Annotated in this window: 57 protein-coding genes (2 of these 57 running past the window's edge); 21 read left to right on the forward strand and 36 right to left on the reverse strand. The window is 67.1% G+C overall.

Going from position 1 to position 56,479, the window contains the following annotated elements; translation table 11 throughout:
* Window positions 1-483, forward strand: the 3' portion of a protein-coding gene (locus tag ACRCUN_RS04610) for a PDR/VanB family oxidoreductase (protein WP_462140471.1). The gene continues 459 nt to the left of window position 1, outside the view; the window shows 483 of its 942 coding nt (coding positions 460-942); its start codon lies beyond the left edge, outside the window; the stop codon is at window positions 481-483.
* Window positions 484-491: 8 nt separating this feature from the next.
* The gene (locus tag ACRCUN_RS04615; protein WP_462140472.1) at window positions 492-1,163 is read left to right on the forward strand and encodes an MSMEG_1061 family FMN-dependent PPOX-type flavoprotein; all 672 of its coding nucleotides are present in this window, start codon (window positions 492-494) and stop codon (window positions 1,161-1,163) included.
* Between the two features lie 15 nt (window positions 1,164-1,178).
* Here the strand turns inward: ACRCUN_RS04615 and ACRCUN_RS04620 are convergent, their stop codons facing one another.
* Together ACRCUN_RS04620 and glmS are read right to left on the reverse strand one after the other, a co-directional pair.
* Complete coding sequence (locus ACRCUN_RS04620) at window positions 1,179-2,117, reverse strand: alpha/beta fold hydrolase (protein WP_462140473.1); 939 nt, start codon at window positions 2,115-2,117, stop codon at window positions 1,179-1,181.
* A 33-nt stretch (window positions 2,118-2,150) separates the two neighbouring features.
* Entirely contained in the window at window positions 2,151-4,016 is a 1,866-nt protein-coding gene (gene glmS, locus ACRCUN_RS04625; RefSeq protein WP_462140474.1) for a glutamine--fructose-6-phosphate transaminase (isomerizing), read from the reverse strand.
* A 67-nt stretch (window positions 4,017-4,083) separates the two neighbouring features.
* On the opposite strand from glmS, the gene ACRCUN_RS04630 reads away from it, so the two are divergent.
* Window positions 4,084-4,926, forward strand: coding sequence for a dienelactone hydrolase family protein (locus tag ACRCUN_RS04630; RefSeq protein WP_462140475.1), 843 nt, complete (start codon window positions 4,084-4,086; stop codon window positions 4,924-4,926).
* Window positions 4,927-4,963: 37 nt separating this feature from the next.
* The gene (locus ACRCUN_RS04635; RefSeq protein ID WP_462140476.1) at window positions 4,964-6,004 is read left to right on the forward strand and encodes an LLM class F420-dependent oxidoreductase; all 1,041 of its coding nucleotides are present in this window, start codon (window positions 4,964-4,966) and stop codon (window positions 6,002-6,004) included.
* Here the strand turns inward: ACRCUN_RS04635 and ACRCUN_RS04640 are convergent.
* Entirely contained in the window at window positions 6,001-6,717 is a 717-nt protein-coding gene (locus ACRCUN_RS04640; protein WP_462140477.1) for an SDR family oxidoreductase, read from the reverse strand. The two genes, ACRCUN_RS04635 and ACRCUN_RS04640, sit on opposite strands and share 4 nt — an antisense overlap.
* Before the next feature lie 71 nt (window positions 6,718-6,788).
* Between ACRCUN_RS04640 and ACRCUN_RS04645 the strand changes: the two genes are divergently transcribed.
* Together ACRCUN_RS04645 and ACRCUN_RS04650 are read left to right on the forward strand one after the other, a co-directional pair.
* Entirely contained in the window at window positions 6,789-7,667 is an 879-nt protein-coding gene (locus tag ACRCUN_RS04645; RefSeq protein ID WP_462140478.1) for a LysR family transcriptional regulator, read from the forward strand.
* A 115-nt stretch (window positions 7,668-7,782) separates the two neighbouring features.
* Window positions 7,783-8,535, forward strand: a complete 753-nt coding sequence (locus ACRCUN_RS04650; RefSeq protein ID WP_462140479.1) for a hypothetical protein — start codon at window positions 7,783-7,785, stop codon at window positions 8,533-8,535.
* Between the two features lie 91 nt (window positions 8,536-8,626).
* Here ACRCUN_RS04650 and ACRCUN_RS04655 read toward each other — a convergent pair whose 3' ends face one another.
* From ACRCUN_RS04655 to ACRCUN_RS04725, 15 genes are all read right to left on the reverse strand, one after another.
* A complete protein-coding gene (locus ACRCUN_RS04655) occupies window positions 8,627-10,078 on the reverse strand; it encodes a hypothetical protein (RefSeq protein WP_462140480.1) in 1,452 nt (483 codons plus the stop codon).
* Window positions 10,079-10,081: 3 nt separating this feature from the next.
* Entirely contained in the window at window positions 10,082-10,387 is a 306-nt protein-coding gene (locus ACRCUN_RS04660; protein ID WP_462140481.1) for a type VII secretion target, read from the reverse strand.
* 41 nt (window positions 10,388-10,428) lie between these two features.
* Window positions 10,429-11,766, reverse strand: coding sequence for a phosphoglucosamine mutase (gene glmM, locus ACRCUN_RS04665; RefSeq protein WP_462140482.1), 1,338 nt, complete (start codon window positions 11,764-11,766; stop codon window positions 10,429-10,431).
* A gap of 148 nt (window positions 11,767-11,914) precedes the next feature.
* Entirely contained in the window at window positions 11,915-12,343 is a 429-nt protein-coding gene (locus tag ACRCUN_RS04670) for a hypothetical protein (RefSeq protein ID WP_462140483.1), read from the reverse strand.
* 336 nt (window positions 12,344-12,679) lie between these two features.
* On the reverse strand, window positions 12,680-13,117 hold the full coding sequence (gene rpsI / locus ACRCUN_RS04675; RefSeq protein WP_462140588.1) for a 30S ribosomal protein S9: 438 nt from the start codon (window positions 13,115-13,117) through the stop codon (window positions 12,680-12,682).
* A gap of 20 nt (window positions 13,118-13,137) precedes the next feature.
* On the reverse strand, window positions 13,138-13,581 hold the full coding sequence (gene rplM / locus ACRCUN_RS04680) for a 50S ribosomal protein L13 (protein ID WP_462140484.1): 444 nt from the start codon (window positions 13,579-13,581) through the stop codon (window positions 13,138-13,140).
* A gap of 237 nt (window positions 13,582-13,818) precedes the next feature.
* Window positions 13,819-14,853, reverse strand: coding sequence for an alcohol dehydrogenase AdhP (gene adhP / locus ACRCUN_RS04685; RefSeq protein WP_462140485.1), 1,035 nt, complete (start codon window positions 14,851-14,853; stop codon window positions 13,819-13,821).
* Between the two features lie 30 nt (window positions 14,854-14,883).
* Window positions 14,884-15,657: an ethanolamine ammonia-lyase subunit EutC gene (gene eutC / locus ACRCUN_RS04690; RefSeq protein WP_462140486.1), complete on the reverse strand. Its 774-nt coding sequence runs from the start codon at window positions 15,655-15,657 to the stop codon at window positions 14,884-14,886.
* Window positions 15,654-17,069: an ethanolamine ammonia-lyase subunit EutB gene (locus tag ACRCUN_RS04695; protein ID WP_462140487.1), complete on the reverse strand. Its 1,416-nt coding sequence runs from the start codon at window positions 17,067-17,069 to the stop codon at window positions 15,654-15,656. The genes eutC and ACRCUN_RS04695 overlap by 4 nt, the downstream gene beginning before the upstream one ends.
* Complete coding sequence (gene eat, locus ACRCUN_RS04700; RefSeq protein WP_462140488.1) at window positions 17,066-18,478, reverse strand: ethanolamine permease; 1,413 nt, start codon at window positions 18,476-18,478, stop codon at window positions 17,066-17,068. The genes ACRCUN_RS04695 and eat overlap by 4 nt, the downstream gene beginning before the upstream one ends.
* A 205-nt stretch (window positions 18,479-18,683) precedes the next feature.
* Window positions 18,684-19,055 (reverse strand): glycerol dehydratase reactivase beta/small subunit family protein, encoded by a 372-nt coding sequence (locus ACRCUN_RS04705; protein ID WP_234816991.1) that lies wholly within the window; start codon window positions 19,053-19,055, stop codon window positions 18,684-18,686.
* Window positions 19,048-20,931: a diol dehydratase reactivase subunit alpha gene (locus tag ACRCUN_RS04710; protein ID WP_462140489.1), complete on the reverse strand. Its 1,884-nt coding sequence runs from the start codon at window positions 20,929-20,931 to the stop codon at window positions 19,048-19,050. Before ACRCUN_RS04710 ends, ACRCUN_RS04705 begins: the two co-directional genes overlap by 8 nt.
* Complete coding sequence (locus tag ACRCUN_RS04715) at window positions 20,931-21,503, reverse strand: propanediol/glycerol family dehydratase medium subunit (RefSeq protein ID WP_462140490.1); 573 nt, start codon at window positions 21,501-21,503, stop codon at window positions 20,931-20,933. Before ACRCUN_RS04715 ends, ACRCUN_RS04710 begins: the two co-directional genes overlap by 1 nt.
* A gap of 1 nt (window position 21,504) precedes the next feature.
* Window positions 21,505-23,232, reverse strand: coding sequence for a propanediol/glycerol family dehydratase large subunit (locus tag ACRCUN_RS04720; protein ID WP_462140491.1), 1,728 nt, complete (start codon window positions 23,230-23,232; stop codon window positions 21,505-21,507).
* Window positions 23,233-23,242: 10 nt separating this feature from the next.
* Window positions 23,243-23,671, reverse strand: coding sequence for a diol dehydratase small subunit (locus ACRCUN_RS04725; RefSeq protein ID WP_462140492.1), 429 nt, complete (start codon window positions 23,669-23,671; stop codon window positions 23,243-23,245).
* A 241-nt stretch (window positions 23,672-23,912) separates the two neighbouring features.
* Between ACRCUN_RS04725 and ACRCUN_RS04730 the strand changes: the two genes are divergently transcribed.
* The 3 genes from ACRCUN_RS04730 to cobA all read left to right on the forward strand — a co-directional run bounded on the left by ACRCUN_RS04730 (window position 23,913) and on the right by cobA (window position 26,709).
* The gene (locus tag ACRCUN_RS04730) at window positions 23,913-24,665 is read left to right on the forward strand and encodes a (2Fe-2S)-binding protein (RefSeq protein WP_462140493.1); all 753 of its coding nucleotides are present in this window, start codon (window positions 23,913-23,915) and stop codon (window positions 24,663-24,665) included.
* A gap of 87 nt (window positions 24,666-24,752) precedes the next feature.
* On the forward strand, window positions 24,753-25,487 hold the full coding sequence (locus ACRCUN_RS04735; RefSeq protein ID WP_462140494.1) for a LuxR C-terminal-related transcriptional regulator: 735 nt from the start codon (window positions 24,753-24,755) through the stop codon (window positions 25,485-25,487).
* A complete protein-coding gene (gene cobA / locus ACRCUN_RS04740; RefSeq protein ID WP_462140495.1) occupies window positions 25,480-26,709 on the forward strand; it encodes a uroporphyrinogen-III C-methyltransferase in 1,230 nt (409 codons plus the stop codon). The genes ACRCUN_RS04735 and cobA overlap by 8 nt, the downstream gene beginning before the upstream one ends.
* On the opposite strand, the gene ACRCUN_RS04745 is transcribed toward cobA, so the two are convergent.
* Window positions 26,593-27,306 (reverse strand): MIP/aquaporin family protein, encoded by a 714-nt coding sequence (locus ACRCUN_RS04745; RefSeq protein WP_462140589.1) that lies wholly within the window; start codon window positions 27,304-27,306, stop codon window positions 26,593-26,595. The two genes, cobA and ACRCUN_RS04745, sit on opposite strands and share 117 nt — an antisense overlap.
* Before the next feature lie 276 nt (window positions 27,307-27,582).
* Here ACRCUN_RS04745 and ACRCUN_RS04750 point away from each other — a divergent pair, with 276 nt between their 5' ends.
* Window positions 27,583-27,981, forward strand: coding sequence for a GlcG/HbpS family heme-binding protein (locus ACRCUN_RS04750; protein WP_462140496.1), 399 nt, complete (start codon window positions 27,583-27,585; stop codon window positions 27,979-27,981).
* A gap of 96 nt (window positions 27,982-28,077) precedes the next feature.
* Here ACRCUN_RS04750 and ACRCUN_RS04755 read toward each other — a convergent pair whose 3' ends face one another.
* The 3 genes from ACRCUN_RS04755 to ACRCUN_RS04765 all read right to left on the reverse strand — a co-directional run bounded on the left by ACRCUN_RS04755 (window position 28,078) and on the right by ACRCUN_RS04765 (window position 31,432).
* The gene (locus tag ACRCUN_RS04755) at window positions 28,078-28,500 is read right to left on the reverse strand and encodes a DUF779 domain-containing protein (protein WP_462140497.1); all 423 of its coding nucleotides are present in this window, start codon (window positions 28,498-28,500) and stop codon (window positions 28,078-28,080) included.
* A 32-nt stretch (window positions 28,501-28,532) separates the two neighbouring features.
* A complete protein-coding gene (gene adh / locus ACRCUN_RS04760; RefSeq protein WP_085146637.1) occupies window positions 28,533-30,056 on the reverse strand; it encodes an aldehyde dehydrogenase in 1,524 nt (507 codons plus the stop codon).
* 104 nt (window positions 30,057-30,160) lie between these two features.
* A complete protein-coding gene (locus tag ACRCUN_RS04765) occupies window positions 30,161-31,432 on the reverse strand; it encodes a helix-turn-helix domain-containing protein (RefSeq protein ID WP_462140498.1) in 1,272 nt (423 codons plus the stop codon).
* A 282-nt stretch (window positions 31,433-31,714) separates the two neighbouring features.
* Between ACRCUN_RS04765 and ACRCUN_RS04770 the strand changes: the two genes are divergently transcribed.
* Window positions 31,715-33,064 (forward strand): DEAD/DEAH box helicase, encoded by a 1,350-nt coding sequence (locus ACRCUN_RS04770; protein ID WP_462140499.1) that lies wholly within the window; start codon window positions 31,715-31,717, stop codon window positions 33,062-33,064.
* An 82-nt stretch (window positions 33,065-33,146) separates the two neighbouring features.
* Here the strand turns inward: ACRCUN_RS04770 and ACRCUN_RS04775 are convergent, their stop codons facing one another.
* The 4 genes from ACRCUN_RS04775 to eccCa all read right to left on the reverse strand — a co-directional run bounded on the left by ACRCUN_RS04775 (window position 33,147) and on the right by eccCa (window position 38,712).
* Window positions 33,147-33,443, reverse strand: coding sequence for a WXG100 family type VII secretion target (locus ACRCUN_RS04775; RefSeq protein ID WP_462140500.1), 297 nt, complete (start codon window positions 33,441-33,443; stop codon window positions 33,147-33,149).
* A gap of 12 nt (window positions 33,444-33,455) precedes the next feature.
* Entirely contained in the window at window positions 33,456-33,776 is a 321-nt protein-coding gene (locus ACRCUN_RS04780; protein WP_462140501.1) for a WXG100 family type VII secretion target, read from the reverse strand.
* A 74-nt stretch (window positions 33,777-33,850) separates the two neighbouring features.
* Window positions 33,851-34,999: a type VII secretion-associated protein gene (locus ACRCUN_RS04785; RefSeq protein ID WP_462140502.1), complete on the reverse strand. Its 1,149-nt coding sequence runs from the start codon at window positions 34,997-34,999 to the stop codon at window positions 33,851-33,853.
* Window positions 34,996-38,712 carry a type VII secretion protein EccCa gene (gene eccCa / locus ACRCUN_RS04790; RefSeq protein ID WP_462140503.1) on the reverse strand — a complete coding sequence of 1,239 codons (3,717 nt, stop codon included), beginning with the start codon at window positions 38,710-38,712 and terminating at the stop codon, window positions 34,996-34,998. The genes ACRCUN_RS04785 and eccCa overlap by 4 nt, the downstream gene beginning before the upstream one ends.
* A gap of 124 nt (window positions 38,713-38,836) precedes the next feature.
* Here eccCa and eccD point away from each other — a divergent pair, with 124 nt between their 5' ends.
* Both eccD and mycP read left to right on the forward strand, forming a co-directional pair.
* Window positions 38,837-40,186, forward strand: coding sequence for a type VII secretion integral membrane protein EccD (gene eccD / locus ACRCUN_RS04795; protein WP_462140504.1), 1,350 nt, complete (start codon window positions 38,837-38,839; stop codon window positions 40,184-40,186).
* Window positions 40,183-41,484: a type VII secretion-associated serine protease mycosin gene (gene mycP / locus ACRCUN_RS04800; RefSeq protein ID WP_462140505.1), complete on the forward strand. Its 1,302-nt coding sequence runs from the start codon at window positions 40,183-40,185 to the stop codon at window positions 41,482-41,484. The genes eccD and mycP overlap by 4 nt, the downstream gene beginning before the upstream one ends.
* On the opposite strand, the gene eccB is transcribed toward mycP, so the two are convergent.
* Window positions 41,458-42,849, reverse strand: a complete 1,392-nt coding sequence (gene eccB / locus ACRCUN_RS04805) for a type VII secretion protein EccB (RefSeq protein WP_462140506.1) — start codon at window positions 42,847-42,849, stop codon at window positions 41,458-41,460. The two genes, mycP and eccB, sit on opposite strands and share 27 nt — an antisense overlap.
* Window positions 42,850-42,900: 51 nt before the next feature.
* Window positions 42,901-43,452 carry a CGNR zinc finger domain-containing protein gene (locus ACRCUN_RS04810; protein ID WP_462140590.1) on the reverse strand — a complete coding sequence of 184 codons (552 nt, stop codon included), beginning with the start codon at window positions 43,450-43,452 and terminating at the stop codon, window positions 42,901-42,903.
* A gap of 78 nt (window positions 43,453-43,530) precedes the next feature.
* Between ACRCUN_RS04810 and ACRCUN_RS04815 the strand changes: the two genes are divergently transcribed.
* Genes ACRCUN_RS04815 through ACRCUN_RS04835 form a run of 5 tightly spaced genes read left to right on the forward strand, consistent with a single transcriptional unit; the run spans window position 43,531 to window position 47,643 of the window.
* Window positions 43,531-44,583: an EamA family transporter gene (locus ACRCUN_RS04815; protein WP_462140507.1), complete on the forward strand. Its 1,053-nt coding sequence runs from the start codon at window positions 43,531-43,533 to the stop codon at window positions 44,581-44,583.
* A gap of 39 nt (window positions 44,584-44,622) precedes the next feature.
* Complete coding sequence (locus ACRCUN_RS04820) at window positions 44,623-45,273, forward strand: cutinase family protein (RefSeq protein WP_462140591.1); 651 nt, start codon at window positions 44,623-44,625, stop codon at window positions 45,271-45,273.
* Between the two features lie 25 nt (window positions 45,274-45,298).
* Window positions 45,299-45,970, forward strand: coding sequence for a cutinase family protein (locus ACRCUN_RS04825; protein WP_462140508.1), 672 nt, complete (start codon window positions 45,299-45,301; stop codon window positions 45,968-45,970).
* A 53-nt stretch (window positions 45,971-46,023) separates the two neighbouring features.
* On the forward strand, window positions 46,024-46,737 hold the full coding sequence (locus ACRCUN_RS04830; protein WP_462140509.1) for a cutinase family protein: 714 nt from the start codon (window positions 46,024-46,026) through the stop codon (window positions 46,735-46,737).
* Between the two features lie 39 nt (window positions 46,738-46,776).
* Window positions 46,777-47,643, forward strand: a complete 867-nt coding sequence (locus ACRCUN_RS04835) for a hypothetical protein (RefSeq protein WP_462140510.1) — start codon at window positions 46,777-46,779, stop codon at window positions 47,641-47,643.
* Window positions 47,644-47,759: 116 nt separating this feature from the next.
* On the opposite strand, the gene truA is transcribed toward ACRCUN_RS04835, so the two are convergent.
* The 8 genes from truA to infA form a co-directional block, all read right to left on the reverse strand.
* Entirely contained in the window at window positions 47,760-48,620 is an 861-nt protein-coding gene (truA, locus tag ACRCUN_RS04840; protein ID WP_462140511.1) for a tRNA pseudouridine(38-40) synthase TruA, read from the reverse strand.
* 19 nt (window positions 48,621-48,639) lie between these two features.
* Window positions 48,640-49,158 carry a 50S ribosomal protein L17 gene (gene rplQ, locus ACRCUN_RS04845; protein WP_462140512.1) on the reverse strand — a complete coding sequence of 173 codons (519 nt, stop codon included), beginning with the start codon at window positions 49,156-49,158 and terminating at the stop codon, window positions 48,640-48,642.
* Window positions 49,159-49,216: 58 nt separating this feature from the next.
* The gene (locus ACRCUN_RS04850) at window positions 49,217-50,269 is read right to left on the reverse strand and encodes a DNA-directed RNA polymerase subunit alpha (protein ID WP_067842444.1); all 1,053 of its coding nucleotides are present in this window, start codon (window positions 50,267-50,269) and stop codon (window positions 49,217-49,219) included.
* An 86-nt stretch (window positions 50,270-50,355) separates the two neighbouring features.
* Window positions 50,356-50,961 carry a 30S ribosomal protein S4 gene (rpsD, locus tag ACRCUN_RS04855; RefSeq protein WP_067842441.1) on the reverse strand — a complete coding sequence of 202 codons (606 nt, stop codon included), beginning with the start codon at window positions 50,959-50,961 and terminating at the stop codon, window positions 50,356-50,358.
* A 21-nt stretch (window positions 50,962-50,982) separates the two neighbouring features.
* Entirely contained in the window at window positions 50,983-51,402 is a 420-nt protein-coding gene (gene rpsK / locus ACRCUN_RS04860; RefSeq protein WP_462140513.1) for a 30S ribosomal protein S11, read from the reverse strand.
* A gap of 3 nt (window positions 51,403-51,405) precedes the next feature.
* Window positions 51,406-51,780 carry a 30S ribosomal protein S13 gene (gene rpsM / locus ACRCUN_RS04865; RefSeq protein WP_004571523.1) on the reverse strand — a complete coding sequence of 125 codons (375 nt, stop codon included), beginning with the start codon at window positions 51,778-51,780 and terminating at the stop codon, window positions 51,406-51,408.
* A 169-nt stretch (window positions 51,781-51,949) separates the two neighbouring features.
* A complete protein-coding gene (gene rpmJ / locus ACRCUN_RS04870; RefSeq protein ID WP_003879483.1) occupies window positions 51,950-52,063 on the reverse strand; it encodes a 50S ribosomal protein L36 in 114 nt (37 codons plus the stop codon).
* Between the two features lie 83 nt (window positions 52,064-52,146).
* Window positions 52,147-52,368: a translation initiation factor IF-1 gene (gene infA / locus ACRCUN_RS04875; protein ID WP_003418601.1), complete on the reverse strand. Its 222-nt coding sequence runs from the start codon at window positions 52,366-52,368 to the stop codon at window positions 52,147-52,149.
* Between the two features lie 324 nt (window positions 52,369-52,692).
* Here infA and ACRCUN_RS04880 point away from each other — a divergent pair, with 324 nt between their 5' ends.
* The 3 genes from ACRCUN_RS04880 to ACRCUN_RS04890 all read left to right on the forward strand — a co-directional run.
* Window positions 52,693-53,187, forward strand: coding sequence for an NfeD family membrane protein (locus ACRCUN_RS04880; protein ID WP_462140514.1), 495 nt, complete (start codon window positions 52,693-52,695; stop codon window positions 53,185-53,187).
* A gap of 87 nt (window positions 53,188-53,274) precedes the next feature.
* Window positions 53,275-54,762, forward strand: a complete 1,488-nt coding sequence (locus ACRCUN_RS04885; protein ID WP_462140592.1) for a flotillin family protein — start codon at window positions 53,275-53,277, stop codon at window positions 54,760-54,762.
* Between the two features lie 50 nt (window positions 54,763-54,812).
* Window positions 54,813-56,479: the 5' portion of an NAD(P)/FAD-dependent oxidoreductase gene (locus ACRCUN_RS04890; RefSeq protein ID WP_462140515.1), read on the forward strand. Its footprint extends 25 nt past the window's final position; only the first 1,667 of its 1,692 coding nucleotides appear in the window; its start codon is at window positions 54,813-54,815; its stop codon lies beyond the right edge, outside the window.

A 56,479-nucleotide genomic window follows, 5' to 3' on the forward strand; every position in this document is an offset into this window, starting at 1 on the left:
CGCGCGCACGGTTCCCGCGTGAGCTTCTTTCCATCGGACGCGGACGGCCGGATACCTATGGCCGAACAGTTCGCCCACATCCGCGCCGGAGTGAAGATATACGCGTGCGGTCCACCGACGATGCTTGCCGCGCTTGAAGACGCGACCTCACACTGGCCGCCGGACAGCCTGCAGCTCGAGCGTTTCAAGCCAAGGTCGAAACCGTCGACGCCGGACAGGCCGGTGGAGGTGGTGTGCGCGGCGTCGAGCAAGACCATCACCGTTTCCGAGGATCAGAGCATCCTTACCGCACTGGAAGCCGGCGGCGTCAATGTGCCGTCGTCGTGCCGGTCAGGGATTTGCGGAGCTTGCGAAACCCGCGTGCTCGGGGGTGTTCCCGACCATCGCGACGACATTCTTTCCGAAACCGAGCGAACCGCGAATGACCGCATGTACGTATGTGTTTCGCGTGCGCAAACCCCACGGCTCGTTCTCGACGTGTGAGGGCAGAGATGCAATCGACTGACACCACGGCCGCGGACGCATACGCGCCGATCACGATGGAGCGCATCCGCGAGGTCGTCGGCTTCCCGGAACGGTTCATCGCGGAGAAGAAGGAACCCAAACTGGGCGAATTCTCCGCCCGGTTCATCGCGCACAGCCCATTCTTCTGCATGTCCACGGTTGGCGCTGACGGCCAGCTCGATACCAGTCCGCGGGGAGACCCACCGGGTTCGGTGCGCATTCTGGATCCGTGGACGCTCGCGATTCCCGACCGGCCCGGCAACAAGCTCGCCGACACTCACGAGAACATCACCAGTCATCCCGCAGTTGGGCTTGTCTTCTTCGTGCCCGGCCTTCGCGAGGTGATCCGGGTGAACGGTGACGCATTCGTCACCGACGATCCCGAACTACTCGAAATGCTCAGCGCAGACGGCAAACCGGCGGTGCTGGCGACAATCGTGCGGATTCGCGAAGTGTTCGGCCAATGCGGCAAGGCCGTCATTCGGGCCAAGCTGTGGGAGGGCGACAGCCGCGGGCTCGCCGAAGCGGTGACCCTCGGCGGGGATTTCTACACCCTCACCATCACCGAAAGCGCTGCGAAGATGAGCGAGAACCTCGGCGACCTCGCCGGTGCGCTGCACGCGGTCATCGACGACCATTACAAGAACGATCTGTATTGATATCGCTCACAAGGTTCACGTTCGGCGGATGCCGTCGACGTCGTCCCACATCCGGCCGGCCCGCTCGGCGATCTCGTTCGGGTACTCGCCGTTGATGGCGTGAGAGGCATCGGGCCAGATCTCGACCTGACCGTGTGGCAGCAGACGGCGGGCACGCTCGGCGGCGCGCCGCGCGTCGAGCATGACGCTGCGCCCCGCCAGCAGCGCGAGTACCGGCACGTCGAGTGAGCGCAACTGCGCATCGGTGAACAACTTCGGCATCGGGTTGCGGAGCACGAAATCCTTTGCACCCGACGCGATCAGCTCCGCCTCGGTTTCTGCGGCCTCAATGTCGGCCCCACCGGATATCCAGGACATCACGCCGCGTCGCCACTTCTCGGGCACCCCCGGCGCGAGGAGCGCGACCGAGGCAAGCATCGGCTTGAGGGGCACGCCCGCGAACGTGAAGACGGGATCGAGCAGCGTGATCGACGCTATCCGGCGCGGCCGGTGCACCGCACAGTTCGCCGCTGTCCAGCCGCCCATGGATACCCCGAGCAGATGTGCGCGCTCGAATCCGAGTCCGTCAAGGGCCTCGTCGAGCCACCGCGCCTGGTCTTCGGCATGCCGAATCCTCGTGTGCTGCACCGACAACCCGGCCTCGCCCAGCAGATCGATGCCGTAGACAGTGCGCCGCTGCAGCAGCGGGCCGAGGTTCGTGAGATACATCGGCGTCGACGCATTGCGGCCCGGCAACAACACGACCGGCGCACCGTCGTCGGGTCCGCTGAATCGGTAGGCCCGCACGGATCCGAATGAGCTTGGCACGTCGAAGAGTTCGAAATCCGGCAGCTGGGCCATGCCGTTGCGATAGGTGGCGAGGAAGTGGTCGAACGCCGCCGCGCTGACGAACGCCCCGAGGTCGCCCCGGCTCCACCGGGGTGCGATGTTGACGTCTGGTACCGCGAGGTCCATCAGAGCGGGGCCCCGAACGTGAACAAGAGACGACTATTCGACGGTGACGGACTTGGCCAGGTTGCGCGGCTTGTCGACGTCGTAGCCGCGGGCCCGGGCCACGCCGGCCGCGAACACCTGCAGCGGAATCGTCGACAGCAGCGGCTGGAAAAGCGTTGACACCGCCGGTATCTCGATCAAATGATCGGCGTACGGACGTACCGTGTCGTCGCCTTCCTCGGCGATGACCACTGTGATGGCACCGCGCGCCTGGATCTCGCGGATGTTCGACAGCAGCTTGGCGTGCAGTGTCTGGGCGTTCTTGGGCGACGGCATCACGACGATCACCGGCAGATCCTCATCGATCAGCGCGATCGGGCCATGTTTGAGCTCGCCGGCCGCGAAGCCCTCGGCGTGCATGTACGCGAGTTCCTTGAGCTTGAGCGCACCCTCCAGCGCCACCGGGTAACCGACATGGCGGCCCAGGAACAACACCGTCGAGGACAGTGCGAACCGTTGCGCCAACTGGCCCACCGGGGCAATGCCGGCCAGCACGCGGCCAACCAGATCCGGCATGGATTCCAGCTCGCGGTACTCGCGCTCGACCTCGTCGGGGTATTTGGTCCCGCGGGCCTGCGCCAGCGCCAGGCCAACAAGATAGTTGGCGGCGATCTGGGCGAGGAACGTCTTGGTGGCGGCCACACCGATCTCCGGCCCGGCGCGCGTGTAGAGCACCGCGTCGGCCTCACGCGGGATCTGGCTGCCGTTGGTGTTGCAGATGGCCAGCACCTTGGCCTTCTGGGTCTTGGCGTGCCGCACGGCTTCGAGCGTGTCGGCGGTCTCGCCGGACTGCGAGATCGCGATCACGAGCGTGCTGCGGTCCAACACCGGGTCGCGATAACGGAACTCGCTCGCGAGCTCGACCTCGACGGGCAGCCGGGTCCAATGCTCGATCGCGTATTTGGCGAGCAGACCCGAGTGATAGGCCGTCCCGCACGCGACGATGAACACCTTGTCGATCTCGCGGAGTTCCTGATCGCTCATCCGCTGTTCGTCGAGGACGATCCGCCCGTCGACGAAATGCCCGAGCAGCGTGTCGGCGACGGCCGTGGGCTGCTCGGCGATCTCCTTGAGCATGAAGTAGTCGTAGCCGCCCTTTTCAGCGGCCGACAGGTCCCAGTCGATGTGAAATTCGCGGTAGTCGACATCGGTGTTGCCGTAGAAGTCGCTGATCCGGTAGCCATCGGCGGTCAGCACCACCGCCTGGTCCTGTCCGAGCTCGACGGCGTTGCGGGTGTGCTCGATGAACGCGGCCACATCGGAGCCGAGGAACATCTCGCCCTCACCCACGCCGAGCACCAGGGGGGTGGACCGGCGCGCCGCCACGATCGTCCCAGGATCGTCGGCGTTGGCGAACACCAGCGTGAAGTGGCCCTCGAGGCGTTGCAGGACGCTCAGCACCGACGCGGTGAAATCGCCCGCGGTGTCGCCGTGCGTGTACTGCCGGGCCACCAGGTGGACGGCCACCTCGGTGTCGGTGTCGCTGGCGAATTCCACGCCGACCGCTTCGAGCTCGGTGCGCAGGGCGGCGAAGTTCTCGATGATGCCGTTGTGGACGACGGCGATCTTGCCTGCCGCGTCGCGGTGCGGGTGTGCGTTGCGGTCGGTAGGCCTGCCGTGCGTCGCCCACCGGGTGTGGCCGAGGCCCGTGCTGCCGGTCAGGACGTTGTCGTCGGTCTCGGCGAGGGCCGCTTCGAGGTTGGCCAACCGGCCTGCGCGTCGCCGCACCGTCAATCCGCCGTGACCGTCGATCAGGGCGATACCTGCGGAGTCATAACCGCGGTACTCCATGCGGCGCAGCGCGTCGACCACGATGTCGCGGGCCGGGCGCGTCCCGACGTAGCCGACGATTCCACACATAGGGCTCCAGGGTAGTGCACCACCTACCTGGCGCCCGATTCTGCGAGGTGTGGGCTACGGTCAACGGGTGGCCAGCACCAAGAAGCTCTTCGCTGCGTTGACCCGCCGCGGGCCGCACCGCGTATTGCGCGGTGACCTGGCTTTCGCCGGCGTACCGGGTGTCGTCTACACCCCGGAATCCGGCCTGAACCTGGCCGGTGTCGCGTTCGCCCACGACTGGATGGCAAAGTCCGACAACTACACCAAGACGCTGGAGCACCTGGCGTCCTGGGGCATCGTCGCCGCGGCGCCGAACACCGAGACCGGGCTGGCCCCGTCGGTGCTCAACCTCGCATTCGACCTGGGCGCGACGCTCGACATCGTGAGCGGTGTGCGGCTCGGGCCGGGCAAGATCAGCGTCCACCCCACCAAGCGGGGTCTCGTCGGCCACGGGTTCGGCGCGTCCGCGGCGGTGTTCGCCGCGGCCGGTATGCCGAACAAGCCCAGAGCCGTCGCCGCCCTGTTTCCCACGGTCACCAAGCCGCCTGCCGAACAGCCTGCCGCGACGCTGCAGGTGCCCGGCCTGGTGCTGACCGATCCGGGCGATCCCATGACGCTGCGCTCGAACGCCGTCGAACTCGCGCGGGCCTGGGACGGCGCGACGCTGCGCACGGTCGACGACATCAAGGCCGGCGGGCTGATGGAAGGACGCAGGCTGGCCCGTGTCCTCGGCCTCCCCGGCGCCCACCGCGGCACCCAGAAGATCGTGCGAGCCCTGCTGACCGGCTACCTGCTCGCCACATTGGCCGGTGACAAGACCTACAAGGATTTCGCCGATCCCGAGGCCCAGCTGCCCCACACCCAGATACCCGATCCCAACGCGGATCCGGTCGCGCTGGAAGACAAGGTCGTCGCCCTACTCAAGCCCTGAGTGCACCCAACCAACCGGTTGGGTATATAACTCGGTGATGCGGACGGGCATCTTTCTGAGTTATGCCGGTGGCTTCAAGGAGGCCGCCGACCAGGTCGTCGAACTGGAGAAGGTCGGCGTCGACATCGCGCTGGTCGCCGAGGCGTACTCCTACGACGCGATCAGCCAACTCGGCTACCTGGCCGCCAAGACCTCGACCATCGAACTGGGCACCGGGGTGGTGCCGATCTACACCAGGACCCCGTCGCTGCTGGCGATGACGGCGGCCGGGGTCGACTACGTGTCCGACGGACGGTTCCGCCTCGGTATCGGCACCTCGGGCCCGCAGGTGATGGAGGGTTTTCACGGCGTGCCGTTCGACGCCCCGCTCGGCCGCACGCGCGAGGTCGTCGAGATCTGCAGGCAGGTGTGGCGCCGGGAGAACGTCGACTACGACGGCAAGTACTACCAACTGCCACTGCCCGCCGACCGCGGGACCGGCCTGGGCAAGTCGCTGCACCTGATCAATCACCCGGTGCGCGAACGTATTCCGATCACCATCGCGGCCCTGGGACCGAAGAACGTCGAGCTGACGGCCGAGATCGCCGAGGGCTGGCAACCCGTGTTCTACTTCCCCGAGAAGGCCGATGACGTATGGGGCGAGGCGCTGCGCGCCGGTTTCGCCAAACGCGATGCGGCGCTCGGTCCGCTCGATGTCATGGTGAGCGCAAGCCTGGCCATCGGCGACGATGTCGAGGACCGGCTGGCGTGGGCGAAACCCCAACTGGCCCTTTACATCGGCGGCATGGGTGCACGAGGCAAGAACTTCTACCACAACCTCGCGACCCGGTACGGGTTCGGCGAGGTGGCCGACCGCATCCAAGACCTCTACCTCGCGGGCAAGAAGGCCGAAGCCACAGAGGCCGTGCCCGACGAATTGGTCCGCAACGTGTCGCTGGTCGGGCCGAAAAGTTTCGTCAAAGAGCGGCTGGCCGCCTACGCCGAAGCCGGGGTGACGACGCTGCTGGTGCACCCGCTGGCGACCGACAGCGCCGAATCCGTCCGGTTCTGCGCGGAATTGGTGTCGCTGACGCGTTAGACCAGGACCGTGCCGCCGTCGACCGTGAGCACCACGCCCGTGCCGAACTCCTGTTCCATGAAGTAGACGTAGGCCAACGCGGTGTCGGTGGGCTCACCGATCCGCCCCACCGGAAGCTGTTGCACGTACCGCTCGACGATTGCCTGACGGTCGGCGTCGCTCAACGCCGACCACAGCGGCGTCACGATCGGGCCGGGCGCGACGGCGTTGACCCGCAGCGGCGCCAGTTCGATCGCCAACGCCCGGGTCATCGCGTTGATGGCACCGCACACCGCGGTGGGCAAAATCCCCAATCCGGGCTTCTCGGCGGCCGTGCCGCTCGTGAGGGTGATCGAGCCACCCGCGCTGATGCGCGACGCGAAGACCCGGATGGCCTGCAGTTGACCGATGAACCGGGTACCGAAGAAGCCGGTGATCGCCTCGGCGGTGAGATCGTCGAACCCGATCATCTCCAGCGCCTCGCCCGCGGTGAACACCAGATGATCGATCGGGCCGACCTCGTCGGCCAGCCGGGTCAACGACTCGGGGTCGGTGAGATCGACGGTGAACCCGCGCGCATCGTCGGGCAGCGCCGCCAGTGCGCTGTCCACACTGGACTGCTTGCGCGACACCACGATCGGGACGCCACCGCGGTCGGCGACGGCAGCCGCGACACCCAGGCCGATGCCCGACGTGCCGCCGATGATCAGGACGCGTGCGTTCTTGAGGTTCATGTCTCCACTGTCCGACCGACCGCCCGGGTTCGTCCAAGACTCTTTTCGTCGTCCGGCGATACCCTTGAGGTATGAGTGGCACCGACCTCGATCTGCGCAAGCTGCGCTACTTCGTCGCGGTCGCCGAAGAGCTGAACTTCGGCCGCGCGGCCCATCGCCTGCACATCGCGCAACCAGTGCTGTCCCGCCAGATCCGGGCCTTCGAGGACGAACTCGGCGCTCAGCTGTTCACGCGTGGTTCCCGCGGCACCCAGCTGACCCCGGCGGGTACACAACTCCTGCAAGATGCCAAGGTTGTGCTCGACGAAGCGAAAGCGCTGCGCCAGCGGCTGGCTCGTGTCGCGGCACCCACCGTGACGGTCACGGTCGGGGTGATGCCGGGGCTGCGGGCGACCGCCGCCGCGACAGCGTTCGAAGCCGCCGGGTCGGGCCGCCGCGCGGTGGTGCGTCAGGTCGGCTGGAACGAGCAGGTCGAGGTGGTCCGCGACGGCGAGGTCGACGTCGTCTACGCCCGCGAGCCGATCGACCACGACGGCCTCGGCACCGCACCGCTGCTGGAGGAGCCACTCGACGCCCTCCTGCCCGCCGACGATCCACTGGCCGCGCGGTCATCGGTGCGGTTGGCCGACCTGACCGACCGACTATTGCTGCAGGATCCCGCCACACTGCCGGAATGGCGGGCACAGGCTCCTGCCGAGCAGCGCTGGGCGCCGCCGCGCGCCACGGTGTGCACCGTCGAGGACAAGCTCGAACACGTTGCCGCACGCGTTGGGTTCGTCGTCCTGCCACGGTCGACGACGGCCTATTACCGGCGCCCCGACGTCCGGGTGGTGCCCATCGACGATCTTCGTCCCAGCCACGTCACCCTGATCTGGAATGCGGCTGTCGACAATCCGGTTCGCGACGCATTCGTTGCGGCCGCGCTCGCGTGCCGCGACGACACGATCTGACGCTCCGCCATCGAGTAGGACCGCCGCGGCGCGACCGAAAATGCAGTAGGGCATTACCTCATTCCTTCCCCGCCGCGAGCGTGACGATGATCCGAGACAGCGGAAGGACGGACACATGCGTCACGCAACCACATCGGTCGCCCTCGCCGGCGCCCTCGTATTGCCTCTGGTGACCGTACCGCCGGACATCGAGAGCACGAGAACCGAAGTTCGTGCGGTGCAACCGGCAGCCTTCGCCGAGTATGCCGCCGTGCCGGTGGCCCCGTTGATACTCGGCGACCCGGTCGCCGCAATCCCTCAACCGAGTGATGAACCGTCAACCAACGCCACGTCAGCGGCCGCGAGTGTTGATTGGCGTGCGTTGATCTCAACCATCACGAGCACCGCTGCCGCGTTGATCCTCGCGCCCGTCGTCGTCGCGTTCGTGGGCCTCGCATGGGTGATCTCGCAGATTCAGATCTTCTTCTACAACCGCGAAAATGCCACTACCGCAGCAGTTTTGCCGATTGAGACCTCGGCCCGAACCAAGAGGGAAGCGCCGACGGGGCCCGCAGCGGTGGACGAGGAACCCGCTCCACCGAGGACCGCGAAGTCAGCGAAGTCCTCGGCCAAGGCATCTGAACCAGAGCTGACCAAGCCTGTCCGGCGAGCAGCGACACCTCGGCCCGTGGTGCGCGAATCGTTGGGGACCGGAGAGCGGCTCCGCGGTTTGGCTCAGGTGGGCAATGACCGCCGCTCGACCACGCGCGACACCGCAGAAGACAATCGAGTGACCAAGCGCAAATCCACCTCGCGCGCAACATCGCCGGCCGGCAAATCACGGACACACCGCGACTCCGCTGAGAGCGAATCCGGCACCGACTCCTGACGGGGTCGTCCAGATTTCACCGGCGATATCGCGTTCTGAAACCACATACCCAAATCCTTCGAGGTACTGATGTGACCGATGTGGTCATCGGTCACTGACCGACCTGCGGCAGCTCGTCAGCCGCGATCTCGCACGGCGTTTCGGCCGCAGGCGTAGCGAGTGGCTGGGCGGGCGGTTCGGCAAGCGGCGGCGCCGTCGATACGGGTTCTGGCGGATCTTGCGGTGGGTCAACGCTTTCCGCCTCTTGTGGGCCAACGGGCGCGTCCTCAACCTCCTCGACGGGCTCGTCCTCAGCGTCCTCGGCGTCCTCGGGGTCCTCCTCCCCTTCGTCATCTTCATCGGGTTCATCGTCGATCTCCGGATCCTCGGCGTCCTCGGGGTCCTCCTCCCCTTCGTCATCTTCATCGGGTTCATCGTCGATCTCCGGATCCTCGGCGTCCTCGGCCACCTCGTCGTCGAGGTCCGGCGGCTCACCGCCAAGCGGATCCTCGCCGGGCAACCCCTCAGCCGCAGAGCCGATCAGCCCGCCGAACAGGTCGGCCAACTGTTGACCGGTGCCCGTCAAACCTGCTCCCATGTCGGGCAAACCGCCGCCGGCACCGGGCAATCCCGCGCCGAGCGTCTGCCCTAGACCAGGCGGCGTCACCGGCTCGACCGGTGCCGGTGGTGGAACAGACGCGGGCACGTCGGCCGGGCTCACCGGCGGTGTTGCTGCTGACAAAGTGGGCGGCGGAGACCACGACGGTGCACCGCCCAGGCCCGGAGTGAAACCGGCTGGCACCGTCGGAGCACTCGCGATGCCGACCGATCGTGGTGCGGCATCACGAGCCGCGGCAGCGGGCGCCCATGCCGGGCCCAACGCCCCGGGAATCTCGAACACCGGGACCGGCCCGGACCTCAGCGCGCTGAGGGCCGCATCGTAGGCGTCAGCCACCGCGGTGGTCGAGGATCGCATCGCCGCCAGCCACTCGCCCGCGATCTCGTTGTCCACGAACGGTTTTACCTGCTGGTCGATGAGTTCACTGGCGATGGACCGGTCCCCCAGTCCGGTGGTGACCGTCCGCGCCGCGCCCAGCCACGTACCCCGCTGCGCGCTGTGCCGACCCTCGATCTGCAACGTGAGAGTCACTTTGCGCTCGACGGCCTGCCGCAGTTCATCGGAAAGCTGAGCCAGGGTCGACGCGGCCGCGCGCAGGGCGGCAACGGCGTGTCGTGCTGCGCCACCGTTGCGCTGCAGGAAATCGCTCGACGCTCGCCCGCCACTGCCGAGCCAACTCTCCGACAACACGCGAATCTGACTGTCCTGCAATTGCAATGCCGGCTCCGCCGAGGCCGCGGCCGCGGTGAGCGCTGTGCATTCGGTGTCGATCGTCCGCAGGTTCAATCCCTGTTCGGTGTCATACCACTCGTGCAGCTGACGGGCGTGGCCGGTCAGGTCCTGGTGGTGGTAGCCGAGCAACCGGCAGGCCCACACGTACTCGGCGAAGGTGTCGACGGCCGGCCGGCCGGGCGCCAAAAGGTCTGTGGTGTCGGTGCTCGCCACCGCTCAGCCCACCCGGCTCGCCGCACGGCCGTCGGCAGCGATGTAGCGATCCGCCGAGGTGCGCAGCACGGCAGCGATCTCACGTGCCGCGCGTACCCACTCGTTCAGCGGTTCGGTCAGATCGTCGACAGCGAGGCGAACCGCGTCACCGTGCGCGACGTGCGCCTGCCCCGCGGCCGAACCGTCGAATGCCGGCCGGCTCAACCGCGTCCGGACAGCGGCGTCGACGATATCTGCTGCGGCCTCGTACTGGCGTGCCGCATCCAACAGTGCCGCGACATCGATACGGGCAGCGTCAACTACTCCCATGTCCGGTTAGACGCGGACACGGCCCAACCGGTTCCGCCGAACTAGCGCTGATGGCTCACGGATTCAGCAACCCGCACCGCGAGCTGGCGTGCGGTGTTCTCGTCGGCGGCCTCGACCATCACCCGAACCACCTGCTCGGTGCCCGACGGCCGCAGCAGAATGCGTCCGGTGTCACCGAGTTCCGCTTCGGCCTGCGCCACCGCGGATTGCACCGACGGAGCTTTCGCCACGGTCGCCTTGTCGGCCACCTCGACGTTGATCAGAACCTGCGGCAGGGTCTGCATCGGGGCCGCCAGCGCCGCCAGCGTTGAGCGCGTCTGGGCCATCCGCGACATGAGCCGCAGGCCGGTGAGGATTCCGTCCCCGGTCGTACCGAGGCCGGGCATCACGATGTGGCCGGACTGCTCGCCACCGAGCGAGAACTCGCCGGCCCGCAGCTCTTCGAGCACGTAACGGTCACCGACGCTCGTGGTGCGGACCTCGATGCCGGCCGCGCGCATGGCCAGATGCAGGCCGAGATTGCTCATCACCGTGGCCACCAACGTGTTGGACGCCAGCTCGCCGGCTTCCTGCAACGCCAGGGCCAGCACCACCATGATCGCGTCGCCGTCGATCACCTGCCCGGTCGCGTCGACCGCCAGGCAGCGGTCGGCGTCGCCGTCGTGAGCCAGGCCGAGATCAGCCCCCTGCTCGACGACCGCGGCCTGCAACACCTCCATGTGGGTGGAGCCGCAGCCGTCGTTGATGTTGAGGCCGTTGGGTTCGGCGTTGATCGCGATGACGTTGGCGCCCGCGGCCCGGTACGCGCGAGGCGCGGCCGCCCATGCGGCACCGTGCGCACAGTCGACGACGACGGTGAGCCCCTCAAGCCGGGTAGTGACGGCCTTGCTCACGTGGCGCAGATAGCGGTCCAGGGCGTCCTCGGCGTCGACCACCCGGCCGATTCCGGCGCCCGTCGGCCGCTGGCCCGGCCCCGCGTTGACCAGTTCTTCTATGCGGTCTTCGGTGGCGTCGTCGAGTTTGTGGCCGCCGGGACCGAAGATCTTGATGCCGTTGTCGGGCATCGGGTTGTGCGATGCCGAGATCATCACGCCGAAGTCGGCGTCGTAGGCGCTGGTCAGATAGGCCACAGCGGGTGTCGGCAGGACCCCGACGCGCAGCGCGTCGACACCCTCGCTGGTGAGGCCGGCAATGACCGCGGCTTCCAACATCTCGCCGCTGGCCCTTGGGTCCCGCCCCACCACGGCGACCCGCCGCCCATGTCCGGCGGCATTGCCGAGACGCCGGGCAGCCGCTGAGCCGAGCGCCAGCGCCAGCTCCGCGGTCAGATCGCGATTGGCGACGCCGCGCACGCCGTCGGTGCCGAACAGTCGAGCCATGCCCTTAAACTTCTCATAATTTCCCGTCCAAAACACAACCGACGAGGTCAACGACCGTGCCGCGGCCCAATCGGTACCGGATCGAGACAAACGAAATCGCCGCCCGCTCCCATCGGGGTGCGGACGGCGATTCGGCTAGCTGCGAGGCTTAGCTGCCTTCACCACTGCCTTCCTCGGCAGGGGCGGTCGGAGCAGTCTCGGTTTCCTCGGCGGAACCGGAGCCCTCGGCGCCCTCTGCCGCGCCCTCAGGCTGTTCGGCTGCGCCCGCTGCCGGCGCGCCCTCGTTCTGCTTGAACTCGACCGCGCCCACGTTGTTGTTGCAGACATTCTGCTGCGAGCCGCTGGCGTCGACGTTCTGCGCGACCGTTGTCACCTGGGCCACCTCACCGTCGCAGACGCCCGCGGCGATCTGGGCGGCCGTGCCGATTGGCACGTCTTCGAGAACCCCTGCGGTGCCGAGTGCGAGATCCACCTGACCGTCATTCGGCTGAGCGTTGGCGATGCCCATTCCGGCGGACAGGAACAGCGCCCCACCGAACGCGGCGCCGACTGTCACTCGCTTGATAGTGCTCTTCATCAACTACTCCCTTTCAGTCAGGAAGCGGTCCGGTCCCCCAACGAGCTGACTGACTCGCACCGGCGGCAGATTCGGCCTGCCTGGACGCGCTTCCACGCCCCCGCCTCGACCCCAGGGTTTTTCACATTCGCGCCCGATGTCAAACCAAGATCAGCCGAAAACGCGAGCGAATATCGATAGTCGAATTAGCTCGCTATTCGACGAATACCGCCCTGAACAGGAAGTCATCAAATTCGGCCGCCAGCGGAGATCATTACTGAAAATGCCGATACCCGAGCAATAAAAAAACCGCCGAGCGTGGGTGATCCCACGCTCGGCGGCATAAGGCTGAACAGATCAGCGCTTGCTGTACTGAGGAGCCTTACGGGCCTTCTTGAGGCCGTACTTCTTGCGCTCGATGGCACGCGGGTCACGCGTCAGGAAGCCGGCGCGCTTGAGGGCGGGCCGGTCCTCCGGCTGCACGAGGATCAGCGCACGGGCGATCGCCAGGCGCAGGGCGCCTGCCTGACCCGAGGGGCCGCCACCATCGAGGTGGGCGTAGACGTCGAACTGCTCCAGCCGATCGACGGTCACCAGCGGGGCCTTGATCAGCTGCTGGTGCACCTTGTTCGGGAAGTAGTTCTCCAGGGTGCGGCCGTCCAGGTTGAACTGGCCGGTGCCGGGCACCAGGCGAACCCGCACCACGGCCTCCTTGCGGCGGCCGACGGTCTGGATGGGGCGGTCGATGATGACCGGCTCGCGCGGTTCGGCGGCCTCGGTCACGACCTCTGTCACGTCGGTCTCGGTCACTTCGGTCACTGCGCCACCTGCTTGATTTCGAACGGAACCGGCTGCTGCGCGGCGTGCGGATGATCGGGACCCGCGTACACCTTCAGCTTCTTCTGGATCTGCCGGCCGAGCTTGTTGTGCGGGAGCATGCCGACGATCGCGTTCTCGACGACGCGGGTCGGGTGCTTCTGCAGCAGCTCGCCGATGGTGCGCTTACGCAGACCGCCGGGGTAACCCGAGTGGCGGTAAGCGAACTTGTTGGTGAGCTTGTCGCCGCTGACGGCGATCTTCTCGGCATTGATGACGATGACGAAATCGCCACCGTCGACGTTGGGCGTGAATGTCGGCTTGTGCTTGCCGCGCAGCAGCTTGGCTGCTTCGACGGCGAGCCGGCCGAGCACCACGTCTTGGGCGTCGATGACGTACCACGAACGCGTGGTGTCACCCGCCTTCGGCGTGTAAGTAGGCACAGTGCTTACCTTCTCTTCTCGGGTTGAGTGCCGGTCAGGCATGTGCACTGGGATTCCCGGCGACCGACATTGACCCGGGGCCCGATTGCCCATGAGGGCAGCACACGCCAACGGAGCAGCTTACCGGCCGCTGTACGCGCAGGTCAAAACGCGGTTGCGGGGGCCGAGCGTTGGCTTGTGTTCGAGATTCTCACGAAATCTCGAACACAAGGCGACACTGGGCGTATGGCGCCGAGGCTATCGGTAGTCGATGACCACCCGGCCGTCGATCTTGCCGTGTTCCATGCGGCCGAACACCTCGTTGATGTCGTCGAGTGATGCAGTTTCGACCGTCGGATGGACCAGCCCACGGGCGAAGAAGTCCAGCGCCTCGGCCATATCCTGGCGCGATCCGACGATCGAGCCACGGATTGTGAGCCCCTTGAGCACGATGTCGAAGATCGGTGCCGGGAAATCCCCTGGCGGCAGGCCGACGAACACAATGGTGCCGCCACGGCGAGCCAATCCGATGGCCTGACCGAACGCCTGCGGATGCACCGCGGTGACCAGCACACCGTGCGCGCCGCCGGTCGCCGCCTGCACATCGGCCACGACGTCGGCGGTCTTTGCGTTGACCGTCACCTCGGCGCCCAACCGGCCCGCCAACGCCAGCTTGTCGTCGTCGATGTCGATCGCGACCACGCGCAACCCCATAGCGCGCGCATACTGCACCGCGACGTGGCCCAAGCCGCCGATCCCGGAGATCGCCACCCACTGCCCCGGCCGCGTATCCGTCACCTTCAGGCCCTTGTAGACAGTGACTCCGGCACACAGGATCGGTGCGACCTCGACCGGGTCGACGCCGTCAGGGATGCGTGCGGCGAAGGCCGCGTTCACCAGCATGTACGAACCGAAGCTGCCGTTGACGCTGTAGCCGCCGTTCTGCTGGCTCTCACACAGCGTCTCCCACCCCGTCCGGCAGTACTCGCAACTGCCGCAGGCCGACCACAACCACGCATTGCCCACCTTGTCGCCGACCTTGAGGTCGTCTACGCCGGGGCCAAGGGCCACGACCGTGCCGTAGCCTTCGTGGCCGGGAACAAAAGGAGGAGTGGGTTTGACGGGCCAATCGCCGTGTGCCGCATGGAGATCCGTATGACACACCCCGGAGGTCTCCAATTTGACCAGGGCTTCGCCTTGGCCCGGGGTGGGCAGTGGCACGTCGGAAACCTCAAGCGGGGCACCGAATTCAGTGACCACCGCAGCGCGCATCGTCTCAGATGTCGGAGTCATGGACTCCAGTCAACACCTGTTCGGCGCGTCTCACTCCAATTCGGTGGCACCGCGCGGGCCCAGCGCGGCGGTGCGTGACGTGTCCTTGAGGTCGACGCCCGAGCGGCCGAGCGCCAACGCACCGTCGACGAGGCCCGCCGCGATACGTGCGGCCTCGGCGTAACCCAGGCCGTCGGGCGGGTGAATGTTGGAGATGCAGTTGCGGTCGGCATCGGTACGCCCCGGCATCGGCAGGTGGGTCAGATAGATGCCGAGACTGTCGGCCACGCTCAGCCCGGGCCGCTCCCCGATGATCATCAACAGCGTGCGGACGCGCGCCTTGGCACCGATGTGGTCACCGAGCGCCACCCGCGCCTGTGTGGCGATCACCGGCGGGGCCAGGGTGTGACGGTCGCCGAGGCGCGCCACCAACTCGGTCAGCAGTCCCGCACCGTGGTGGCTCAGCGCCGTCGGCGACAGCCCGTCGGCAAGCACGAAGCCGATATCGGCCCCGGACTCGGGCACGTCCATGTCCGCCGCCGGCGTCCGGCCGAGATCGGGCCTGCGCAAATACTCGTCGCGTGAGGCCGCACGGCTCGTCACCACGATCGGCTCCCCGATCCCGACAGCGCGGATGTCGGCGGCCAGCGCGTCGACGTCGAGCGGTACGTGAACGGCGTCGCGTGCGGCGGCGTGTGCCGCGGCCAGCTCGAGCACCTGCCGGGTCGGCAACGCGTTTCCCGCCCGGCCGAGGCCGATCCGAGCCTGGGTGGTCTTGCGCAGTTCATCCCAGAAGTCCTGAACGGCAGGGTTGTTCGGACTCATATCGCCTCCGCCGAGGTCAACGACCGCAGCACCGAGCGCTCCAGGTCGAACGGCGTGAGCCGGCCGGTCTCGTCGACCATTCCGACCGTGCGCAGCCACGCCTCGAACTCCGGGGCGGGCCGCAGTCCGAGCGTGCGCCGGGTCACAAGCACATCGTGGAACGACAGGCTCTGATAGCCGAGCATCACGTCGTCGGCGCCGGGCACCGTGATCACGAACGCCACGCCCGCGGCGGCCAACAACGTCAGCAGTGTGTCCATATCGTTCTGGTCGGCCTCGGCGTGGTTGGTGTAGCAGACGTCGACGCCCATCGGCAGGCCGAGCAGCTTGCCGCAGAAGTGGTCCTCCAGCCCGGCCCGGATGATCTGTTTGCCGTCGTAGAGGTACTCGGGGCCGATGAAGCCGACCACGGTGTTGACCAGCAGCGGCTGCAGATCCCGGGCCACCGCGTACGCGCGCGTCTCCAGGGTCTGCTGGTCGACGGGCTTGCCCCCGACTCCCAGATGCGCGCCCGAACTCAACGCCGAGCCCTGCCCGGTCTCCAGGTACATGACGTTGTCGCCCACCGTGCCGCGGTTGAGCGAGCGGGCCGCGTCCCGGCCCTCCCGCAGCAACTGCAGGTTGACCCCGAACGCGGTGTTCGCGCCCTCCGTCCCGGCGATCGACTGGAACACCAGGTCCACCGGTGCCCCCGCCTCGATCAACCCGATGGTGGTGGTGATGTGCGACAGCACGCACGACTGCGCGGGGATGTCGTAGCGGGTACGGATCGAATCGAGCAGGTAGAGCAGATCGGCGGTGGCCTGCGGCGAGTCGGTCGCGGGGTTGATCCCGATGACGGCGTCGCCGCAGCCAAGCAGCAGCCCGTCGAGCACCGCGGCGGCGATGCCGCGGGGGTCGTCGGTCGGATGGTTGGGCTGCAGCCGGGTGGCCAGCGTGCCGGGAGCGCCGATCGTGGTGCGCAACGCCGCGGTGACCTGCGCGGCCGCCGAGACCGCGATCAGATCCTGGTTGCGCATGATCTTGCTGACCGCCGCCACCATCTCGGGCGTCAAACCCGGTGCGACGGCGGCGAACTGCTCGGCGCTGTGATCGTGCGAGGCGGTCTCCAGCAGCCAGTCCCGGAACCCGCCGACCGTCAGGTGTGACAGCAGCGAAAAGGCCTGGCGGTCATGGCTGTCGAAGATCAGCCGAGTCACCTCGTCGGTGTCGTACGGCACCACCTCTTCGTTGAGAAAGGTATCCAGCGGCAGGTCCGCGAGCACCCAGGCCGCCGCGGCCCGCTCGCCATCGTGTTCGGCTGCGCATCCGGCGAGTTGATCGCCCGAGCGCAACGGGGTGGCCTTGGCCATCACCTCGACGAGTCCGTCGAAGGTATAGGTCACCCCCGAAACCTGCTGCCGGTACTTCACTTCAGCTCACTCTCCGCTTTGGCCAGCACTGCGAACTCCTCATCTGGCGAATTGGCCACCAGGCGGTGGCGGCTGTAGACGGCGAAATAGACCGTGAATGCCGCGAACACCGCGAGGCACCAGCCGGCCGCGACGCGATCGACCAGGAACGTGGCGATGACCGCGAGTACCGCGACGACGAGTGCGAAACCGGTGGTGACCGCCCCACCGGGGGTGCGGTACGGACGCGGCATGTCGGGTTCGCGACGCCGCAGCACGATATGGCTGACCATCATCAGCACGTAGCTGACCGCGGCCCCGAACACCGCCATGTTGAGTAGCAGCGCCCCCTGGCCGGTCAGCGACAGGATGAACCCGATGACGCCGGGGATGATGAGGGCCAGCGTGGGCGCCCTGCGAGAGTTGGTCACCGACAGCACTTTTGGCAGATAGCCAGCGCGCGACAACGCGAACAGCTGACGCGAATAGGCGTAGATGATCGAGAAGAAGCTCGCGATCAGACCGGCCAGGCCGATGTAGTTGACGACCTTGGCGGCCGTGCCGTCACCCAGCGCCTCCACCAACGGGTTGCCCGAATCCGACATCTCCTCGGCTCCGCCGGCACCCGTCGTCAGGAACAGCACCGCCACGCAGGTGACCAGCAGGACGGCCATGCCTGCGATGATGCCGCGCGGGACATTGCGCTCGGGGTTGGCGGTTTCCTCGGCCGCAAGCGGCACACCCTCGATCGCCAGGAAGAACCAGATGGCGAACGGGATCGCGGCCCAGATGCCGAGGTAGCCGTGCGGCAGGAAGGTGGAAGACCCCGCCGCGCTCTCGTCCACCGCGATGTTGGTCAGATTGGCGACGTCGAAGTGGCCGAGCGCGGCGATGGAGAACACCAGCAGGCCAACCAGCGCGATGGCGGTGATCACGAACATGACCTTGAGCGCCTCGCCGACACCGGCCAGGTGAATCCCGATGAACAGGGCGTATGCGGCCAGGTAGACCCACCAGCCGCTCGTGATGCCGAACAGCCCCAGCGACTCGACGTATGCCCCGATGAAGGTCGCGATGGCCGCGGGGGCGATCGCATACTCGATCAGGATCGCGGTACCGGTCGCGAACCCGCCCCATGGGCCGAGCGCGCGACGGGCGAACGTGTAGCCACCGCCGGCGGCAGGCAGCGCCGAGGACAGTTCGGCCATACCCAGCACGAGCGCCAGGTACATGCCGGCGATGATCACCGCGGCGATCGCCAGTCCGCCGAAGCCGCCTTCGGCCAGCCCGAAGTTCCAGCCCGAGTAGTCACCGGACACCACATAGCTGACGCCGAGCCCGGCCAGCAGGACCCAGCCCGCTGTGCCGGATTTCAATTGGCGCTTCTGCAGATAATCTGCACTTTCCAGGTGCTCTTCCACACCCGCCATGGCAAACTCCCTTGTTTTCCAATGCTTTTGCGATCGACATCCGCCAGCCGGAGACTGACCAGAAAGCGGTAACCAACCTTTCGGCACCCGGTTACCAGGCTTTCAACGCTCGGCTCTCACTCCCCTAGTGCGCCTAAAGGTCTGAAACTCAACCTTTGATTAGAGAGTATCGCTCCCCATGGGCGTTGTGTCCACCCAAACAGCGTTATTTGCCGAACCGGTTTTGCCGCTTCAGCGGAAGACCGACCACGATGCGGGCCGCGTTGTGCCCGAGTGTGCGGGCCGTCTCGGCGTCCGCCGTGCCGCCAGAGCCCAAGTCCGGCAACGGTTCCGCCAACTGCTCATGATGCACGCAGACCTCGCCGGTGGCGTCGAGACCGACGCCCACCCGCAGCGGTGACCGCGCTGACGCGTGTCGCGCGAGATCGGCCGCGACCGCGTCAAGACCCGCGGGCAGCAACGAGTGCGGGACGCCCTCCTCCTCGATGCCCGCAAGAACCTCGCGCTCGATCACACCACCGCCGGCCGCGCTCAACACCACGATGGCGGGCCGGTCGGGTTGCCCGCTGTTACGCACCAACTCCGGACCCCACCAACTGCGCGTGCGAGGCCACGAGCCCGGTGGCCACCGCGTTACGCGGCCCTTCGCTGCCGCGGACGTTCCCTGTGCCGCAGACGATCCCGTAGGGTGCGAGCGCGTCGGCAATGAGTTCGGGGATCTCGAAGTCGAGTGCGCAACCGCCGAGCAGCACCACGAACCCGATCTGGCGCAGATCGCCGCCGGGGGCGATCGTGCGCAGCGCCCGCAGCGCGTTGACGACGAAAACGCGTTCCTTCGCGGCGCGGCGTACGACCCTGATCCGGTCGATCGAATGTCGCGTCGGTATCGGGCTCATGCCGTGTTCGGCGAGCGTCACGACTCGGGCGAACGCCGTTGCCGGCAAGGGTTTCTCGAAGAACTGCACCGTGCCGTTCTCGAGCCGGACGTGAAAGAAGCTCTCGGCCTTGCCGAGCGGGAACCGTTTGATGTCCTCGGCCAGCTCGAGGTTGTCGAGGCCGAGTTCGGCGTCGATCAGCTTGGTGACGAGATCGCCTGCCCCGGCGAGATGCACCGCGTCGATGTCGCCGGCGGGCTCGATCAGGGCCGCATCGGTCGAACCGCCACCGAGATCGAGCACGACGAGCGGCTTGTCGGTACCCGGCGTCGTGAGGGCACCCAGCGCCGCCATCTCGGCCTCGACCCCGCCGACCACGACCTCGACATCGCCGGCACCCGAGGCTTGCAGCCGCTGCCGTACGGCGTCGGCCACGGCCCGCATACCGCTTTCCTTCGTGCGCACCATGGCCGCCAGTGCCACGGCGTTCTCCAGCGCGACCTCGCCCGCGACCCCGCCCCGCACCTCCTGCGGCACAAAGGTGTCCACCGCGAGCAGATCTTGTATGTGCACGTCGGAGACTGCGTGGTTGGACAGATCCGCCATGCTCTGCCGCACGTTGGCGATCATGCCGCCGGTATTGGTGCCCGCTTCTCCTGCCACATCGGCCAGCGGGCTGACCCGCTCGACGGCGGTCATGATCTCGACCGCACCGCGCGACACATCGACGGTCGCCCGTTTGCGTTCACCGGTCAGTTCGAGGGCACCCGCCGGGATGGTGCGGTCGGCGACGTCGCCTGCGGGTGTGCGCACGACGACCGCGGACCGATTGCCGGTCAGCGCCCGCGCGACCGGCGAGACCACTCGGGTGGCGGCCGCGTCGAGCTCGAAGATGGTGGCCAGCCCGTACGCGTTGGACAGAGTCCGGATCGACTGGCCGGGCCCCGCGACCTCGACGGCCGCGACCATGCCCAGCGGCACCGCGTCGATGCGCGACACCTCGTCGATGACCGGGATCGTCGCATCGAGCCGATTGACCACCAGGACGGCGTCGTCGTTGCCGAGGATCGCCCCGGTGACGCGGACCCCGCGCTGCGTGGCGACGTTGATGGTGCGCGCGGCGACTTCGAAATCGACCCCCTTGGGAACGACAACGATCACGCCCGCGTCGAACGCGGCTTCAGGCGAAGTCCCGGAAGGCAATTCGGCCAGGGCGTCGAATGCGACCGTGACGCCGACGCCGAGCCCGCGGCCACCGGGTGTGCGCGGATCATGGCCGATCATCGTCGACTCGGTGATGATCGTCTCGGTGATCGTCTCCATCGCGAGCCCGCTGATCACCGGCGTGGCCTCGTTGAGCAGGACCACATCCAACTGCGCGAGGTTGACACCCGCGACATCGAGCGCACGGGCGACCACGGCGGCCACCCCGTCGACGTTCTTCGGTGTGCCCTTGATTCCCGTCGTCGGCGTCAGCGCAGCGCCGCGGAATCGCACCGATCCGTCGGGCGCGATGGTCGCGGCGCTGGCCTCCGTCGTGGAGTTACCGATGTCGACGCCGACAACGGTACGGGTCATCAGTTCGCCAGCGCTTGCGCGAACTGCGGCACCACCTCGACCGGCTTGGCACCCTTCTGGATCTGCTCTGTCTCTTTCAGGTGCAGCAGTGCCGCCTTGGCCTGCCAACGGGGCCGGGCCATCTGATCATTCAGCGTGGGAACGGGTTCGGGTGACTCACCCTTGGCGTACTGCGCCGCATTCGACCCGATCTGACGGTAGGTCTCCAGAGTCATCAAGGGGCTCTGCGGGAACAGTTCCAGACTCGACAACCGCGGGAGGTCGCGTTGATGGATCATCGATGTTCCGCGGGACAGCAGGCCGATCGCGATACCCGAACCGGAAAGCTTGGCCGCGGTGTGCGCGACGACGGCGAGGTCGCTGCTGTGCCGGATCCGCACGATACGCGCCGACACCTCCTGCTCCTCGATACCGGCAAGGATCTGGCGGATGACATCGGCGTGCGACAGACCGGTGATGGTCTGACTGAAGAAATCGGAGAACGCCGGTGAGACACCCACCAGCACCTCGTCGGACCGTGTACCGGGAGTGGCCGGCTTCTCGTCGGTGAAAGTCAGTACTCTTTCCGGCATTTCATTCCACCTCCATTTCCGGGTTCTCGGCGCTCGTCACGTGCCGCAACCGTTTCATCTCCTCCCAGCGTTCCCCGGACGGGCGATAACCGGTACCGGGGCCCGCGTAGTCGTTGCGATCGTTGACCGCCGACAGCGGCTGCAGATCGCGCGTCATGATGGCCGAGGTCTGCAGGAGGTCGCCCGAAACACGTTGACGTAGAACGGTCAACAGATTCTCGGCGATATCGGAGAAGCCGGTCGACTCCAACGCCTTCACCAGATCCAGACCGGTCACGTTGCGGTCCATCACCTGCTGCGCACCCTTGAGGTCCTCCAGCACATCACGCGGGATCAGCTCACGGCTGCCGTGCGCGTACACCGCCGCCTCGATCTCGGCGTCGGTGATCGCCGGCAGATCCAGGTAGCGAAACACCGCCTGCAACGCCTTGCCCGCCCGATGGCGCACCGCCAGGATCTCGGACTCGTTCACATGCCGCAGGCCGCCATCGATCTGCAGATCACGCTGAATGGTGTTGAAGTCGTCGAAATCCTCTGCGTCGACATTGGATCCGGCGAACATGTTGTCGTAGTTGGGGGTCGCCGAGTAGCCCGAGGTGATGAAATCGGTGCCCGGCATCAGCTGCGGCAGCAGGCGCGCCACCCGCCGCATCGGCGAGTGCGAGAACGATTGGTCGTTGCCCGACGCACATTCCAGGTCGACCGCGGAGGCGATGAGGTTCTCCGCGGCCACCGCGCGGATACCGGCGGGTACGGCGCCGGGAACGCCGATACAGGAGATCGAACCGTTCTGCAGACCCTGCACACCAGCGCCCTTGGTGACCAGGATGCACCGGATCTCCAGGTACAGCATCGACCGGCCCTCGGCGTTACCCATCTGCACCTCGGAGCCGGTTCCCGAAGTGAAGCGCATCTTGATGCCGCGCGACGCGTAGGCCGCGGCAAGGAACGCTTTCGAGTACGGGGTGTCATCACCGTCGACGAATACCGACTCGGTGCCGTACACCGATATGGTCTCGGCATAGGCGGTGATACCGCGCATGCCCAACTCCAGTTCGGTGGCCTCTTCCAGTGCGCACTGGGTCAGCCGGCCGCCGGTGCCGACCTGACTGCCGATCTGCAGCGCCATCGCGACCAGAGGTGCGTAGCGCACCACCCCCAGCGTCGTCTCCACCTCCGAGAATCCGCGTAACGATGCCTCGGCGGCCTCACACGCGACCTGCAGCGGATTGTCGCGGGCACTCGTGCAGTGCGCCTGGTTGGCCGGGGTTCGCCGGGCGCGCATCTTCTGCATGCCCATCATGATCTCGACGATGTTCATCGTCTTGACGACCTCGAGCAGCTTGGCCGGGGTCAGACCGCCGGTCACCGCGATCACCTCGTCGCGCGTGACGCGGGGATCGACAAGCATGGCGGCGATGTCCTGCGCGGGGATCGCCATCGACTGCTCGGTGGTGGCCACGTCGATGGCGTGATCAGCGATGAATTGGTCGAGGAAGTCGAAGTCCGCGCGGGCCCGGCCATCCATCTCGACGATCACGCCGTCGACAACCCGCACGCTCGGCTCCGGGTCGAACGCGCTGTCCAGCGCGACCATGCCGACCTCGGGCCACTCCTGGACGAACCCATCCAGATTGACCGGACGGTCCTCGAGGACCTTGGTCCGCTCGGACTGCCGCTTCTCGCCGGTCTTCGGGGCCGAGGTCGCCCCTGGCGAAACTGCCGTCACCGATCGTCTCCTATTCGTTGGTGGCCAGAATGTCGCGACGCTCGTAGACGTCAGCGGCTTCACGGACAAGCCCCGCCAGCATGGTGGCGCCGTACTGGGTTTCCAGTTCCTCGGCGATCGCCTCGAGTTCCGGCTTCGTCGATGCGTTGGGGCGCAACGCGTTATAGATCTGCAGCACGCGCTCGTCGGTAATGGCGGTCATCTCCGCCGCGCGGCGCAGGTTCGCTCCCAGCTGGTTCCGGCCGACCTTCTCCGCGATCTGCGCCTGCAGGCGCAGCGTCTGCGGTGTGATGCGCAGATCTGATGCTTCGACATCACCCGACATCACCGCCTCCATGGTGATGTCCGCGATGGGTTTGCCGTTCGGGGTGAACAACAGATCCTGCCGGTTCAGGCTCAACGGGTAGTCCACCGTTGGATCGAGGGTCGGTTCCGTCATGCACTGCTCCCATGTGAGGGGCGACCACAGGTGCGGGCCGCCCAACTTTCCACGTCCGTGACACGGATTCACCGCGACCAGCCCATTGTGGCTCGCGTCACGTTGCAACAACGTTGCAACGTGATGGCGCCCCGTTCCCCATCTGCTCACCGAGCCTTCGATGTGGCGAGTTTGCCGGCCTGGCCGTCTTCGGGCCATCGGGTGGCTTGCGCCCGCTACCCGCGGCTAACGTGCAGCCATCATGACCGATCCGCCGTCGCCCACCGGGGCCGCCGAGTATGCCGGGCATCTGCCCGAGCTCGCCGCCCTCGGCGGGTATTTCGCTTTGTCGGTCGACACCGAGGATCGATGGCGTCCCCTCTCAGAATTTCTCACCGACGCGACGATCAAGGGCCACGTAGACCGCACCCGCGACGCGATCGCCGCGTCGGCGGGATGCCGACCGGACCGGATCCCGATCCGAATGGCCGCATCGTCATTTCAGTTAGGTGTGAGCGCGCGCCTGCTCTCACCGGTGATAGGCGCTGCCCTGTGCTTCGGCGCTGTCCCCGTGCTCGACAACCGCTCGGTGCGCTGGCTGCCATCCGACGGTCATGCACCGCAGTTCGCCGTGACCGGACCCGTGTGGTCCGCGGTGAGTCCGACGACGTCGGCGCCGATCATCGCGACATCCGTCGTGGGGGTGCTCACCGATCTCGGCGCCCGGCTTTCGGAGGTCGCGTCGTTGTCCGCGCGGATCACGTTGGGCAACATCGCCTCGGCCGCCAACGGTGCGGTGACGGTGTTGGCGTTGTCGCGGCCGCATCTGGAGGAGCCCGGCCGCGAGCTGGTTCGAGCGCTGCTGGACACCCAACCGCTCATCGGGACGGGCTCGTTCGTCGACGGGCAATTCCGCAGGCGCAGCTGCTGCCTCTACTACCAGGCGCCGGGGGCGGGACTCTGTGGAGACTGTTTGCTCATCCCGGCAGGCGCACACCCGAATGCCGCGGGCTGAGAACACTGTCGTCCGAACCCCTTGCAACGTAGCTGCAACGCTGCCTGCGTTAACATTCGCCGCTCATCGGCAGGACGGAGTTCGACGGTGGGCTGGTCACAGACGCGCATTGCGCCGCATCGGCCGGGAGGCAGCGGAACCGACAGCGACCGATCAGCTGAAACCATCGACGTCCCACCATCTTTCACCGAGTCCGCACCGCTGCGCACAGCGTTGGTGATGAACGACGAATTGCTTCGGCACGGCATGATGCACGTCGTTTCCGACGGTGCCGAAATGCGGCTGGTGGGTGATCTCCAACACGGGCCGGAACTCGCCGAACGGTTACGTGTCTTGCAGCCACAGCTTCTGGTTGTCGGCGCCGAGACGGGCCCCGACCTTCCTGGCCTGCTGTCCGCGCTCGTCCCCAACCCCAGGATCATCGCTGTGATCGACGGCGACGACCCACGGGAACGCGCTCTGCCGATGATCTACGCCGGCGCCGATGCGGTTGTCGATCGCCGGTCGTCGGCGGCCGAGCTGCTCAGTGCCATGCAACGGGTGATCGACGGTCACCGCGCGCTAGACGCCCGCAGCGCGCAGACTCTGATCGGTGAATTGCGTGCACAAGCCGAACCCGGCTGTTCGGCCACTCTCACCCGCCGCGAACGCGAGGTCCTCGATCTGCTCAGCGAAGGGCTCGACAACCGCTCGATCGCCAGATCCCTGTTCATCTCGCAGGCCACCGTGAAGTTTCACCTGCACAACATCAAGACCAAGTTCGGGGTACACAGTCGCGCGGCGCTCGTCGCCGCCGTGCTGCGGGGGCGCGACCATGCCTGACGGCCTTGGGGTGCGGCTGCCCGTGCGCGGCCGCGCGGTGACGGTGGTTGGTTCGTCCAGCCGGGCGGTGACGGCCGTCGGAGCTCTCGTCTCAGCGGGGGCGATCGTGACGGTCGTATCACCCCGGCCGGTGGCATATCTGTCGGATCTTGCAGACCGGTCCTTGATCAACATGCACCTGCGCGATTTCCGCGCCAGCGATCTTGACTCGGCCGAGTTGGTCTTCGCCTGCAGCGGCGCTGCCCGCACGGACCGCACGATCGCGTCGCTGGCGACGATGCGCGGCTTGTTCTGTGTCGGCCCTGACGACGACGGCACGGCAGATCCCGTCGACGGCGCGCCGCGTGCCGGCCGGGTCGTGATCGTCGGCGGCGGCCCCGGCGAACCCGGCCTGCTCACCGTGGCCGGCCGCGCAGCGCTCAGCACCGCCGATGTCATCGTCACCGACCGGCTGGCGCCGGTTGGAGCGCTCAATGACATTGCGCCCCAAGCACAGATCGTCGACGTGTCCAAGATCCCCGGTGGCCGCCGAACCGAACAAAGCTCGATCAATGCCATGCTGATCGAACATGCCCGCGCGGGCCGTACGGTGGTACGTCTCAAAGGCGGCGACGGTTTCGTCTTCGGCCGCGGCGGCGAGGAGATCGACGAATGCGCTCGGGCGGGTGTCAGCGTAACGGTGATACCCGGTGTGAGCTCGGCGATCGCCGCACCGGCCGCGGCGTTGATCCCGGTCACCCATCGCGGGCTCACCCAGGGCTTCACCGTGGTCTCCGGCCATGTTCCGCCCGATCATCCCGAATGCACGGTGAACTACGCCGCGCTGGCCGGGGCGAACACCACGATCGTGTTGATGATGGCGGTCGCCAATCTCGATGCGATCACACACGCGCTCATCGATGCCGGGATGCCGGCCGAAACACCGGCGGCGGTGATCGCCGACGGCACGCTGGCCGACCAGCGCGTGATCCGTGCCACCGTCGGTACCGTCGGCGCCGCGGCACGGGCTGCGCAGATCCGGCCACCTGCCACCACGGTGATAGGTGCGGTAGCCGGTTTCGTGGCAGGCGGTGTAACCACACCTGTTGCTGCGCAGCCACGCTCGTCAGGCCGGGAGCAGCTGGACCACTCCGGCGGCGAGTGCGGCACCGATCAGCGGCCCGACCACGGGCACCCAGGAATAGCCCCAGTCTCCATCGGCCTTTCCGCGGATCGGCAATAACGCGTAGGCAATACGTGGCCCCAGGTCCCTGGCGGGGTTGATGGCGTAGCCGGTCGGCCCACCCAGGCCGAAACCGATGGTGATGACCACGAACGACACTGCCGCGTAACCGAGCGTCGTGTTGATCTGCGGGTTGGTCAGAATCCAGATAATCAGTACGAAGGTCGCGATGGCCTCGGTGACGACATTCCACGGGATCGACCGGACGACCGGTGCGGTGCAGAAGATTCCGCGGGTACCGGAGTTGTCGTCCATATTGTCGAACTGCAGCTTGAATGCGGCCCAGCACAACGACGCACCGATGATTCCACCGAGCAGCTGCGCTGCCCAGTAGACCGGCACTGTCGCCCACGGCACCCCACCCGAGAGCGCCACCGCCAGTGTGACGGCCGGGTTGATGTGGGCGCCGGACGGGGCGGCGATACTGGCGCCGGCGAACACCCCGAAGCCCCATCCCAGCACGATGATCAACCAGTCGCCGCCTCCGCCGAAAGAGTACGAATTCTTCAGCACCACAGCGGCTATCGAGCCGTTGCCGAGCAGGCACAGTATCGCGGTACCCAGAAACTCCCACACGAAGATGTCGATATTCGACAACAGAGCCACCTTTCCCATTGGCCAAAGACTCTGCTGCACAGTCTTTGTAGCCCATGCGATGGCAAGGGGGACTTCCGGCCGAACCTATCGGCTTACCCACCGTGAGTAGTGCCGCCACTGAACTATGGGTGAGGTTTTGGATAGGTAGGTCACGGTCCGATCGAGGAGGGCCAAACGCCCGCCCGATCGGTTCGGTGAGATTATGATCGATGGAGCGGCATAGCACCCCCGTGAACGTCAAAATTGGTTGCGGGAAAACCGATTCGAAAGGTTCTTATGAGTTCCATCAACCTGGCCAGTGCCACCAAGGTAGTCGACGCGGCCATCGAGAAGGCGCGCGAGATCGGCCAGCCGATGAACATCGCCGTCGTCGACGACGGCGGCCACCTGGTGGCGTTCGCCCGGATGGACGGCGCCATCAAAGCCAGCATCGAGATCTCAATCAGCAAGGCTCGCACATCGATTCTGATGAACGCGCCTACCGGTGCGCTCATGCCGCTCGCACAACCCGGTGCCGAACTCTACGGCCTGGAACAGACCTGCGGCGGTCTGGTCATCTTCGGTGGCGGCATTCCGCTCACTGTCGACGATGTCGTGGTTGGCGCGATCGGCGTGAGCGCGGGCAGTGTCGAGCAGGACGTCAGTGTGGCCGAGGCCGGCGTCGCGGCACTCTGACGACCCCATGAGAGTCACTCCGGCCCTGCGGATCTCATTTCGCAGGGCCGGAAACACATCAGCGCCCGCGACGTTTGGGCAACGATGCTTCTAGCGTCAAAAAGGCTGCACCCGAAGAGGATCGGCGCAATCAGCAAGATCCACATCGGAACGCCCGCCGTCGACCGCGCGGGCACGCAACAAGAATCGCATACCTTCGGACGCTTCAAGGCTGAATCCGACACCGCGGCCTCGGGCTACATCGATCACCGGTTGGGTGCGCTCCCACGCCGGGAACTGTGGACCGGAGACCCACACCGGTACGCCATGTGGCTGGCGTTCGGAGACCACGTCAAGCATGCCGAGTAGTACATCGCTGTCCTCGATCGAGAACTCGCCGACTCGACAACACACGGGTGACGAATCGTCACCACAGTCGCCGGACTGGCGAAACATCAACGCTCCGTGCCGGTTCTGTAGATGTATCACCAGGCCGGCGGCAGCCCGGGTGATGAGAACCCGGGCCACCGCGGACGCCATCAGTGTTGGTCGCTTCCTCGCGCAGGCGCTCGTCAGAAGAACCCGAGTGCCTTGTTGCTGTAGCTCACCAACAGGTTCTTGGTCTGCTGGTAGTGGTCGAGCATCATCTTGTGGTTCTCGCGACCGATGCCCGACTGTTTGTAGCCACCGAACGCGGCGTGCGCCGGGTACTGGTGGTAGCAGTTGGTCCACACGCGGCCTGCCTTGATGTCGCGGCCCGCGCGGTAGGCGGTGTTGCCATCTCGCGACCAGACACCGGCGCCGAGGCCGTAGAGGGTGTCGTTGGCGATATTGATGGCGTCGTCGTAGTCGGTGAACGACGTGACGGCAACGACGGGGCCGAAGATCTCCTCCTGGAAGATCCGCATCTTGTTGTTGCCCGTGAAGATCGTCGGCGCGACGTAGTAGCCGCCGTTGAGGTCGCCACCGAGCTGCGCCCGCTCGCCACCCGTGATGAGCTTGGCGCCTTCGGTTTTGCCGATCTCGATGTAGGACAGGATCTTCTCCAGCTGGTCGTTGGAGGCCTGGGCACCGATCATGGTCTCGGTGTCGAGCGGATCGCCTTGGCGCACAGCCTTCGTGCGGATGGCCGCGAGTTCCAGAAACTCGTCATAGATGTCGGCCTGGATCAGCGAACGCGACGGGCACGTGCACACCTCACCCTGGTTCAGGGCGAACATCGTGAATCCCTCGAGCGCCTTGTCCTGGTAATCATCGGCTGCAGCAAGGACATTCGAGAAGAAGATGTTGGGGCTCTTGCCGCCCAACTCCAGCGTGACCGGGATCAGGTTCTGGCTCGCGTACTGCATGATCAACCGACCAGTCGTGGTCTCGCCCGTGAACGCGATCTTGGCGATCCGATTGCTCGAGGCCAGCGGCTTGCCCGCCTCGACCCCGAACCCGTTGACGATGTTGACCACACCCGCGGGCAACAGATCACCGATCAGGCTGAACAGGTACAGCACCGAGGCCGGGGTCTGCTCGGCGGGCTTGAGCACCACGGCGTTACCCGCGGCCAGCGCCGGAGCCAGCTTCCACACCGCCATCAGGATCGGGAAGTTCCACGGAATGATCTGGCCGACCACACCCAACGGCTCATGGAAGTGGTACGCCACAGTGTCTTCATCGATCTGCGACAGCGAGCCTTCCTGAGCGCGCAACACACCGGCGAAGTAACGGAAATGGTCGATGGCCAACGGAATGTCGGCATTGAGGGTTTCGCGGATCGGCTTGCCGTTGTCCCACGACTCCGCCAACGCAATCGACTCCAGGTTCTCCTCGATGCGATCGGCGATCTTGTTGAGGATCACCGCCCGCTCGGCAGGCGCGGTCTTGCCCCAGGCCGGCGCCGCCGCATGCGCGGCGTCGAGCGCTTTCTCGACATCGGCCTCGCTGGACCTGGCCACCTCACAGAACACCTGACCCGTCACCGGAGTGGGGTTCTCGAAATACCGGCCATCGACGGGCGCGACCCACTCACCGCCGATGTAGTTGTCGTAGCGGGCCTCGAACGACATCAGGGCGCCTTCAGCGCCCGGACGTGCGTAAACAGTCATGGCATTCTCCTGCGTTCGGACGACGAAATGTGTCGGTCGTCACTCAAGGTAGGCAGTGAGAGGTTGCACCACGGTTGCACGCTCCGTGCAACTCAGAAATCGGACTAGCCCAGTTCGGAGTCGAGTCCGGCGAGGTGACCGCGGGCCTGGGCACGGGCCACCGGATCGGCTTGGGCGTGGTCGTGCAGCATGCGCCAGCCGTGCCGGTCATCACGGCCGTCGGGCAACTGCAGCCATTTCCGCAGCAACGCGAGGTTGCCGCGGGCGGACTGCGCCAGCACGGCTTCGCGCAGGCTCGCGGTCAGTTCGGTGCGCAGTCGTCCGATCGCGGGCGACACCGACTGGGGCAACAATGCGCCGGTGTAGGCCGACAGCGCACCGGGGACGTCACCGGCCTGCAGCCCGTCGAACACGTCGCCCATATCGCTCGCGACGGGCTCGAGCAGGCGGTACGGGCGCGAGGCGATGTAGTGCGGCCCGATGACCCGGCGCAGCCGGGACATCTCGGCTCGGATGGTGACGACGTCGAGGTCCTTGTCGTCCAGCAGCATCGCGAGGTGGTCGGCCGACAATCCCTCGGGGTGGCGGATGAGCAGAACCAGGATGTCGGCGTGCCGACCGGTCAGCACGCTCGAGCGGGGACGCCCGTCCTCATCGGTGACCTGCCAGCGCGGGCGGTCCGCGCCAAGCACGGTCAGCCGGGCCCCATTGTCGGGTTCCGCGGCGACCGGTCGGGTCAGCTGCAGCAGCGCCAACTGATTCTCGACTGCGACGGCAGTGGCCCGCACGAGCGCCAGGGTCTGGGTGGAGGCGACAGCCGACCCACCCGTGAGGTCGATGGCGCCCAGCAGTGCACCGGTGGCCGGGTCGTGCACGGGCACGGCGGTACAACTCCATGGATGCACGACGCGCGAGAAGTGCTCGGATCCGCGTATCTGCAGCTCACGGTCGAGCGCGAGGGCCGTGCCCGGCGCATTGGTGCCTGCGGCGCGTTCGCTCCAGTCCGTTCCGGGCACGAAGTTCATCGCCTCGGCCTTACGACAAGCGACCCGGTCGCCCTCGACCCACAGCAGGGTGCCGTCGGCCGCGCTGATCGCGACGACGACACCGGAATCGACCGCGTCGTCGACCAGCAGTCGCCGGATCAGCGGCAGCGTGGGCGCGAGCGGATGGGACTCGCGCAGTTCGGCCAATGCCGCCACCGCTGCCGCCGTCTGGCCGCCGCGATCGGGGTCCACGCCGGTCGCGAGGCTGCGTCGCCAACTTTCCACCACGACCTTGCGCAGCGGCGTGGAGTCGAGATAAGCCGCGTCGACCTGGCCTTCGACGAAGAGGTCGAGGACGGCACGCACCTTCGCAGGTGGGAGCCGGGTCATTACCCGCCCACCTGCGCTCTTCGATGTGGCCACGACGATCACGCTCCTGGGCGCAGAGCCTCTCAGCTGGCTTTACGCGTGCCCGCCAGGATAGTTGACAGCGCTGTGACGCGGGTAACGGCGGGGCCGTCTGAGGCGGGTGAACAGCCTTGCTACCGGTATAGTCGAGTCACGCGGCTTGCCTGTTCTGCCTCTGCCGCGATCTCGATCGTCAACCGAGCGCCGCGGGATGTCACCCGCGCCGGGCAGGACGACCGCCTACCTATTTTTCGGAGTTCTTCTTTGTCTGCCCAGATAACGTTTGCCGACCTCGGCCTGCCCGCCGAGATCGTCGCCACCCTCGCCGCCGACGGCATCGAGGCCCCTTTTCCGATCCAGGCCGCGACGCTGCCGGATTCGCTGACCGGCCGTGACGTGCTTGGCCGTGGTCGGACCGGCTCCGGCAAGACCTATGCGTTCCTGCTGCCGCTGGTCGCGCGCCTGTCGGCGACCCGTACTCGGCCGGCCCCTGGCCGCCCGCGTGCCCTGATCCTCGCGCCGACCCGCGAACTGGTCACCCAGATCGAAGCGTCGCTGACCGCATTGGCCAAAGCGACCGGGCTCAGCTCGGTCAACATCTTCGGCGGGGTCGGCCCCGGTCCGCAGATCGCTGCGCTGCGGCGGGGCGTTGACATCGTCATCGCCTGCCCCGGCCGGCTGGAGGACCATGTGAAATCCGGTCACGCCGATCTGTCCGCTGTCGAGATCACCGTGCTCGACGAGGCCGACCACATGGCCGACCTCGGCTTCCTGCCCGGCGTCAAGCGACTGCTGGACCGCACCCCGAAACGTGGCCAGCGCCTGCTGTTCTCGGCGACCCTCGACGCCGGAGTCGATGTCCTGGTCAAGCGCTACCTGCACGATCCGGTGGTGCACAGCGTGGATTCCGCGCAGTCTCCGGTCAGCGCGATGGTGCACCATGTGTTGCACGTCGACAACTCCGCGCGCGTCAACGTGGTGGCCGACCTGGCCGCCGCACCCGGCCGCACGATCGTCTTCGCACGCACCAAGCACGGGGCGAAAAACCTCACCCGTCAACTGAACTCACGCGGCATCTCAGCGGTGGAGCTGCACGGGAACCTGTCCCAGAATGCGCGCACCCGCAATCTCACCGCGTTCTCCGACGGCAGCGCCACCGTGCTCGTCGCCACTGACATCGCCGCCCGCGGCATTCATGTCGACGACGTGAGTCTCGTGGTGCACGCCGACCCGCCCGTCGAACACAAGGCATATCTGCACCGGTCCGGTCGGACCGCCCGCGCGGGCGCCGAGGGCACCGTCGTGACGCTCATGCACGACGCCCAGGTGTCCGACGTGCGCAGCCTGACCCGCAAGGCCGGCGTGAAGCCGACCATCACGCGCGTCAGCGGGCTCGATCATCCGGTGCTGCAGGAGATCGCGCCGGGCGAGCGGGTTTTCGGCGAGCCGAAGGCACCCGCACGGCCCGAGCCGAAGGCACCGCACCGGTCCGAACGGTCGTCGGGCCCCGGCCAGGCGCGCAGGCCGCGTCCGGCCAACCGGTCGGGTTCCGGTGCACACCGGGGTGGGCGAGGACGCCGGCCGCAGCGGTCGAACGGCTCCACCGCGCGCTGAGCCGCATCGAGCAGCCGAAGTGTGCGGTCCCGCTGGCCTCTCCATTCCGAGCGGGACCGCACAGGCACTTTCGGTTGAGGTGTCAGACCCCCCACGCATTGGCGGCGCTGCGGTCGGTCGCGGCCACGTCGTCCGCCCCATCACGCACTGCATTGCCCAGGTTGAACAGGATCTCGTTGAGCGCCGCCGCGGCCTGGTTCCACCGGGCCTGCTCGACCTGATACGCCGCGGCCGCTTCCCTGGTCCACACCTGCTGCAGCGGGGCAATGTGGGACCGCAGGTCGTCGAAGGCCGCGTTCAGCCGGCTCGAGGTCGTGTGAATCTCTTGCCGCACGGTGTACTCGATCTCGCCGAAATCGTATGACAGCACTTGGTTCACGTGATTCTCCGATCAGAGGTTGTCGCCGACGGCGCCGAGCCGCTGCGAATGGGTGTCAGCGGCGTCCCGCAGCGTCTGCTCGTTGCTCCGGATGGTTTCGGCGATCCGCTGTAGCGCGGTGTGCAGCTTGAGTGACTCGCTGTTCCACCGGTCGACCACATCGCGGAACCGCGTGGCCGCCACACCGCCCCACACCGACGGTGGCACGGTGCTCATGCGGCCGATGAACGTCTGCAGCATGGCCCGGATGTCGTCGTTGACGACGTCGATCTTCCCGGCCACCGTTGTCATCACGTCGAAGTCGGTGCCCAGCGAGTTCAATGATTCAGCCATCGGCGGCCTTTCGGTGTTCTGTTGCGGTGTATACCTTTTCGACGCATTGCGAGCCCGTTCGGTTCCACCGACTTTCAGAACACCGCATGCGCAGACCGGATCGCCGCGTCGCAGGCCGCTCGGACGAGGTCCTCGCGACCGGCAGGGGTCTGGCAGCCGATCGCGATGCGGACGGGTCCGTCGACCAGCACCGCCCACTGCACTTCACGCTCAGCGCGGACTTCCCGGTAGCTGATCACCGGCCGCTGGGCGATCTGATCCGTCGGATTGAAGTCGACGAAAACCCCGGCAGGCTGCTCATCGAGGGCCCGGCGAAGACTCTCCGCGACCGGGCCGTCGGAGACCGGGGATTGGGTCAGGTGGATGACCACTCCGGGGTCGACATCCGAAACCACCTCGACCCGTGCCGATCCCGCGCCGCTGGTGACGCGCTGCACGGTCCAGCCGACCGGAACCTGTACACCGACCCTGCCCTCGACCAGTACGGCCATCGGTTGTGCCGGGGGCCTGCGGTCGGGTGCGCTCACCGCGATCCCGGCGCAGAGCGCGATCAAAGCCGCGACGACCGCAACGCTTCCCCTTCTGCCCCGCGGGGTGTGCTCAGGCTCAGGCTCAAACTCAGGCTCGGGCCGCGGTGCGGTGATTGCGCGCCGCAGCATCTCCGGGCCGGCCATGGTCACCCGCACGCCGCGGTCGCGAATCCGCGCGGTGATTCGGCGACCAAGGGCACGAGCCCCTGGGACTTCGGCGGGCGCATCGATGATGACCTCCCTGGCGCCGTCGACGGCAGCGGATACGGCTTGCGCGAGTACGGCGTCGTCAGCCCCGCGCACCGCCGTCACCGGATCCGTGTCACCGCGCGACACCATGACAAGCTCGGCCGCGATCTCAACCACGGCCCACGCTGTATCGGTTTGTCCGGAGGCGAGCACCTGAACACGCTGCAGCACGGAGCTTTCTGCGTGCCGTCCGGCCGCGGCTCGGATTCGGGCGATGCGGTCGGCGGTCCACCACGTGGGGCACACCAAGGTCATGCCGCCGGCGTCGGAACCGACCGCGGCGCCGATCACATCGACCCACAGGTCGTCTACTGTCACGGGCTCGTCGCCGACCAACGCCGTCGTATCGTCGATACAGTCCACTGCGGTCATGGCGAGTTCCGTTGAGACAGTCCCGGGTCCGCGCACGGTCACCGGACCGACCTCCAGCACGGCCGTGGTCATCCGGTCACCGCCACCTGGATCAACTGGTCCGCTCCCCCACGCGTGATCAGTGTCCCCCGGCCAGGCGGCAGCGGCGCCGACCGTACCGAACCCAACAGCACGCCATCCTCGGGGCTCGCACTCATCAACAGACCCATGCAGCCGAGTTCCCGCAGCCGGGCCAGGACCGGATCGAACATCGCCCGCGCCGCCCCGCCCGATCGCCGCGCCACCACCAGATGTAGCCCGATATCCCGTGCGTGTGGCAGGAATTCGAGCAGCGGGGCGAGCGGATTCGTCCCGGAGCCCGCCACGAGGTCATAGTCGTCGACCACGATGTAGATCTCCGGACCGCTCCACCACGACCTGTCTCGGAGTGCACGCTGGTCGATATTCGGCCCCGGCATGCGGGCCCGCAGCATGCCGGTCAACTCCGACAACGCTGTTTCGAGTGCCCCGGCCGATACCGCGTATCCGGCCAGGTGATCGGACTCGACCGTGCCGAGCAGCGTGCGGCGATAGTCGACGACGAGCAGTCGCACGGCTTCGGCATCGTTGGCCTCGACAAGCACACGACACATCGTGCGCAACGCCGTCGACTTACCGCAGCCTGCCTCACCGAGGATGAGGAGATCGGGCTGTTCGGCGAAATCCACCACCGCAGGAGCTAATTCGCGCTCGCCGAGGCCCAGCACGACCTGCGTGGCAGGCCGCGAGCGCGCGGTCGATGACAGCGCGCGATGCGCGACCAGGGCAGGAAGCAGGTGAATCTCCGGGGCCCGCGCGCCGCCATACTCCATTCGCAGGGTGTCACCGGTTCGGGTGAGCGCGGCACCGATACCCTGGTCGCCCGGTGTGCCGTCCAGTCTCGGCTGCGCGATCAACAACTCCCGGCCGTCACGCGTCAGACCTCGGCCGGGCGGACACGGACCGAGTTCGCGCGCGCGTTTGCGGTCCATCTCCGATTCGGCGGCATCACCGAGCCGTAATTCGATCCGGGTACCGAGTTGGTCTTTGAGCGCCGGGCGGAACTCCGCCCATCGCGATGCGCTCACCACGACGTGAACCCCGAACGACAATCCCTGCACGGCAAGTGCGGTGATAGCAGGTTCGAGGTTCTCGAACTCGGTGCGCAACGTCGACCAACCGTCGACGATCAGGAACACATCACCGAACGGGTCGTCACACGTGCCGTCGGCGCGCCGTGTGCGATATTCCGCCATCGAGTCGACACTCAGGGTGGCGAAGTGCTTTTCGCGCTTGCGCACCAGGGATTCGAGTTCGGATACGGTTCGCCGTACCAGGTCGACGTCGTTGCGACCGGCGATCGCACCGACGTGCGGCAGTACCCGCAGCGCCGTCAACGCGCCACCACCGAAATCGAAACCGTACATCTGCACCTCGCGCGGATGGTGCGTGGCGGCCAGCGCCAACGCCAAGGTCTTGACGGCCGTGGACTTTCCGGTCTGCGGACCGCCGACGATCGCGACGTTGCCCGCCGGTCCGTCGAGCCGCACGACGAGCCGGTCGCGGCGTTGCTCGAACGGGCGGTCGATCAGGCCTATCGCGACGGTCAGGTGTCGGTGTGCCGCCATGAGCACATCGCTGAGCGGTACCGCGCCCGGCAGCGGCGGCAGCCACACCTGATGAGCCGGCGTGCCGCGCCCGGCCAATCTTGCGACCACGGCCTCGAGCACCGTCGTCGGCTTCCGAACGGCCGGTCGATTCGGCTCCGCCCAGCGGGCGACGAACGGACGGACGCCGTCCTGCGCCGCCACCACGGGTGCAGCGGTGCCGTACCCGTCCGAGACGAATGCCGTCTGAAACCTCGTCATCTCGCCGGACGGCGTCTTCAGGTAAGCCGCGCCCGGCGTGTTCGGCAACTGATAGGCGTCGGGGACGCCGAGAACTGAGCGGGATTCGTTGGGCGAGAATGTCTTCAGGCACACTCGGTACGACAGGTGTGATTCCAGGCCGCGCAGCCGCCCATCGTCGAGTCGCTGACTGGCGAGCAACAGGTGCATGCCCAGTGACCGTCCGAGCCTGCCGATGGCAACGAACAGATCGGCGAAATCCGGATGCTGGTGGAGCAGTTCGGAGAACTCGTCGACGACGATCAACAGAGCAGGCAATGCGGGCAGATCTGGGCGCTTGCGCCGGTAGTCGGTGATGTCGGCGAGATTGCCCGCGGCCCGCAGAAGTTCCTGGCGGCGGTTCAGCTCACCAGCCAACGCGTCCGCCATTCGGGCGACCAGCGGTGCCTCGTCGGCGAGGTTGGTGATCAACGCACTGACGTGCGGGGCCGATTCCAGGCCGAGAAAGGTTGCGCCCCCTTTGAAATCGACGAGAACCAGATTGAGGTCGTCCGGCGGGTGAGTCACCATGAGCCCGAGCACCAGCGTCTTCAGGAACTCCGACTTGCCCGAACCCGTTGCGCCGACACACAGGCCGTGCGGACCCATGCCGTTGTGCGAAGCCTCCTTCAAGTCGAGGTGCACAGGCGTGTTGTCCTCGGCCAAGCCGACCGGAACCCGCAACCGGTTCCGCGCATCGGGCGTGCGCCAGCAGGTCGCCGGATCGACCTGCTCAGGTTCGTCCAAGCCCATGAGCCGCAACCACGTGGACCGGTCGGTAGCGGCAGATGCCGCCGACCGGTACCGCGCGAGCCGGCGCGCGCAGGTCCGCGCCTGTTCGATGGTCAGGCGGTCGGGCTGGGCGACGACATCGCCGAAGCGGGCCGCGCCGGGTTCGACGTCCAGTGATACGCCGGCGACGGCTTCGCAGCCGATCGTCACGACGGTGACACCCGGCCTGGACATGATCGGTTCGGCCGCGGCGCCGTCCACGATGACAATGACATGCATCGGCACCTCGTCCTCGAACGCCCGCGTCAGGCTCGGGTACCGCAGCGGGCTGTGCCCGGCGTGTTCCCGCGGATGCCAGTGATGCGGAAGCCATTTCAACCAGTCCCAGTGTCCGGCGGCCGACTGCCCGAGCACTGCGGCGATACGGAGATGCCGGGGGCTGTGCGCCGTGGCCAGTTGGCAGACCATGGCACGCAGCAGCGCGCCGGCGTCGTCGTAGTGGCCGCTGATCGCGAGATGTGCTCGGGTGCAGACGTTCACGCTGACCGGTACGTCGGCGACGACGGACCGGTTCCGCACGAGATCGTGCAACGCTGTCGTGGTGACAGGATCACTGTCCTCGGCTCGTCCCGCCTCAGGTGCTACGAGCCTGGTGATCAAGGGGCGATGACCGGTTCCGAACCGGACATCGCCGAATGCCGGATCACCGGGTTCACGCACCCACATGCGTTCGGTGCCCGCGAGCTGCCACAACGTCGCGGGCGCTGGGTGTTCGGCGTGCAGATTCTCCCATTGGGCGCGTGCCGCCGCGTCCGCCGCGGCATCGAGTCCGTCCAGATAGCGCAGGTACTCACTGCGATCGCGGGTCAGTTCCGCGGCTCGCCCGTTGCCCCGCAGGCTGTAGACGAGGGTGCCGAGCACAGATATGACCATCATCACCGGAAAGAACATGAACGCCGGTCCCCGCGCAGCGGCCGCTCCCGATCCGAAGTAGACGGCCATCATGCCCACCATGGCGATCACCAATACGACCGGCAGTAGCCGCGCCACCGGATTGGTCGGGGCGGCCTTCGGCACCGGTGGTGGCGCATCGATCACCAAGTCGGCGCACGATCCACCGAGGCCAGGTCGTCGAACAGCAGGATCCATCAAGGACTTGGACGCACGGCGGCGCCATTCGGTTCCACTGTTTCGCCGCCGGAAATTCCCGCAAAGACCCACTGTGAAAGTCGGTTACGGTCGAACGCACTGGCATTGACCGGGGGGTGATGTGATGCCGGATGCGCTGCGCCGCGTATCGATTCACTGCGGTTTCCTCGTCGCAGGCCGAGCGGGCCCGGTAACGATCGACCTGGTTCTGCCTGCTTCGTTGACCGTGGATGAGCTGATGCCGACGATCGTCGAGGCCGTCGGGGCAGGAGGCGACGGGCCGAGGAACTGGCAGCTCTCCCTGATCGCCGGGCCAACCCTCGACGATTCGATGACGTTGGTGCAGAACGGGGTTCATCACGGAGATCTGTTGATGCTGGCCGACGTCCCGGTCGAGCCACCGCGGCTACGCGCGTTGACGGCCGCCCTCGCAGCCGATGGATGCGGCCCCGACACTCCACCCGGGCTGCGATCGGCAGGTTGTGTATTGGCGTGCCTACTCGGTATGGCGGCACTGGTCGGCGCGGGCCTGACCAGCCAGGGCTGGTCACGGCTGGCGATGGCCGCTGTGCTGGCAGTCATCATCACCGCCGCCGCGGTGGCCGGCAGGCGTATCGGGCTCAGCCGGCTCGTTGTCGCGACGCTCGCCGTGGTGGCGATGGCACAGGCTGCCGTTCTGGGGTTCCTCGCCGTTCCCGGTGGCCCCGATGCGGCGAACTTCTTTCTCGGCGCAGTGGCTGCGGGCTGCCTGGGCGTTGTGGTGATGCGGGCATCGAATTGCGGCACACACATCCTGCTTGCCATCGTCACGGTCTCCGCGCTGGCCGGTGGGGCGACCGGCTTGGCGGTGGTTGTCCCGATGAGCGCCCTCGCGATCGGTGCGCTGCTGAGCGCAGTGGCCATGGGAGCGTTGTCCTTGACGCCGCGGCTGTCGATCGCGCTGGCCGGTCTCACACCGCCGCTTCCCGGCAATCGCACCGGTAGTGCCGAATCTCAGGACGATGTCGGCGTTCCCACCGATGCTCTGGCCGAACGTGGGCGCCGGGCACTCGTCGGCCTGGTCACCGGATGCTCGGCCGCGGCCGCACTCGGCACGGTGCTGGTCGCGGTCGACGGTCGGCATCCGGTGAGCCCGGCCGCGCCCGCGCTCGCAGCCGCGGTCGGCATCGCATTGCTGCTGCGCAGCCGGTCCCATGCGGTGGGCTGGTGCCGAAACGCACTGACAGTAAGCGGATTCTGCAGTCTGACCGCGATGTTCGTCCTGGTCGTTGCGTGGTCTCCCGGTTACGGCAGTTGGACCGGAGCAGCGGCGGTGGCGGTGGGGCTCGCCGTGCTCGGCCCGGCCGCCGTGACGAGCCCGGCAGCGGCGCGCATTGCCGACGTCGTCGAGTACGGCGCGCTGGCCGCGGTCGTACCGCTCGCCTGCTGGCTCACCGGCATCGCAGACCTCGTACGTGGTCTGAGCCCGCTGTGATTGTCCAGTACCGGTTCATCGCAGCCACATTCGCGGTTCTGCCGTTGGTGGCGGCTCCCCTCGCCGGCGCTGTCGTGCCGCCCGCGATCGATGACGCATTCCTACCGCCGCCTGCTCCGCCCGCGGCGACACATCGGACCGAACAGCGCGAGCAGTGCTTCGACGCCTCGTCGCGCGACGTGGCCGAACCTCGCACCGCACTCGACCTGGATGCGGTATGGCGGCTGTCGCGCGGCAGCGGTCAGACCGTGGCCGTGATCGACACCGGCGTCACCCGGCATCGGTTCCTGCCGCATCTGGTCGGTGGCGGCGACTACGTGTCATCCGGCGACGGAACCGCTGACTGTGACGGCCACGGCACCATCGTCGCCGGGATAATCGGTGGCGCGGAAGCCGATGGATTCAGTGGCGTGGCCCCCGCCGCATCAATCCTTGCTATTCGTCAGTCCAGCAACAAGTTCGCGGGGGCGGACGGGTCACTCGGCGTCGGCGACGTCGACACCCTCGCCCGCGCCGTGCGAACAGCGGCGGATCTGGGCGCCACCGTGATCAACATCTCGTCGGTAGCCTGCGTCACCGCCGACGACCCACTCGACGATCGGGCCCTCGGCGCGTCGCTGGCCTATGCCGTCGACGTCAAGAACGTCGTCGTCGTTGCCGCCGCGGGCAATGTCGGCGGGCACTGCCGGGAACAGAATCCGCCGGGTCAACCGGATTGGGACACAGTAGTTTCCGTGGCGACGCCGGCATGGTACGACGATCTGGTGTTGTGTGTGGGCTCGGTGAGCCGTGACGGCACCGCGTCAACATTCAGCTTGGGCGGTCCCTGGGTCGATGTCGCCGCGCCAGGCGAGGGCATGATGTCGCTTCATCCCGACGGCGCGCGGCTCATCGACACGCTCGGGAAGTCGAAGCCGATATCGGGCACGAGTTACGCCGCGCCGATCGTTTCCGGGATCGCCGCGCTCGTGCGGTCCCGATTTCCGCACTTGCATGCGCGGGATGTGATGCGGCGCATCGAGGACACCGCGCACCGACCGCCCGGCGGATGGAATCCGTATCTCGGTCACGGCGTCATCGACCCCCTCGCCGCGGTGAGTGACGGCGGTGCGCCGACCGCTGCCCCGGTGCCGGTTGCGGCGACCAGCATCGCGCAGCCGGCCGTCACGACGGACGATGCCCGGTCGCGCCGGGTCGCGTTCGGTGGCGCGGCCGCATGTGTCGCCGTCACCGCGCTTCTGGCAATGGCATTGTCGGCCATGACACGTCGGCTACGTCATCCCGTCACGCGTGACTGACGCCGCGTCGCGGCTGAGTTCCGGCCCGCGCGGGAGCATCGCAAGCATGGGCCACGGTGCCGGTACGGCGGGGTCCGTCAGCCCGAGATGCTCGGCGGCAGTGTCATCGTGAACGCCGAACAGCACACCGAGGTCACTCAGCAGATACCGGGGGCCCGCACCGTCGGTGCCTTTGTGGATGCCGGTGGCCCGCACGAGCGCGCTGCGTCCCGCCGGGATGTCGACCCGGTCTATCGAAGGCCCGGCGTCATCGGCCTGTGCCAGCCGCAACCCGGTTTCCGGCAGCGAGTCCCCCACGAGCAACGTGGTGTTGCTGTCAGCTGACGATGGGCGCGGGTCCCATCCCGCGCACAGCACCGGGCGCGCGTGCGCCTCGACCCAGCGCGGAAACCTCGCCACCGCAAGGCTTTCGACGACAGGCACCCGCCCGACCGCCTGTGCCGAAACCACCGGCGGCTCGGCACCCGGCTGCGCCACGGTGAACCGGATGAGGTCCGCCGCGACCCTGCCGACGCGTTGCACCCCGTCGACGAGCACCACATAGAACTCGTCGGTGTCGGGACTGGCGCGTGTTACTCGCACGATGCTGCCGACGGCCATGCCGTTCAACGCCGCCGGGCCAGGCTGCCCCGTCCCCGCGATGGATGGCGCTCGGATAGTGGGCGCCTCGGGCACACTGTCCAGCAGGGCGCGCGAAACACCGGTCGGTTTCAGGCCTTCCAGCCGCAACGCCCGCGCGACGGCGAGGTCTCGCAGATCGACAGCCGCCCGCCAGCCGTCGAACAGCAGATACGTTCTCGCGGCCGCCTCCCCGTGTGGCGTCACCAGCAGCGCCTGCCCCTGGCGCATTGGTGCAACGCGCTCAGGCAACGGGCCGGCGATCAGCGCCGTGGCTGCCGGGTCGGCGATATCGCATACCGCCCAGGACGACTCGTCAATTGTCAGCGGTCTGCCGATCTGGGTTGGCGCACCCGGTATGCCGACCTGTGGCCCCCGCCTGGCGCGCGCGAGTGCATCGTCGCTCACCAGTACCGGATCGGCTGCGGCACTGACGATCAGCCGGGCCGATGCGAGGTTGGGCACCGGATGGATGGTTTCACCGATCCGCACATAGAGCGCACCTGACTTGCGCGCCAACAGAATCGGCGCATCGCCGAGCTCGTTGCCCGGACGCACGAACGCCACGACTGCGCATGCCGCGAGCACCACGACGGCGAGCACACAACCCATGGTGAACGAGAGCGCCTGTGCGCGTATCGGATCGTCGAGCATTCTGGCGTCGCCACGCACCAACGCATGCGCCATGCGGCGCAACAGAAATCGATGCCCGCCGAGCTGGAGCCGGGTTGCCGGTTGCCGTGCCATGAAATCCCCCGACGAAAACCCTAACCCGCGCGGCGCCGGTCCCCCGACGGTTTATTCCTCGCGCTGGCGCTGCCGGTACGCCGCGACGTGCTGGCGGTTGCCACAGTTTCCGGTGTCGCAGAAGATGCGCGACCGGTTGCGCGACAGATCGGTCAGCACGGCTTCGCAGTCGGGGGCCGCACAGATCTTGAGCCGCCGCAGCTCCCCGCCGCGGATGAGGTCGGCAAGTGCCATCGCGATCTCGGCGCCCATGCGCTGCCACAGCGGATCGTCGGCCGAAGCCAGGTGCAGATGCCATTCCGGCATTTCGGGGTGCCGCGTCAGCCACGGCGACGCCTTGGTGTCGCCCAGGAGTGAGTTCACCAGGCCGACCGCGGCCTCTTCGTCCTCCGCCGCGGCCCAGACCTCCCCGAGCCGCACGCGGAGTCCGTGCACGGCCCTCAGTTCGTCATCGTCGCGGTCGCGGCGACCCGTCCAGCCGAAGTGATCCAGGTAGGCGTCGAGCGCCACCATGTCGGCGAGTTGTTCGCCGTCCACGCGATCGCTGTTGACCAGCACGGCGGCGGCCCGGAGTGTGAGCTCCGTGTCATAAGTAAAAAGCATTTGACTCATGACCCCCTTCCGTCGTAGCGTCATGACCAAGATTGATTTTACTCATTACATCCTTGGGGAGGTGCATCGATGGCCACAGCGACCGGGCCGGCCAAGCTCAACCGGAGGACCGCCGACAACCATTTTCGGCTCGGTCTGTTGCTTGCCGTCAGCTCAGCGCTGGCGTTCGGGTCGTCGGGCCCCTTCGCCAAAGCACTCATGGAGGCCGGGTGGAGCCCGACCGCGGCGGTGACCGCCCGGCTCGCGGGCGGCGCTTTGGCGATGGCCATCTTCGCGACCATCGTGCGCCCCGGCTGGATCCGCGAAGTCGCCCGGCACGCCAAGATCGTCGTCGCCTACGGTCTCGTTCCGATCGCGGGCGCCCAACTGTGTTACTACAACGCCGTCTCGCATCTCTCGGTCGGAGTCGCGCTGCTGCTCGAATACACCGCCCCGATCCTGGTCGTCGGCTGGTTGTGGGCCACGACCCGACGCCGCCCGAGTGCGATGACGTTCGCCGGTGTCGCACTTGCCGTCGCCGGAATCATGCTGGTGCTCGACGTGTTCAGTGGTGCTCACATCAACGTCGTCGGAGTCACGTGGGGGCTCGCCGCCGCGATCTGCGCCGCCTGCTACTTCATGATGTCCAACCAGGCCGGCGCCGACGGTTCGGGTGTCAACCCGATCAGCCTGGCCACCGGCGGGCTCATCGTCGGGACGACAGGCGTGGCGCTGCTCGGTTTCACCGGTGTGATGCCGCTGACCTTCACCACCAACTCCGTCGTCATCGCCGGCTTCACGACGTCGTGGCTCGTGCCGGTGATCGCCCTGGGCCTGATTCCCACCGCGATCGCATACACGCTGGGCATCCTGAGCATTTCCCGACTCAAGCCCAGGTTCGCCTCGCTCGTCGGCCTGTCCGAGGTGATGTTCGCGGTGCTGATCGCCTGGATCATGCTCGGCGAGGCCATCACCCCGATCCAGGCGCTCGGCGGCGTGGTCGTTCTGGCGGGTCTGGCACTGGCACGTCAAGGCGATCGCAGCGAGCAGGAGGCGGACCGATCCTCTGTCGTATCCGAGGCGTGCTGGCCCGATAACCCCGTGCAGAATGCGACGACAGAGCAAACGATTAGCCGTGGCTAAGCATTTTGTGTGAATATTGCGGTCGTGACTTTCCTCCGGATGCCGGCCCGGGTGGCCGCGATCGCCTCAGCAGTTCTGTGCGCCGGTGCCGCCCTGGCTGCGATTCCAGCGCCGGTCGCCAGCGCCGAACCCTGCCCCGACATCGAGGTGGTGTTCGCGCGCGGCACCAGTGAGCCGGCCGGCGTCGGCCGAGTCGGCCAGGCATTGGCCGACGCGCTACGCGGTCAGGTCGGCGGTCGCACGGTGAGTACCTATGCCGTGAACTACCCCGCAACCTACGACTTCCTGGCTGCCGCCGACGGCGCCACCGACGCGACCAACCACATCGCGGCGATGGCCGAGAGCTGCCCGTCGACGCGCATCGTCCTCGGTGGTTACTCGCAGGGGGCCGCGGTGGTCGACATGCTGTTGGGAATTCCGCCGCTGGGCAACCGCGTCGGTGAGGTCGGATCCGCTCCCCCGCTGCCGGGCAACCTGTCCGGGAACATCGCCGCCGTCGCCGTGTTCGGTAACCCGTCGGCCAAGTTCGGTATCCCCGTCACGTCCAGCCGGTTCGGCGGGCGCGCCATCGATATGTGCAGCGACGGTGATCCCATCTGCTCGGACGGCCGCAACCCGTTCGCGCACACCCACTATGAGAGCTCGGCTTTCATCCCACAGGCCGCGGGATTCATCGCCGGACTGGTGTAGTCGGCAAGACCGGCTAACATTTGGTGTGACTTTTGATCTTGTTCGCCGTTGCACCCTTGTCGTAGCGTCCGCCGTGCTGATAGCGGCCACGGCACTCCTCGCCCCGGTTGCGGGGCCGGTTCCGAGCGGCGGCCTGGGCGTGGCGTCCGCCGCCGACTGCCCCGATGTCGAGGTCGTGTTCGCCCGCGGCACGGACGAAGCACCCGGGCTCGGCCGGATCGGCAACGCCTTCGTCAACTCACTGCGCAACAAGGTCGGCGGCCGCTCGGTGGGCGCCTACGCGGTGAACTACCCGGCGAGCTACGACTTCCTGGCCGCGGCCAACGGCGCGAACGACGCCAGCGCCCACATCCAATGGATGGTGAACAACTGCCCGGCGACCAGGCTGGTGCTCGGCGGCTACTCACAGGGCGCCGCGGTGATCGACGTGATCGCCGCCGTCCCGTTCCCGGCGGTCGGCTTCAACTCACCGCTGCCGCCCAACGTGCCCGAGCACGTCGCCGCCGTCGCGGTGTTCGGCAACCCGTCGGCAAAGCTCGGCTTGCCGCTGACCGCAAGCCCGGTGTACGGCTCGCGCGCGATCGATCTGTGCAATGCCAACGATCCCGTCTGCACCAACGGAGACAGTGTTCCGGCACACCGCGCATACGAGGGGCCGGCCGATCAGGCAGCGAGTTTCGTGGCGGGATTACTGTAATTCGCACGACGCGATCGGCTACGTCGTCAATTTCCTCCGCTACGATCGCTTAGGTGGTCGAACATTCCGTCAACTCCGGGGAAAAGCGGCGCACCGGACGGCTTCGCCGATGGCTGTGTGCGGCGGCCACCGTGCTGGCCGCGGCGGCCGTCGCGCCGGTGGTTTCAGCCGTCGCGCCCGCCGCTCTGCCCGTAGCCGAAGCGGCACCGTGTCCCGAGGTCGAGGTGGTGTTCGCCCGCGGGCGCACCGAGCCGGCAGGTGTGGGCACCCTCGGCAACGCGTTCGTCAACGCGCTGCGCTCCAAGGTCGACAAGAACATCGGCGTCTACGCCGTGAAGTATCCGGCCGACACCGAGATCGACATCGGCGCCAATGACATGAGCCAGCACATCCAGTACATGATGAACAGCTGCCCGGACACCCGGCTGGTCGTCGGCGGGTACTCGCTGGGCGCCGCGGTGGCCGATGTGGTGTTGGCCGTTCCGATCACGGCGTTCGGCTTCAAGACACCGCTGCCGGCCGGCGCCGACACCCATATCGCCGCCATCGCGTTGTTCGGCAACGGCGCGGCCTGGGTCGGACCGATCACCAACTTCAGCCCGCTCTACAGCGACCGCACCATCGAGCTGTGCCACGGTGCCGATCCGATCTGCAACCCGGCCGATCCGAACACATGGCGCAACAACTGGCCCGATCACCTCGCGGGCGCCTACATCGACGGCGGGATGGTCAACCAGGCCGCGGATTTCGTCGCGGGCCGGCTGTAACCGACTCGAATTGTCAGCGGGCTCGCCGATGCTTGCCCCATGAACAAAGACCGGCCACGCCCGTTTCTGGGTAACGAGGCCGTCCGCGCCGGGCTACTCACCGCACACGAACTGCGGACGAATTATCGCGCCGTATACCGCGACGTTTATCTGGCCAACGAGGTTACTCTGACGCCGCTGTTGCGGGCCCAGGCGGCGTGGCTGTTCGCCGGTCCCGACGCGGTGCTGAGCGGGCAGTCGGCCGCGGCGGTGCACGGTGCCAAGTGGCTGCCCGCCAACGCACCGGCCGAGGTCGTACAAGCCAACCGGCACGCGCCTGACGGTCTCCGGGCCCGCTCGTATGTCCTTGCACCACAAGATGTCTGCGAGGTCGACGGGATGCGGGTCACGACTATGGCGCGGACGGCGTTCGACCTTGGCCGGTTCTTGCCGTACGGCGAAGCAGTGCCGATCTTGGACGCACTGATGCACAAGACCGGCCTCGACCCGCACGACGTGTGGTCGTTGGTCAAAGCGAATCCAGGAATTCGAGGCGTCAACCGACTGCGGGAGTCCCTGTCCGACGCCGACGGCGGTGCCGAATCGCCGCTCGAGACACACACTCGGCTCACGCTCCGCTGCATGGGAGTACCAGGACTCGAAACTCGGATTCCGCTCTACGACCAGTGGGGGCTGGTGTGCACCCACGTGGCGATGGGTTGGCCTCGGTGGAAGGTGGCCGTCGAATGCGACGAGGGGCTGAATTCTGCCCGCCATCGAACGTGGGTACACGCGCACACCGCAGAGCTCGAAGAACGTGACTGGTCGGTCGTGTGGGTCACCGCGTCGATGATCTTCGGCCAGAACAACCTCAGGGAGCAGGTGCGGCGGAAGTTGTCGGCCGCCGCACGTCGGCGAGCGAGCTGACCACATGCTCCGTGCCAGACACTGTGCCGAACGTGCAACCTTTTGCGGCAGATCTGCGAGATCTCAACAGAACCCTGCACGTTCGCCACAGTGCGCCGACCGGCAACTGTGCGGGGTCAGAGCGTGCGCAAATCCCGAGTGACGGCGGTCCGGCTGGCCATCTGATCGTCAGGCGGGTAGTCGACCCGCACGAGCGTCAGACCGCGAGCAGGCGCCGCCGCGAAATCACTGGACCGGCCCGAAGCACTGAGAAGCGTTGCGGTCCAGTCGGTTTCACGACGACCCTCGCCCACCTTGAGCAGCGCACCGACCAATGAGCGGACCATGTTCCAGCAGAACGCGTCGGCGGTGACGTAGGCGGTGATGTAGTGGCCGTCGCGGACCCATTCCAGCCGTTGCAGATCCCGGATCGTCGTCGCCCCGGCGCGGTAGCGGCAGAACGCGGCGAAATCGTGCAGCCCCAACAACTCCTGCGATGCCGCCGTCATGGCCTCGACATCCAGCGGCCGCGACCACGGTGTCACGAACCGGGCCTCCTGCGGCTCGACGCCATACGGCGCGGTGCTCAGCCGGTAGACGTAGTGCCGGCGCAGCGCCGAGAATCTGGCGTCGAAACCCGCAGGCGCCCGCGTGATCTCGCGCACGCGCACGTCGGCGGGCAGGAACCGGGCGAGCCGGCGAACCAGTGGGAGAAATTCGGAGTCGCCCGGCCGCGTCGTGCGCGGATAGGCATGGGGCAGCGCATCGACCGGTACATCGACGTGGGCGACCTGGCCAGTCGCGTGCACGCCCGTGTCGGTCCGACCCGCGGTCCGGGTCACGACGGGCGTGCGGAACACCGTGGTCAACGCCTCATCGATCACCCCGGCGACCGTGCGCTGGCCGGCCTGCACCGCCCAGCCGGCGAATTCGGTGCCGTCGTAGGCGATGTCGAGCCGAAGACGAACATGCCCGCCACCGGAATCGATGGCGGGCATGTCGCGAGTGTCCTGAGGACTACTTGGCGTCATCCTTGGCTTCAGCCTCGGTGGCCTCCTCGGGAGGAGCCTCGGTGGTCTCCTCGACCTTGTCCTCGGCAGGAGCCTCCTCAGCAGGAGCCTCGGCCTTGGCCTGCGAAGCGGCCGCGCGGCGGGCACGGTCGGCCTCGGAGGTCACGGTCTTCTCCCGCACCAGCTCGATGACAGCCATGGGGGCGTTGTCGCCCTTGCGGTTCTCGACCTTGATGATGCGGGTGTAGCCACCGTTGCGGTCAGCGAAGAAGGGACCGATCTCGGCGAACAGGGTGTGAACCACATCCTTGTCGCGGATCTTCTTCATGACCTCGCGCCGGTTGTGCAGCTCACCCTTCTTGGCGTGGGTGATCAGCTTCTCGGCGTACGGACGCAGCGCCCGTGCCTTCGGCTCGGTCGTCTTGATGCGGCCGTGCTCGAACAGCGACGTGGCCAGGTTGGCCAGGAGCGCCTTCTGGTGCGAGGACGACCCGCCGAGGCGAGGACCCTTGGTGGGTTTGGGCATTGCGACTTCTCCTAAATGGGGCCGGCCCCCGTATCAGGTAGGACCGGGACGGTGTTCTTTAGAGCTGTTCGGTTTCGGCGTAGTCCTGGTTGTCGTCCAGGTCGTAGCCGGCATCGCTGGTCCAGGTACCGGTGGCGGCGTCGTAACCGGCAACCTCGGACGGATCGAACGTGGCCGGGCTGTCCTTGAGCGAGAGACCCAGCTGGTGCAGCTTGATCTTGACCTCGTCGATGGACTTCTGGCCGAAGTTGCGGATGTCCAGCAGATCGGACTCCGTGCGGGCGACGAGCTCGCCCACCGTGTGCACACCCTCGCGCTTGAGGCAGTTGTACGAGCGGACGGTCAGGTCCAGGTCGTCGATCGGCAGCGCGAAGCTGGCGATGTGATCGGCCTCGGCGGGCGACGGCCCGATCTCGATGCCCTCGGCCTCGACGTTCAGTTCACGTGCCAGACCGAACAGTTCGACCAGGGTCTTGCCTGCCGACGCCAGGGCGTCGCGCGGGCTGATCGAGTTCTTGGTCTCGACATCGAGGATCAGCTTGTCGAAGTCGGTGCGCTGCTCGACACGGGTCGCCTCGACCTTGTAGGTCACCTTCAGCACCGGGCTGTAGATGGAATCGACCGGGATACGGCCGATCTCGGCACCCGACGCCTTGTTCTGCACGGCGGGGACGTAGCCGCGGCCGCGCTCGACGACGAGCTCGACCTCCAGCTTGCCCTTGTCGTTCAGGGTGGCGATGTGCATGTCGGGGTTGTGCACGGTCACACCGGCCGGCGGGACGATGTCACCGGCGGTGACGGCACCCGGGCCCTGCTTGCGCAGGTACATGGTGACCGGCTCGTCCTCCTCGGAGGACACGACCAGACCCTTGAGGTTCAGGATGATGTCGGTGACGTCTTCCTTGACCCCGGGGACCGTGGTGAACTCGTGCAGCACACCGTCGATGCGGATGCTGGTGACCGCCGCGCCCGGGATGGACGACAGCAGCGTGCGCCGAAGCGAGTTGCCCAGCGTGTAACCGAAACCGGGCTCCAGTGGCTCGATGACGAACTTGGAGCGGTTTTCGGCGACGCTCTCCTCGGACAGTGTGGGTCGCTGAGAGATCAGCATGGTGTTTCCATCTCCTTCTCGGCACCCGCTATTTGATGCCGGTCAGTTGCCTGTATGGCCGGTTGGCCACACAGGAGACGGCTCTACTACTTCGAGTAGAGCTCGACGATGAGCTGCTCGGTGAGCGGCACGTCGATCTGCGCGCGCTCGGGCAGCTGGTGGACGAGGACGCGCTGACGCTCGCCGACGACCTGCAGCCAGGACGGGATGGGACGCTCACCCGCGGTCTGCCGAGCAACCTCGAACGGCAGGGTGTTGAGCGACTTGTCCTTGATGTCGATGATGTCGTACTGCGACACCCGGTAGCTGGGGATGTCGACCTTCACGCCGTTGACCAGGAAGTGGCCGTGGCTGACCAGCTGACGCGCCATGCGGCGGGTGCGGGCCAGGCCCGCGCGGTACACGACGTTGTCCAGCCGGCTCTCGAGGATGCGCAGCAGGTTGTCGCCGGTCTTGCCGGGCTGACGCACTGCTTCCTCGTAGTAGCGGCGGAACTGCTTCTCCATCACGCCGTAGCTGAAGCGCGCCTTCTGCTTCTCCTGAAGCTGCTGGCGGTATTCGCTCTCCTTGATCCGCGCGCGGCCGTGCTGACCGGGCGGGTAGGGGCGCTTCTCGAACGACTGGTCTCCGCCGACCAGGTCGACGCCGAGGCGGCGTGACTTGCGGGTCGCGGGTCCGGTGTAACGAGCCATGAGTCTCTTCTCCTCCTAGACCTAGACCCGGCGCCGCTTGGGCGGACGGCAGCCGTTGTGCGGCTGCGGGGTGACGTCGGAAATGGCGCCCACCTCGAGGCCGGCGGCCTGCAGCGAGCGGATGGCGGTCTCACGGCCCGAGCCGGGACCCTTGACGAACACGTCGACCTTCTTGACGCCGTGCTCCTGCGCCTTGCGGGCGGCGTTCTCGGCGGCCAGCTGCGCGGCGAACGGAGTCGACTTACGCGAGCCCTTGAAGCCCACGTGGCCCGACGACGCCCAGGCGATGACGTTGCCCTGCGGGTCGGTGATCGACACGATCGTGTTGTTGAACGTGCTCTTGATGTGTGCAGCGCCGTGCGGGACGTTCTTCTTTTCCCGGCGGCGAGTGGTCTTACCGCGCTTGGCGGCCGCGCCTGCTGCCTTCTTTGCTGGTGGCATGGTCTACCTGGCCTTCTTCTTGCCGGCGATGGTGCGCTTCGGGCCCTTGCGGGTGCGCGCGTTGGTCTTGGTGCGCTGGCCACGCACGGGCAGGCCACGGCGGTGACGCAGGCCCTGGTAGCAGCCGATCTCGATCTTGCGGCGAATGTCGGCCTGCACCTCGCGGCGCAGGTCACCCTCAACCTTGAGGTTGCCTTCGATGTAGTCGCGCAAGACGGTCACCTGATCGTCGGTCAGGTCCTTCGTGCGCATGTTCTTGTCGATGCCCGTCGCGGCGAGAATCTCGTTCGAGCGGGTACGGCCGATGCCGTAGATGTAGGTCAGCGCGATCTCCATGCGCTTGTCGCGCGGAAGATCAACGCCCACGAGCCGTGCCATGTGGCGGTATTCCTTCTTCTATGCGGAGGTCTGATCCCAGCCCGTTCCCGTCAGCCCCTAAGGGCTCTCCGGGGTCCGGCCTCCGTTCCGGACGTGTGCGAATGGCCTATCCATTCAGTGGTGCTGGGAGGTCTGCATTCAGTTGTGGTGTGCCGTCAGCTGGGGCTGGTCAGCCTTGACGCTGCTTGTGGCGCGGATCGCTGCAGATCACCATGACCCGCCCATGCCGGCGGATCACCCTGCACTTATCGCAGATGGGCTTGACGCTCGGGTTCACCTTCACGGCTGTTTCGATCCTTCTAGGTCTGTCGATGACGCGCGTGTGCGCGACACGTGTTCTTATCGTTTCGGTCGGGCTCGGTTATGTCACTTGTACCGGTACACAATGCGGCCCCGGGACAGGTCGTAGGGAGAAAGCTCCACCACTACCCGGTCCTCGGGCAGGATGCGGATGTAGTGCTGCCGCATCTTCCCGCTGATGTGGGCCAGGACCTTGTGTCCGTTCTCCAGCTCAATGCGGAACATCGCATTGGGCAGGGGTTCGACCACGCGACCCTCGACCTCGATGGCACCGTCTTTCTTGGCCATACTGTCTGGCGATCCTTGCTTTCGTTTCGTATCGTGCGCCCGTCGGCACAGCGACCATCCGACTTCAAAACGTGAGCCGAATCGACAGAATTCCGGTAAATCCAGAACGGGGCACGCAGAAAGTCGGCACGGAAGCCGCACCGTTGGTCCACAATACCCGCTATTCGGCCTGCGCCAAAATCCCGGCTGGCCAGCGTGCGGGCACCGAATATTCATGCACGCGAGCGGCCCGCGACACGCGACAATGGTCCATAGTGATTTGCGCCATTCGCGGCGCAGGTGATCGGCGCCGCCCGCGGCGCGGAACCGGAGACGAGACACGTGATGGCTGTGTATCTGGCGGCGTTCATCGTCGGCGGCGTCGCCCTGCTGTCTGCGCTGTTGCTGGCGGATATCGGCCACGGCGACGGCATGCCGTTCCTGAGCCTGACCGGGGTGTCGGCGGCGCTGGTCGGCGCGGGCACCGGCGGCCTGGTCGGCACCTGGGCCGGATTGGGCACCTTCGGAACCGCCCTGCTGGCCGGCGCCTGCGCCGTCGTGCTGGTGTTCGTGCTCAACGGCGTGCTCCTGCCCTACCTGCGCCGCCAGCAGTCCAACTCCCACCGGGGCCGGTCCTCCTATATCGGCCTGCTCGGCACCGTCACGCTCGAGGTGCCCGCGGGCGGCTGGGGTGAGGTGTCGTTCGTCGACGCCGACGGCAACCGCGTGTTCTCGCGCGCCAAAAGCGACGAACCGGCCCCCCTGCCCAAGTCCACCCGTATCTACATCGCGGATATCGACTCCGACTTCGTCCACGTCGTCGCTGTTCCAGAGACCTGAACCTTCAGAAAGGCCACCACCGTGTCCCTGCTGCTCATCGTCCTACTGGCCGCCATCGCCGCGATCCTGATCCTGGTGGTGCTGCCCATGGTCTACGTCAAGAACTACATCAAGGTTCCGCCCAACGAGGTCGCGGTGTTCACCGGCCGGGGTCAGCCCAAGGTTGTGCGCGGCGGGGCACGGTTCCGGATGCCCGGCATCGAACGCGTCGACATCATGAGCCTCGAACCGTTCAACGTCAGCATCAATCTGCAGAACGCGCTGTCGAACAACGGTGTGCCGGTCAACGTCGAAGCGGTCGGCCTGGTTCGCATCGGGTCGGCCGACGAAGCCGTGCAGACCGCGGTGCAGCGCTTCCTCACCTCTGACCTCAACGAATTGCAGCGCCAGATCAACGAGATCCTCGCAGGCAGCCTGCGCGGCATCACCGCGACGATGACGGTCGAGGACCTCAACTCCAACCGGGACACGTTGGCCCGCAGCGTCGTCGAGGAGGCCGGCGGCGACCTCGCGCGCATCGGCATGGAGGTCGACGTGCTCAAGATCGCCGGTATCTCGGACGCCAACGACTACCTCAAGTCCCTCGGCCAGCGGAGAATCGCCGAGGTCAAGCGGGATGCGACGGTCGGCACCGCCGAAGCCGAGCGCGACGCGCAGATCCAATCCGCCAAGGCGCGCCAGGAGGGTTCGATCGCGCAGGCCGAAGCGGACACCGCCATTGCGACCGCCAACCAGAAACGCGATGTCGAGCTGGCGCGGCTGCGCGCACAGACCGAGGCCGAGAACGCGCAGGCCGACCAGGCCGGGCCACTTGCGAACGCCCGGGCCCAAAAAGACGTCGGCATCGCGATCGAGCAGGCCGAGGCCGCGCGCGTGCAGGCCCGCATCGAGGTGGAGCAGCGTCGTGCCGAGCAGGCGCAGGCGGCCCTGCAAGCCGATGTGATCGCGCCCGCCGAGGCGCAACGGCAGGCCGACGTCGCGATCGCCGAAGGCCGGCGCCAGTCCTCGATCCTCGCCGCCGAGGCCGCGGCCGAGACCGAGCGGCGTAAGGGCCAGGCCGAGGCCGACGCCCGCAAGGCCGCCGCCGACGCGCTGCGTGTCGAGAAGCAGGCCGAGGCCGACAGCCTTCAGGCCAAGCTCGTCGCGGAGGCGGCGGGCAAGAAGGAACTCGCGGACGCGTTGCGCGTCGAACAGCAGGCCGAGGCGGCCGGTATCGAGGCCAAGCTGCTCGCCGAGGCGAACGGTAAGAAGGAGATCGCCGCCGCGCTCAACAGCTACACCGCGGATGCGGCGCGCCTGCTGATGCTGCCGGACGTGCTGCAGTCGGTCGTCAAGGCGACCGAGGCGGCCGCGACGCCGCTCGGCGAGATCGAACGGTTGTCGATCATCGGCGGCTCGGGCGACACCCAGGACGCGGTCGGCGGCCTGCTCGGGGTCAGCCCGCTCGCGGTGGCCAAGATCCTCGAATCGCTCAAGTCGTCGGGCATCGATGTCGCGGCGTTGCTCAACCGGTCCGAAGCTCCTGCGCCGCCGGTTGCGCCGGATGGCAATGGATCGCTGTCGCACGTCGAGTAGCGGCCTGACCAAGAAAATCGCTGGCTGGGGAGCGCATAATCAATAGCGATATGACTGGACCCGCTCCCCAGCCCCGCAAACCCGTAATCCTCAGCGTCGACGACGATCCCGCCGTGTCCCGTGCCGTGGCGCGTGACCTGCGCCGCCACTACGGCGAGCGGTACCGCGTCGTGCGTGCGGAGTCGGGTCCGGATGCCCTGGAAACGCTCAACGAGCTCAAGCTGCGCGGCGACACCGTGGCGGTGTTCGTCGCCGACTACCGGATGCCGCAGATGAGCGGCATCGAGTTCCTCGAAGCCGCGATGGACCTCTACCCGATGGCCCGTCGCGTGCTGTTGACGGCCTATGCCGACACCACTGCCGCGATCGCGGCCATCAACGTCGTCGACCTGGACCACTACCTGCTCAAACCGTGGGATCCGCCGGAGGAGAAGCTCTACCCGGTGGTCGACGGCCTGCTTGAGGCCTGGCACGCCGCCGGGGACCGCGCCATCCCCTACACCAAGGTGATCGGTCACCAGTGGAGCCCGCGGTCGTGGGAGGTGCGTCAGTTCCTGGCCCGCAACCAGCACACGTATCGCGCGTTCACGGCCGACGAGCCGAAAGGCCGCCAGCTGCTGGAGGCGGCGGGTCTCGACGGCCTGCAGTTGCCGGTCGTGATCACCGAAGGCGGAACCACGCTCGTCGAGCCCACCGACGGCGAGCTCGCCGACATGCTTGGCCTGTCGACCAGCCCGTCGCTCACGATGTACGACCTCGCGGTCATCGGCGGTGGCCCGGCCGGGCTGGCCGCGGCCGTGTACGGCGCGTCCGAGGGCCTCAAGACGGTGCTCATCGAGGGCACGACGACGGGCGGGCAGGCCAGCCGAAGTTCCCGTATCGAGAACTACCTCGGCTTCCCCACCGGCGTCTCGGGCGCCGAACTCGCCACGTCGGCCCGCAGACAGGCCGAGCGCTTCGGCGCCGAGGTCATCACGACGCGCGAGGCCACCAAACTCGACGTCGCAGGTGCGGCCCGCACCGTCACGTTCGCCGACGGCGACACGATCGGTGCGCGCGCGGTCATCCTGGCCACCGGCGTGGACTACCGCCAGCTTCCGGTGCCCGGATGCTGGGAAGATCCCGACAATCCGGTCAACTACGTCGGCCGCGGCGTCTACTACGGCGCCTCGGTGTCGGACGCGTCGGAATGTAAGGGCGAGGACGTGTTCATCGTCGGCGGCGCCAACTCGGCCGGCCAGGCGGCGATGTTCATGGCCCGCGAAGCCAACTCGGTGACGATGGTCGTCCGCGGCCCGTCGCTGGAAGCATCGATGTCCTACTACCTCATCCAGCAGATCGAGCAGAACCCGAAGATCCGCGTCCTCACGTGCACCGAGGTGATCAAGGCGATCGGTGAGGACGACCACCTGGTCGGCCTGATCCTGCAGAACAAGCGCACCGGCGAGCAGGAAGAGGTGCGGTCGAGCCGGCTGTGCTGCTTCATCGGGGCGACGCCGCGCACCGACTGGCTCGAGGGCGTGGTGGCCCGCGACGACCACGGTTTCATCCTGGCCGGACCGGATCTGCGTGACGTGTGCGGCTGGACACTGGAACGTCCGCCGCATCATCTGGAAACAAGTGTGCCCGGTGTGTTTGTTGCAGGAGACGTGCGCGCCGAATCCGCGAAGCGGGTGGCGGCCGCGGTCGGCGAAGGCTCGATGGCGGTGATGCTGGT

The organism is Mycobacterium venezuelense (assembly GCF_054919535.1).

Coding starts and splice junctions, on each gene's coding strand:
- ACRCUN_RS04615 (WP_462140472.1), top strand. CDS start 492: ATGCAATCGACTGACACCACGGCCGCGGACGCATACGCGCCGATCACG.
- ACRCUN_RS04620 (WP_462140473.1), bottom strand. CDS start 2,117: ATGGACCTCGCGGTACCAGACGTCAACATCGCACCCCGGTGGAGCCGG.
- glmS (WP_462140474.1), bottom strand. CDS start 4,016: ATGTGTGGAATCGTCGGCTACGTCGGGACGCGCCCGGCCCGCGACATC.
- ACRCUN_RS04635 (WP_462140476.1), top strand. CDS start 4,964: ATGCGGACGGGCATCTTTCTGAGTTATGCCGGTGGCTTCAAGGAGGCC.
- ACRCUN_RS04640 (WP_462140477.1), bottom strand. CDS start 6,717: ATGAACCTCAAGAACGCACGCGTCCTGATCATCGGCGGCACGTCGGGC.
- ACRCUN_RS04645 (WP_462140478.1), top strand. CDS start 6,789: ATGAGTGGCACCGACCTCGATCTGCGCAAGCTGCGCTACTTCGTCGCG.
- ACRCUN_RS04650 (WP_462140479.1), top strand. CDS start 7,783: ATGCGTCACGCAACCACATCGGTCGCCCTCGCCGGCGCCCTCGTATTG.
- ACRCUN_RS04660 (WP_462140481.1), bottom strand. CDS start 10,387: ATGGGAGTAGTTGACGCTGCCCGTATCGATGTCGCGGCACTGTTGGAT.
- glmM (WP_462140482.1), bottom strand. CDS start 11,766: ATGGCTCGACTGTTCGGCACCGACGGCGTGCGCGGCGTCGCCAATCGC.
- ACRCUN_RS04670 (WP_462140483.1), bottom strand. CDS start 12,343: ATGAAGAGCACTATCAAGCGAGTGACAGTCGGCGCCGCGTTCGGTGGG.
- adhP (WP_462140485.1), bottom strand. CDS start 14,853: ATGACTCCGACATCTGAGACGATGCGCGCTGCGGTGGTCACTGAATTC.
- eutC (WP_462140486.1), bottom strand. CDS start 15,657: ATGAGTCCGAACAACCCTGCCGTTCAGGACTTCTGGGATGAACTGCGC.
- eat (WP_462140488.1), bottom strand. CDS start 18,478: ATGGCGGGTGTGGAAGAGCACCTGGAAAGTGCAGATTATCTGCAGAAG.
- ACRCUN_RS04710 (WP_462140489.1), bottom strand. CDS start 20,931: ATGACCCGTACCGTTGTCGGCGTCGACATCGGTAACTCCACGACGGAG.
- ACRCUN_RS04715 (WP_462140490.1), bottom strand. CDS start 21,503: ATGCCGGAAAGAGTACTGACTTTCACCGACGAGAAGCCGGCCACTCCC.
- ACRCUN_RS04725 (WP_462140492.1), bottom strand. CDS start 23,671: ATGACGGAACCGACCCTCGATCCAACGGTGGACTACCCGTTGAGCCTG.
- ACRCUN_RS04730 (WP_462140493.1), top strand. CDS start 23,913: ATGACCGATCCGCCGTCGCCCACCGGGGCCGCCGAGTATGCCGGGCAT.
- cobA (WP_462140495.1), top strand. CDS start 25,480: ATGCCTGACGGCCTTGGGGTGCGGCTGCCCGTGCGCGGCCGCGCGGTG.
- ACRCUN_RS04750 (WP_462140496.1), top strand. CDS start 27,583: ATGAGTTCCATCAACCTGGCCAGTGCCACCAAGGTAGTCGACGCGGCC.
- ACRCUN_RS04755 (WP_462140497.1), bottom strand. CDS start 28,500: ATGGCGTCCGCGGTGGCCCGGGTTCTCATCACCCGGGCTGCCGCCGGC.
- adh (WP_085146637.1), bottom strand. CDS start 30,056: ATGACTGTTTACGCACGTCCGGGCGCTGAAGGCGCCCTGATGTCGTTC.
- ACRCUN_RS04765 (WP_462140498.1), bottom strand. CDS start 31,432: ATGACCCGGCTCCCACCTGCGAAGGTGCGTGCCGTCCTCGACCTCTTC.
- ACRCUN_RS04780 (WP_462140501.1), bottom strand. CDS start 33,776: ATGGCTGAATCATTGAACTCGCTGGGCACCGACTTCGACGTGATGACA.
- ACRCUN_RS04785 (WP_462140502.1), bottom strand. CDS start 34,999: ATGACCACGGCCGTGCTGGAGGTCGGTCCGGTGACCGTGCGCGGACCC.
- eccCa (WP_462140503.1), bottom strand. CDS start 38,712: ATGGATCCTGCTGTTCGACGACCTGGCCTCGGTGGATCGTGCGCCGAC.
- eccD (WP_462140504.1), top strand. CDS start 38,837: ATGCCGGATGCGCTGCGCCGCGTATCGATTCACTGCGGTTTCCTCGTC.
- eccB (WP_462140506.1), bottom strand. CDS start 42,849: ATGGCACGGCAACCGGCAACCCGGCTCCAGCTCGGCGGGCATCGATTT.
- ACRCUN_RS04810 (WP_462140590.1), bottom strand. CDS start 43,452: ATGCTTTTTACTTATGACACGGAGCTCACACTCCGGGCCGCCGCCGTG.
- ACRCUN_RS04815 (WP_462140507.1), top strand. CDS start 43,531: ATGGCCACAGCGACCGGGCCGGCCAAGCTCAACCGGAGGACCGCCGAC.
- ACRCUN_RS04820 (WP_462140591.1), top strand. CDS start 44,623: ATGCCGGCCCGGGTGGCCGCGATCGCCTCAGCAGTTCTGTGCGCCGGT.
- ACRCUN_RS04835 (WP_462140510.1), top strand. CDS start 46,777: ATGAACAAAGACCGGCCACGCCCGTTTCTGGGTAACGAGGCCGTCCGC.
- truA (WP_462140511.1), bottom strand. CDS start 48,620: ATGCCCGCCATCGATTCCGGTGGCGGGCATGTTCGTCTTCGGCTCGAC.
- rplQ (WP_462140512.1), bottom strand. CDS start 49,158: ATGCCCAAACCCACCAAGGGTCCTCGCCTCGGCGGGTCGTCCTCGCAC.
- ACRCUN_RS04850 (WP_067842444.1), bottom strand. CDS start 50,269: ATGCTGATCTCTCAGCGACCCACACTGTCCGAGGAGAGCGTCGCCGAA.
- rpsD (WP_067842441.1), bottom strand. CDS start 50,961: ATGGCTCGTTACACCGGACCCGCGACCCGCAAGTCACGCCGCCTCGGC.
- rpsK (WP_462140513.1), bottom strand. CDS start 51,402: ATGCCACCAGCAAAGAAGGCAGCAGGCGCGGCCGCCAAGCGCGGTAAG.
- rpsM (WP_004571523.1), bottom strand. CDS start 51,780: ATGGCACGGCTCGTGGGCGTTGATCTTCCGCGCGACAAGCGCATGGAG.
- infA (WP_003418601.1), bottom strand. CDS start 52,368: ATGGCCAAGAAAGACGGTGCCATCGAGGTCGAGGGTCGCGTGGTCGAA.
- ACRCUN_RS04880 (WP_462140514.1), top strand. CDS start 52,693: ATGGCTGTGTATCTGGCGGCGTTCATCGTCGGCGGCGTCGCCCTGCTG.
- ACRCUN_RS04885 (WP_462140592.1), top strand. CDS start 53,275: ATGGTCTACGTCAAGAACTACATCAAGGTTCCGCCCAACGAGGTCGCG.